The organism is Leptothoe sp. PORK10 BA2 (assembly GCF_034932105.1).
Lineage (GTDB): Bacteria > Cyanobacteriota > Cyanobacteriia > Phormidesmidales > Phormidesmidaceae > Leptothoe.
The window spans coordinates 1-44,743 of the sequence record NZ_JAYGIG010000131.1 but is presented as its reverse complement, the minus strand read 5'-3'; the positions used below and the strand labels follow the sequence as shown (position 1 = coordinate 44,743).

General features: G+C 50.0%; 31 protein-coding genes and 1 riboswitch. Of the genes, 14 read left to right on the top strand and 17 right to left on the bottom strand.

The window, feature by feature from the left end; translation table 11 throughout:
- The first annotated feature begins 251 nt into the window (after nt 1–251).
- From VB741_RS21215 to VB741_RS21205, 3 genes are all read left to right on the top strand, one after another.
- Nucleotides 252–1,901 carry an LA_3751/LA_3752 family putative glycosyltransferase gene (locus tag VB741_RS21215; protein WP_323367205.1) on the top strand — a complete coding sequence of 550 codons (1,650 nt, stop codon included), beginning with the start codon at nt 252–254 and terminating at the stop codon, nt 1,899–1,901.
- Between the two features lie 228 nt (nt 1,902–2,129).
- On the top strand, nt 2,130–3,353 hold the full coding sequence (locus VB741_RS21210; protein WP_442786421.1) for a glycosyltransferase: 1,224 nt from the start codon (nt 2,130–2,132) through the stop codon (nt 3,351–3,353).
- A 526-nt stretch (nt 3,354–3,879) separates the two neighbouring features.
- The gene (locus VB741_RS21205) at nt 3,880–4,923 is read left to right on the top strand and encodes a GGDEF domain-containing response regulator (protein WP_323367203.1); all 1,044 of its coding nucleotides are present in this window, start codon (nt 3,880–3,882) and stop codon (nt 4,921–4,923) included.
- A gap of 101 nt (nt 4,924–5,024) precedes the next feature.
- Here VB741_RS21205 and VB741_RS21200 read toward each other — a convergent pair whose 3' ends face one another.
- Nucleotides 5,025–5,432, bottom strand: a complete 408-nt coding sequence (locus VB741_RS21200) for a hypothetical protein (protein WP_323367202.1) — start codon at nt 5,430–5,432, stop codon at nt 5,025–5,027.
- 399 nt (nt 5,433–5,831) lie between these two features.
- Here VB741_RS21200 and VB741_RS21195 point away from each other — a divergent pair, with 399 nt between their 5' ends.
- The gene (locus tag VB741_RS21195) at nt 5,832–7,124 is read left to right on the top strand and encodes a M23 family metallopeptidase (protein WP_323367201.1); all 1,293 of its coding nucleotides are present in this window, start codon (nt 5,832–5,834) and stop codon (nt 7,122–7,124) included.
- A gap of 35 nt (nt 7,125–7,159) precedes the next feature.
- On the opposite strand, the gene VB741_RS21190 is transcribed toward VB741_RS21195, so the two are convergent.
- The 8 genes from VB741_RS21190 to VB741_RS21155 form a co-directional block, all read right to left on the bottom strand.
- Nucleotides 7,160–7,609 (bottom strand): hypothetical protein, encoded by a 450-nt coding sequence (locus tag VB741_RS21190; protein WP_323367200.1) that lies wholly within the window; start codon nt 7,607–7,609, stop codon nt 7,160–7,162.
- Nucleotides 7,610–7,793: 184 nt separating this feature from the next.
- Entirely contained in the window at nt 7,794–9,179 is a 1,386-nt protein-coding gene (locus tag VB741_RS21185; protein WP_323367199.1) for an MATE family efflux transporter, read from the bottom strand.
- Nucleotides 9,176–9,538: a hypothetical protein gene (locus tag VB741_RS21180; RefSeq protein ID WP_323367198.1), complete on the bottom strand. Its 363-nt coding sequence runs from the start codon at nt 9,536–9,538 to the stop codon at nt 9,176–9,178. Before VB741_RS21180 ends, VB741_RS21185 begins: the two co-directional genes overlap by 4 nt.
- Before the next feature lie 344 nt (nt 9,539–9,882).
- Nucleotides 9,883–10,272: a nuclear transport factor 2 family protein gene (locus VB741_RS21175; RefSeq protein ID WP_323367197.1), complete on the bottom strand. Its 390-nt coding sequence runs from the start codon at nt 10,270–10,272 to the stop codon at nt 9,883–9,885.
- Between the two features lie 219 nt (nt 10,273–10,491).
- Nucleotides 10,492–11,580, bottom strand: a complete 1,089-nt coding sequence (locus VB741_RS21170; RefSeq protein ID WP_323367196.1) for an iron ABC transporter permease — start codon at nt 11,578–11,580, stop codon at nt 10,492–10,494.
- 63 nt (nt 11,581–11,643) lie between these two features.
- Nucleotides 11,644–12,408, bottom strand: a complete 765-nt coding sequence (locus tag VB741_RS21165; RefSeq protein WP_323367195.1) for a phosphodiesterase — start codon at nt 12,406–12,408, stop codon at nt 11,644–11,646.
- Nucleotides 12,405–13,568, bottom strand: a complete 1,164-nt coding sequence (locus VB741_RS21160) for an ABC transporter substrate-binding protein (RefSeq protein ID WP_323367194.1) — start codon at nt 13,566–13,568, stop codon at nt 12,405–12,407. The genes VB741_RS21165 and VB741_RS21160 overlap by 4 nt, the downstream gene beginning before the upstream one ends.
- A 106-nt stretch (nt 13,569–13,674) precedes the next feature.
- The gene (locus tag VB741_RS21155; protein WP_323367193.1) at nt 13,675–15,714 is read right to left on the bottom strand and encodes a TonB-dependent receptor plug domain-containing protein; all 2,040 of its coding nucleotides are present in this window, start codon (nt 15,712–15,714) and stop codon (nt 13,675–13,677) included.
- A 477-nt stretch (nt 15,715–16,191) separates the two neighbouring features.
- Nucleotides 16,192–16,407: riboswitch (cobalamin riboswitch) on the bottom strand.
- Between the two features lie 47 nt (nt 16,408–16,454).
- Here VB741_RS21155 and VB741_RS21150 point away from each other — a divergent pair.
- Complete coding sequence (locus VB741_RS21150; protein ID WP_323367192.1) at nt 16,455–17,501, top strand: phosphotransferase enzyme family protein; 1,047 nt, start codon at nt 16,455–16,457, stop codon at nt 17,499–17,501.
- Here VB741_RS21150 and VB741_RS21145 read toward each other — a convergent pair.
- Nucleotides 17,445–18,317 (bottom strand): DMT family transporter, encoded by an 873-nt coding sequence (locus tag VB741_RS21145; RefSeq protein WP_323367191.1) that lies wholly within the window; start codon nt 18,315–18,317, stop codon nt 17,445–17,447. The genes VB741_RS21150 and VB741_RS21145 overlap by 57 nt on opposite strands.
- Before the next feature lie 665 nt (nt 18,318–18,982).
- Here VB741_RS21145 and VB741_RS21140 point away from each other — a divergent pair.
- A complete protein-coding gene (locus VB741_RS21140; RefSeq protein WP_323367190.1) occupies nt 18,983–21,157 on the top strand; it encodes a glutamine synthetase III family protein in 2,175 nt (724 codons plus the stop codon).
- Nucleotides 21,158–21,386: 229 nt separating this feature from the next.
- Here the strand turns inward: VB741_RS21140 and VB741_RS21135 are convergent, their stop codons facing one another.
- Entirely contained in the window at nt 21,387–22,709 is a 1,323-nt protein-coding gene (locus tag VB741_RS21135; protein ID WP_323367189.1) for an HlyD family secretion protein, read from the bottom strand.
- 145 nt (nt 22,710–22,854) lie between these two features.
- Nucleotides 22,855–24,999: a peptidase domain-containing ABC transporter gene (locus VB741_RS21130; protein ID WP_323367188.1), complete on the bottom strand. Its 2,145-nt coding sequence runs from the start codon at nt 24,997–24,999 to the stop codon at nt 22,855–22,857.
- A 1,418-nt stretch (nt 25,000–26,417) separates the two neighbouring features.
- Between VB741_RS21130 and VB741_RS21125 the strand changes: the two genes are divergently transcribed.
- The 7 genes from VB741_RS21125 (at nt 26,418) to VB741_RS21095 (ending at nt 35,243) form a co-directional block, all read left to right on the top strand.
- Complete coding sequence (locus VB741_RS21125) at nt 26,418–26,603, top strand: hypothetical protein (RefSeq protein WP_323367187.1); 186 nt, start codon at nt 26,418–26,420, stop codon at nt 26,601–26,603.
- Nucleotides 26,604–26,630: 27 nt separating this feature from the next.
- Nucleotides 26,631–26,831, top strand: a complete 201-nt coding sequence (locus tag VB741_RS21120; protein WP_323367186.1) for a hypothetical protein — start codon at nt 26,631–26,633, stop codon at nt 26,829–26,831.
- Nucleotides 26,832–27,233: 402 nt separating this feature from the next.
- A complete protein-coding gene (locus tag VB741_RS21115; protein ID WP_323367185.1) occupies nt 27,234–29,840 on the top strand; it encodes a two-partner secretion domain-containing protein in 2,607 nt (868 codons plus the stop codon).
- A gap of 1,034 nt (nt 29,841–30,874) precedes the next feature.
- On the top strand, nt 30,875–31,876 hold the full coding sequence (gene arsS / locus VB741_RS21110) for an arsenosugar biosynthesis radical SAM (seleno)protein ArsS (RefSeq protein WP_323367184.1): 1,002 nt from the start codon (nt 30,875–30,877) through the stop codon (nt 31,874–31,876).
- A gap of 138 nt (nt 31,877–32,014) precedes the next feature.
- The gene (locus tag VB741_RS21105) at nt 32,015–32,737 is read left to right on the top strand and encodes a TVP38/TMEM64 family protein (protein ID WP_323367183.1); all 723 of its coding nucleotides are present in this window, start codon (nt 32,015–32,017) and stop codon (nt 32,735–32,737) included.
- 52 nt (nt 32,738–32,789) lie between these two features.
- Complete coding sequence (locus tag VB741_RS21100; protein WP_323367182.1) at nt 32,790–33,449, top strand: TVP38/TMEM64 family protein; 660 nt, start codon at nt 32,790–32,792, stop codon at nt 33,447–33,449.
- Nucleotides 33,450–33,518: 69 nt separating this feature from the next.
- Nucleotides 33,519–35,243, top strand: coding sequence for a mechanosensitive ion channel family protein (locus VB741_RS21095; RefSeq protein ID WP_323367181.1), 1,725 nt, complete (start codon nt 33,519–33,521; stop codon nt 35,241–35,243).
- 110 nt (nt 35,244–35,353) lie between these two features.
- On the opposite strand, the gene VB741_RS21090 is transcribed toward VB741_RS21095, so the two are convergent.
- From VB741_RS21090 to VB741_RS21070, 5 genes are all read right to left on the bottom strand, one after another.
- Nucleotides 35,354–38,668, bottom strand: coding sequence for an eIF2A-related protein (locus VB741_RS21090; protein WP_323367180.1), 3,315 nt, complete (start codon nt 38,666–38,668; stop codon nt 35,354–35,356).
- A 245-nt stretch (nt 38,669–38,913) separates the two neighbouring features.
- Entirely contained in the window at nt 38,914–39,354 is a 441-nt protein-coding gene (locus VB741_RS21085) for a hypothetical protein (RefSeq protein ID WP_323367179.1), read from the bottom strand.
- Nucleotides 39,355–39,472: 118 nt separating this feature from the next.
- The gene (locus tag VB741_RS21080; protein WP_323367178.1) at nt 39,473–41,173 is read right to left on the bottom strand and encodes a sensor histidine kinase; all 1,701 of its coding nucleotides are present in this window, start codon (nt 41,171–41,173) and stop codon (nt 39,473–39,475) included.
- Nucleotides 41,174–41,328: 155 nt separating this feature from the next.
- Nucleotides 41,329–42,447, bottom strand: a complete 1,119-nt coding sequence (locus VB741_RS21075; RefSeq protein ID WP_323367177.1) for a LuxR C-terminal-related transcriptional regulator — start codon at nt 42,445–42,447, stop codon at nt 41,329–41,331.
- A gap of 200 nt (nt 42,448–42,647) precedes the next feature.
- Entirely contained in the window at nt 42,648–43,544 is an 897-nt protein-coding gene (locus VB741_RS21070) for a metal-dependent phosphohydrolase (protein ID WP_323367176.1), read from the bottom strand.
- An 859-nt stretch (nt 43,545–44,403) separates the two neighbouring features.
- Here VB741_RS21070 and VB741_RS21065 point away from each other — a divergent pair.
- The gene (locus VB741_RS21065; RefSeq protein ID WP_323367175.1) at nt 44,404–44,634 is read left to right on the top strand and encodes a hypothetical protein; all 231 of its coding nucleotides are present in this window, start codon (nt 44,404–44,406) and stop codon (nt 44,632–44,634) included.
- Nucleotides 44,635–44,743 lie beyond the last annotated feature (109 nt).

The following is a 44,743-nucleotide window of genomic DNA, read 5'->3' as shown; positions in this document are numbered from 1 at the left end:
TGGCGTTGAAACCTATGAGCAAAAGTATCGTGAGCGGATGCTGAACCAATTACAGCGAAAAGCCCAATCATTAGGCTTTGACCTCGTTCCCAAACCTGACGTTGCTGGGTGTGTTTCTTAGGAGTTATTGCAATTATTACCCAGTCTGTTCTGAGACAGGGCCTTTAGCTTTGGATTAAGACTAAAGCTCTACTAAAGCTCTGACGACAAACTGTGATATGTGGAAATCAAAGACGTGGCTGTCCTGGGTTTTGCCTGGGTTCATACTGGCATTAGGAATAGGTCTGAGCCTGGCACTTCAGGTCCACAGCCGCGATGGGGTGTTTTTTAACGGTGAAGCCGGGTTAAAGGCCCTGCTGGCCCAGCAGTTTAGTACCGGACAGCTGCGGGCATCCCTCGACATGTCCCAGCCTCAATGGGTGCTGGCATTGTGGCGACAGGGGTTATATCCCTTTGCCCCTCCCTTTGCCTATGAGCAACAGGGCAATTATTTTATTCGGTTTTTATTTACCTTTCCAGCGATTACTGCCCCGTTCTATGCGCTGGTGGGGTATCGCGGCCTGTATGTGGTGCCCCTGGTGTCCCTATGGATCATCTGGTGGCGGCTGTGCCTGGTATGTCGAGTGTGGCGCGTGCGCTCGATCTTCATATCCCTGAGTCTGGTACTGGTGATTGCAGCCTCACCCCTCACCCTCTACGGGGCGATGTATTGGGAACATACTCTGGCGGTAGCCCTAGCCTTTTGGGGCCTGTCGGGGTTGCTGCTCCATGTTCTGCCAGGGGACTCCCATGATGATGAGCGCATTAGCCTGAATGAAGCTCTGGTGAATGGTGGCTGTGTTGGCCTGTCGGTGTGGGTGCGGCCTGAGCTGCTGTGCCTGGTGCTGATCCTGGGGATGATGGCGGTGGCGAGTCAGGTGCGCCAGCTAGCCAAGCCGTTGCGCCTAGTTATTCCCCGTGGGTTAACCCTGGGATTGGTGGTGGCCTTTAATGGGGCCATGGGTCTGACCGTACTGGGTTTCTTTGGGGCAAATTTGGTGTTCTATGGCCACCCCTTGGGCATTTATGCTGCCCATACTCCCCTCTCCCTAGGGCAGCAGGTGGCCCAAACCTTGGGTAACTATGGCCAGATGGTCCTATCCCTGGGGAGATATTTTCCGGCAGTATTGCTGGGGCTGGGGCTGCCTTGGTGTCTGAAGGGCCCGGCCCGGGCAGCGAGCAGCGGTCTGGCGGTGATGGGGATATTATTTGCGATCGCAGTCCCCCTCATCTCCTCATCCGTAACTGAAGCCCAACAGTGGGGACCCCGGTTTTACCTTATATTAGTCCCCATGGTGGGGCTGATAGTGGCCGCAGGTCTGCAGCATCTTTGGCACCTCAAGCGTCAGCGCCGGGGACTACTGGCCGCCATTGCCATCGTGCTGGCCCTAGGCATTCACACCAATCTGGTCAACGGTACCTTAAACGTTTACCGAGATCCCCAAACCAACTCCGCCTCCCTACCCAGTGTCTACGAGCCTATTGCGCCAGCCATTACCGCCCTAGCCAACTATGACGAACGGTGGGTAGCCATATCTCACCAGGCCGTGGCCCAGCAGCTATGGCCCAGCGTGAAGCTCAAAACCTTTTTCCGCGCCGAAACCGATGCCGCCGTGGCACAGCTAGCGGCGGAACTCGTCAACCAAAAAGAATTCTCATTCCTTTATATCTGCCATCCTGACCACCCTTGTGAAATCCCCAACCAAGGTACCCTCAAATCAAAGCTGTTAGGTGGGGATAATGATGACGCCGCCATGAGCATATTCTTTGAACCTTTGGGTACCTTTGGGCAGTATCCGTTCTATCGCGGATTTATGCAGACTCAGCCAGCTAGTCAACAAGCAAGTAAGTTAAATCCATAAATCAACTGGCAGGCGGGCAAAATTAAAGACCAGCTTCCAGCAGATGTAGGGCATCAGAATATAGTGGATTCCTATCTCCTGTATTCTGACATTTGTCTAATATATACCTGGGCGCCCTGGATATCTGGATATACCTGATATCCAGGGATATCCAGATATCAGGTATATCCGGCTATGCCTGGCACATCTGCCATACTTGCCATATTTCCCGAAGAAGAAGGGGCCTCGATGACTGAACTATCCGCACTAGTTAAGCCCCCCGAAGGGCCGCTAAGAATTGCAGCTGACCCCAGTGATCTGTCCTTTTCCCTGGTGATTCCCACCTACAACGAAAGCAAAAATGTTGGCAAACTGGTGTCCCACCTCTGCACCCTGTTGGACAACCTTTTGCCCCACCAGTACGAGCTGATTTTAGTCGATGACAATAGCCCTGATCGGACCTGGGAGGTAGCCCAGGAGTTAATGGCCCAATACCCTCAGCTGCGGGTGATGCGGCGGCAGACGGAACGGGGGTTATCCTCAGCGGTAATCCGAGGCTGGCAGGTGGCTAGGGGGGAGATTTTAGGGGTGATCGATGCGGATTTACAGCATCCGCCGGACACCCTGGGGCAAATGGTCAAACGGGTGCAGGCTGGGGCGGATCTGGCGGTGGCCAGTCGCCACGTGGAAGGGGGCGGCGTGAGCGACTGGAGCCTACTGCGGCGGATCCTATCGCGGGGGGCGCAGATGCTGGGGCTGTTGATTTTGCCCGGTGTCGTGGGTCGGGTGACGGACCCCATGAGTGGTTATTTCATGGTGCGACGCAGGGCGATTGCGGGCCATACTCTGAACCCGGTCGGCTACAAAATCTTGCTGGAGGTGATTGGTCGAGGCCAGGTGGGTGACATTGCCGAGGTGGGCTATGTGTTCCAAGAGCGGGCCTCGGGGGAAAGTAAGGTAACCTGGAAGCAATATTTAGAATATTTGGGGCATCTGGTCCGTCTGCGTTCCCGGGGGCGCATTGCCCGCATTCGGCAAAAGTTTCCCATTGGTCGCTTTTTGCGGTTTGGCCTAGTGGGTCTGAGCGGTGTATTTGTGGATATGGCGGTGCTCTATTTGCTGAGCGATCCGAACACGTTGGCCTGGGGGCTCACCCGCAGCAAAATTTTGGCGGGAGAGGTGGCGATCTTAAATAACTTCCTGTGGAATGATGCTTGGACTTTTGCGGATGTGGCTCGCTCCCAAAAGGGGATAGCGGCCAGGCTGAAGCGGTTTTTTAAGTTCAATGCGGTCTGTCTGTCGGGGCTGGTGTTGAATGTGCTGTTGCTAAACCTGATCTTTAATGTGGTGTTTGGCCAGCAGTATCGGTATTTAGCAAATTTAGTTGCGATCGCAGTGGTCACCGCCTGGAATTTTTGGATGAATCTAAAGCTCAGCTGGCGGGTGACCGAGGTTAAAAAGACCAGCAAATAACTGAAATGCGGTCGAACTCCAGGGGCATTCAGTGATTTTATGTAGAGAGTTTTTGACTACCTATTTTCACCTACGGTCTACCTACTTTCTTTCTACTTGCAAGGGCAGCAATCATTGCGAAAAGCCGCCGAAATTCTGCTATCTATAGCTTTCAGCGGATCACCGACGGGGTGAATTCTGGATCCATACATGAGCATATATACATAAAGTTTTATAGAAAAGCTCGGCACATGTACATAAAATTTGGCCAAAAAAGATCGGCATATATACCAAAAGCCTGACAGAAAAAGCGAGGTATTTATCTAAGACAAGGGCAACCTTAGGCTTGAATGGTTCCACGCTTTATGTCTTATCCGTGATCTCACGGTTTTTAGATATAACAAGAAAAATTAGGATAGTCGCGCCATCAAAATTTATCTTTTTTTAATGTTTTACTTCTCCTGATTGATCGCCTCCGGGCATAGGCAGCCGTTCGTTGCAGGTGTGAGTTTGATGATTGAGTGCATGTAAATCACTGGGTATTTGAATGAAATCTACAACCAATATTCTCTTAATTGAAGACAATCCAGATGATGTATTTTTGATCAATACCTTGCTAGAGCAGGCAGAAGAAGGACAGTTTAAGGTGACCCCTGTTAACTCCTTTGCCTCAGCTTTAGCCTGCCTTCAGAAAAAATGTTTTGATATAGCATTATTAGATCTATCTTTGCCCGATAGTCAGGGCATAGAAACGTTGCTAAGCCTAAGGGAGCAGGCTCCGTCCCTACCCACCGTGGTCCTAACAGAAGGGAAATATGATCCAGCCCTGGCAGGAGAGATCATGCAGTATGGGGCGCAGGATTATTTAGTAAAAGGGAAAATTAGTCAAAATTGGCTAAATAGGACGATCATACACGCAATTGCTCGGTTTCAGAAAAATGCAGCTCTATTTGAGACGGAAAGACAATATCAACAAAAGTTAATCCGTCGTATCCATGCCTATGAGACTAAAATTGCCTCGATGGATGGAAGGTTGAAGGTGTTAGAAACCCTATCGTTTACCGATGGGCTGACGGAGATTTCGAACCGATATCATTTTGAGGTGGTTTTCCACCAAAACTGGCTACAGGCTTGCCAGCATGGGCAGCCCCTTTCGTTAATTATGGTCGATATTGATTGTTTTAAGCAATTTAACGATAGTCTGGGCCATTTAGAAGGAGATCGCTGCCTTCGCCAGATTGCCCAAGCCTTAGAGAAAACCTTGCTAGGGCAGCCTGGGGGAATGGTGGCTCGATATGGCGGCGAAGAGTTTGTGGTGGTTTTGCCTAATGTGTCTGGGCAAGCTGCGCTTGACGTCGCGACAAAGTTACGGTTAGGAGTCCACGATTTAGGCATTCGTCATCCCAACTCCACCGTGAACAGTTGGGTGACGGCGAGTTTTGGGGTGGCTTCAACGGTGCCCACATCCCATATATCGACTAAGAATCTGATCTATAAGGCCGATCGGGCTTTGTATGTGGCTAAAGCAAACGGACGCGATCGCATCTCCTATTATCAACCTTCTAGCTTGGTCCCTCAGCTCATTGGTTAAACAAAGCTATGGCCATACACCAGAACAATTCAAACAGGCCTGTCTGCCTATCCAATCTATCTTTTGATGGATTTTCGTGGGAGGGTTGTTGAGTCAGCTTGCTAGCTATCGTAATAGGTATGGGTTTCTAGCTCACACATATTAATGCCATATTTTTCCAGTTTGTCGCTATCGGCAAAAACCGCCAAGAAATCATAGAGGCAGCCGCGTCCACCGGTCAGGGTGACAGTTGTTGAACCGCCATTGGCTGGGATTGTGTTATCCCCTAAAATATTGTCTTCCCAATCTGTTGCTGTCTGAGGAGAAGCGTAGAACTCTAGCATATCCACAGAGGTGTAATTCGTTAGGGTAAACGTATATTCACTCTGGGATGCATCAGCCAAACGTTCTAGGACGTTGCCGACCCGAATAACATCTCCGTCTGTCTCCTCAGCCCATGCAACAGGTATTGCCAACAGACTGATGATGGTTGAAATAGCAACAGACTGGGAAAACTGGCTCAGCTTCATCGTAGTTTAATCATGTGGACCACTTCTAAGACTGTCATAGTACCCATTAGATTTGCGTCTATCAGCAGCTAATTGGATGATTTATTTTTTGACAGCTGTCACCCAGGTAGGATACTCCCAGGGGGTGGATAACCTATTCTACTAGTATTTAATATCTCTATGGACATACCCATAGGAGAGGATTTCATATATGGTAATTTCCTTATATCTCTATGGACATGCCCATAGGAGAGGATTTCATATATGATAATTTCCTTGATTTATTGCTACTCTGTACATGTGCGGTCTGTAGGGCTAAGTTAGGCGCTTAATCCATCGGTCCTCAGGACATCGGTTCCAATTGCTGTGTGGATTTTTCTAGAAATTTGGCAAGGCATTTACTCAAACACTGATTTCGCCATGACTGCTTCTGCTCATATGTTTATTCGTATTCCTCAAAAATTATTATTGCCGGGCATGCAGCTCCTAAAAATTGGTGCGTTTGCGGCTATTGGCCTGCTCTGCACCCAGTCAGTAATGGCCCAGACGGCAGTCGATTTAACTATTCCTGTAGCGCTTCCGGCCGATACCCCTGCAGCGGCCCCAGCGCAACCCGTGATCCAACCTCAGCCCGTGGCTCCCGTCGCCTCACCGGCCCCGGCAGTCATTGCGCCAGAGCCGGTAACGCCCAGTCGCGTCGTGCCGCCATCAGTCCCAACCTCATCAATTGAGGCCGCGCCAGAGGTCACTGCCCCCTCTGGCGTCCCCTCTGGGGTATCCCTGTTTGAAGGCACTCAGCCCGCTGATGGTCAAGCACCCTCGGTAGAAGTCATTTCCCCGGCTGACTATGGTGCTGCCCCCATTGATCCGACGGACTACAGCGTTGGGGCTACGATGCCAGACGTGGTGATTTCGGAGCGTTCTAGCGGCTGTGAGTTTTCCGTTAGTGCCAATTCTCGGGTGGCGGGTGCTGCTTGTCGGCAGGTTGAGCGGTTGGCCACGGCAATTAACGGCATTTCCTCCCCCCAATCTGGCCGGACTGTCGGTGCAGCCATCAATTTTCCGGGTGTTCCCATCAGTGGTTTTACCACGACGGCCAGTCGAGAATTCTATAACCAGGCGGCCCAGGCCGTGGTCAAACTACAGCAGGGTGAGACATTTATTTTTCCCCTGTCAATGCCAGCTCCTTTGACGTCCTTGTTTGGCTGGCGGATGCATCCAATTTTTGGTGCCCAACGGTTCCATGCTGGTACAGACGTGGGAGCACCCCTGGGCACCCCGGTGGTGGCAACCCAGGCTGGGCAGGTATCCCTGGCGGATATGGCGGGTGGTTATGGCCTGATGGTAGTGCTGCGCCACCAAGGCAATACATTGGAAAGCCGCTATGCCCACCTATCGCGCCTGCTGGTGCAGGCGGGGGAATGGGTTGAGCAGGGCGAGGTGATTGGTTTGGTGGGTAGTACGGGGTACTCTACGGGACCACACCTGCATTTTGAGCTGCGTCAGCTGACGGCAGATGGCTGGGTATTGCTTAACCCAGACTCCCTTTTAAATCAGACCTTGGGCACCTTGGCTCAGGCCATGGGGAACTCCCTGTCGGCCATAGCACAGAATGATAAGGTTGCAACCGCTCAGGCTGCGGCCAATGAGGCCGCAACGGTAGCCTCTTTACAGGGCTTACCCTTCCGGCCAGCTCAGCCTCAAGCTAATTGATAGGGCTGGTTAGCAGAGCGGATCAGCGGACTGATTTAGAACACAGAAACATTGCCGTTGGATTCAATGGTGATGTTGCTCACATCAGCATCTAGATCGGTGGTAGGGCGGATGACGATGGTTAGGATGCCATTGGTGTTCTCAAGGCTCAACGCTGCTTGTAAAAGGCCTTCGCCTGTTTGCCGATCTTTTGGGATATTTTCGTAAAAGAAGGTGAGGGTGGCGGGGGTATTCAGGTTTTGTAGAGTAATCTCATCCCCTGCCGTCAGGATGCGGGGTTGGGTGTCTCCTAAGGCTTCGTAGGTAATGGAATGGGCCGTTTGATTGACCAGGTTGAGGGTGGCGACCGATTGGGAAACTGGCACTCTTGTTACAGACGGGACTGGCAACGGTGATTGTGCGATCAGGGGGAATTGAAGACTGATGGACACTGCCATGGTGGTGAGCAAGGATAATGGTAGTAACGGCAAAAATTTACTATTCATAGATCTTTCCTAATATGGCAAATAAACAGATTGGCGTTAGCCCTGGGATGGTTGGGGAGTCATGGGCTCAGCTACCCTAAGCTCATGACCGCAGCCTGGGATTGCAAATATACTACCTTTCTTTTCTGGCTTTAGGGTGACTCCACGATGGAATAAAGCCAATACATCACAGATAATTCATGGATCAAGAGAGGGCCTGTTGTTTTTGGCGGCCGATGAGCTGATAGAGTCGCCAGCTAAAGAGAATGGCAACGGTTGCGATCGCAACCGACTGACCAATCCACAGTCCCCGGCTATCCATCCCCAGCTGAAACCCCAATCCATAGCCCACCGATAGCCCTACCCCCCAGAAACCCAACACATTCAGCACCATGGGTATGCGCGTATCCTGTAGCCCCTGGAGTGCACCATAGATCGCCTTTTGCAAACCATCCAAAATCATCGTGATACCAGCAATGTGAAATAAGGGAATAGCCAGGGCCACAATCGCCCTATTCTCAGGTTTATCAACATCCAGATAGATGCCGATAATCTGTTTAGGAAACACCATAAACAACAAGGAACCACCCACCATAAACAGAGTGGTAATAACCATACTCACCCAGGTGGCCCGTTGCATCCCAGCCAAATCACGTTTTCCCAACCACTGACCCACCCGCACCGTCGTGGCAAAGGAAATGCCTAGAGGAATCATAAACACCACCACAATTGTCTGCAGCACTACCTGATGGGCCGCCAATGTATCAGTCCCCAACTGCCCCATCCAGAACATAATGACCAAAAAGAAGCCCGACTCTAGCCCAGCAAAGATACCCATGGGTATCCCCACCCAGGCTAACTGCCCTAGGGTGCGAGGTTTGGGATAGTGCAGGGTTTGAAAAAACCGATAGGGCCGCAGGGTTGGGTGCAACAACACATAGAGGGCCAGGGCTAAAAACATGCCCCACCAGGTAAGGGTGGTGGCCAGGGCCAGCCCGGCCAGTCCCATGGACGGCAGCCCCAACTTTCCGAAGCCGAGGAGGTAATTGCCAACAATATTAAACCCCGTGCCCACCACCATAATCACCATGATCGGGCGCGCCTGAGAGAGGGCCGAAACCGTTGACCGGAGGGCTGTAAACCCCAACATGGGCAACAGCCCCCACACAATAATATCGAGATAGGTATTGACCAACAACACCGTAGTTTCCGATTGGCCCGTGTACACCAGCCACCGATCTAAATGCCCGAGAAACACCATGGCCGGCAGGGCCACCACCACGGCTAGCCATAGCCCCTGGCGGGCTATCTGCTGAATGCGGTGTTTATCCCCAGCGCCGAAGGCTTCTGCCACTAAGGGACTCACCCCCATCACCGCACCACTGGTCGTTGCCATCACGGAAAAGTAGATAATCGCCGCTAAACCGCCAGCGGCCAAGACCTCGGCTCCCATGTGCCCCATCATGATGGTGTCAACAAAACCGGTGGCGGACTGGGCCACCTGGGCACTGGTCAGGGGAATGGCTAATTTAAAAAACTCGCGTACCTCCGTCCGCAGAGGGTGTTCCGTGGGATCAGGAGGGTTGATCATTCCTCCTCGTCCCCTCCCAGTTCCATGGCCAATTCACTCGAAAACTGGGCAAAGGCGATCACGGCTGCCAGCGGATTGTCGTGGGGACCATCCTGGCATTCCCCCCAGGCCCATTCCCAAAACCAACTACCGGGGTTATCACTGTCTTCAAAGATCTCTAGACCAGGGATAGCAGCAGCGGCCTGAGCAGGGATTTGTTCATAGGCGGCCCGTAGCAAAATGTTGTTGACTTGCTCGGTGGTATCGGGGCGGTCTGTGGTGTCAGCGGATGTTTGCTCAGACGCCACGCTAAGCAGGATGTTGTTGATCATGGCGATCATATCTGTCTGGTCTGCATCCGCGATTGGGTTAGGGTTCATGGGTTAGGGGAAAACGATAGGTGAGGTTGTGAGCTGGGGTGGGAGAGATGATTGATCTACCAGTCCCTAAATCGCTTTAGGGTATCAACTTAAGCCGGGAAATCCTGGCTAGGTGGGGAATCCGGAGCCAGAAGCCAGAAGCCAGTGAGGCCCTGATTCCTGGCTCCTGACTTCTGAATACTATCCTTGGGAAAACGTCCCGCTTTGAGTTGGTACCCTCGTTTTATTTGGCCATATTTTTGACTGTATTCTTGATCGTCTTTATGGGTTTTGCAGTATCAATGTACTGTTTTGTTTTGACCACTGGCAAGGGGGGAAAGGGTTCAAACCGGCTGAATATTGAGTTATCCCATAATGGGGCTGCCGTGGTGATGGACCAGATACCACTGGCCACCCATCTGTTCAAACGTATTTGTGGCCATCGATTTTGCCTCTAACCGCCGACTACCGGAAACTTGCATCACTTTCTCGACTAAAACCACGTAGGCCAGATTGCCAGAGACTTCTACGGTAATAATGTCCAGATCAATTTCGAGATAGCGGGTGGCTTTAAAAATTTGCAACCATGATTGGCGAATGGTTTCCCATCCTTTGATCACTTTCCGGCCCGGATGAATGCACAGGCTGCCAATGCCCTTAGAACATACTGCTTCCATGGCCTCAATGTCTTTCTTTTCAAAGGCCCGATAAAATGTTTGGTTGGCTTCTAGGACAGCGGTTTGCTCGTTGGGCATAGGGGCACGTAAATTACAGTAATCGCAGTTCCTGGATTTTAATGCAATTGTGATGGGGATTAAAACTGAACGTAAGCGATCAGCAGGTGCCATGGGCCATCATGCATGATTTAGATGGAAAGATTTCTTTAGGGATGAGGATTACGACGCCACATGTTCTAACCTATCAGTGCCAACGTTCTAATGCGGATGTTGGCTATAACGCTTCTAAAAAAGCTCCTAACCCGGTTGTTTTCCCTGCTTTAGCATCAACCAAATCAACACGGGGGCTCCTAACAGCGCCAGCACAGCATTCAAGGGCAAAACTGTCTGGCTGCCGGGCATCTGGGCAATACTGTTGGCGGCTAGGGCCAAAATGGCCCCCAGCAATACGACAACGGGTACTAATAGGCGATGATCCTGGGTACGGAAAAGACTGCGCCCCAGATGGGGGACGGCCAGCCCCAGAAAGGCAATGGGGCCGCAAAAGGCGGTGATGCTGCCTGCCAGTAGGGAGGCACTAAAAATCAGGTAGCAGCGTACGACCGTGACGGAGAGACCTAAACTCATGGCCTGTTCTTCCCCCAGGAGTAATAGGTTTAGGGGTTTACAAGAGAGTTGGGCAATGACCAAACCAATGCAGACAACCGATAGCAAAATGGGCATTTGTTGCCAGGTGACGCCGTTAAAGCTGCCAAAGGTCCAGCTGAGGTAGGCCAAGGTTTGTTCTAGACGACTAAAGTGGAGCAGGATGATGACGATGGCGTTGGTGATGTAGCCCAGCATTAGGCCAAAGATCAGCAGGGCTAGGGAACTGCGGACTTGGCGAGCCATGAGGAGGACTAGGATCATTGCGATCGCAGCCCCCCCACTGGCGGCTCCCACCACGCTGAGCTGCCCCAGCACCCCGGCACCGCCGCCGGTGAGGACCACTAGGGCCGCTCCCAGGCTGGCTCCGGCATTGATGCCGAGGACGGAGGGACCAGCCAGGGGATTACGAAAGAGGGCCTGGAGTTGGAGACCGCTGATGCCTAGGGCAGAGCCTGCAGCCATGGCGGTGAGGGCACGGGGCAGGCGAAAATTGAGGATAATTTCCTGCCAGGCGGGCTTGGTGGCGGTGCCGCCGAGGAGGACGGTGAGGACTTCGCTGGGGGGGATGGAGACGGAGCCTAGGGCTAGGCTGATGAGAAAGGTGAGGAGGAGAGCCAGGGTGAGGAGGGTGAGGTGCTTGATGGAGGGGAGGATGACTCTTTTGGGGAAGACGCGGTGATGAATGGCTGGAGATAGGATGGGGGATCTGTTTTTTAAAGGATAAATTTTATGGGCCATGGTGGGTTTGTTATAGGGTGTAGGTTAAATTCGAATTTAATTAGCTTGATTTAAAGTTTAGCTTTAGGCACACCCTCCCACCCGTTTCACCTCTGTTCTGTAGCTCCCATTTTGATCTAACCAAATTAGTCGAAACCCCGGTCTTTCATCCGTCACATCTAGCTCCGGCGATGTCACCTGTAAACAGGTGGATGGACACCCATAGAAACTCACACCGTCCACCGTCTGCTGTTGAAACCCATGGTGAATATGGCCAAAAACAACCAGTTTTACCTGGGAAAACTGGGCCAACAGTTCCAGAAAACCAGGGGAATTTTGCACCTGCATTTGATCGACCCAGTCAATGCCCACGGGTACGGGATGGTGGTGCAACGATATTAGGGTCGGTTGATTGGGCGCCTGGCTGAGATTCTGATGGAGCTGTTGCAATTGTTCATCAGACAGATAACCTTCACCAAATTTTGCCTGGGGTAAAACAGAATCTAACAGGATCAGCTGCCAGGGGCCTAAATCAATGGAGGTCAGTCCTTGGCTCTGGGGTAACTGTTGGAACACCTGCTGGAGCGTGGGCCGGTGGTCATGGTTGCCGGGGAGCCAATAGGTGGGCAGCTGAAGGGGTGCAATGGCCCCGACCAACTGTTCATAGGCGGCCCGGTCGCCCTGCTCCGCCAAATCCCCCGTTAATAGCAGTCCATCGGGCTGACACTGCACCACCGCCTGCAGCACCCGATTAAACGAATACCACGGATTACAACCCCTGAGTTCAGCCGTGGTCTGGGCCAGCAGATGACTGTCGGTCACTTGGGCTAATAGGATAGATTCTCTCATGGTTCTAACGGTTGGTAATAGACCAGTTCATGGTCGGGCAGTAGCTCGGGATGGAAAATCTTTACCAGGTCCGCCAGGATGATATGGGGGTTGACAGTGCCGCTTTCCCAGTAGTCGTTACCGCCAAAGTCGTTCATGCGAAGGTTGTTGTTAAAAAGCTTGCCCTGTTTGAGGGCGTCGAATTTACCGTAGCGTGGGTCGGTTGCGATCGCATCTCCCACAGTCAACCAATCCTGACTCCCATTCACCCACAGATCAGCCGTGGCGGCCCGGTCAAACACCGACTCAAAATCCAGCGGAATAGTTATAGTGGAATCGTTATCCGCCCACAGGTAATCCGCCCCCGCATCCCTCAGCAGCTGAGCCGCATAGCTTTCCCCCCCCGACATATACCAGGTTCCCTCATAGCTAAAGCCCGTAAACACCGTTGGCCGTTCCCCTAAGTCCGCCGTTAGCTCCACCAACGATTCATATTCCGTGGCAATGTCTGAAAATACTTGTTGGGCCTTCGCCTCTTGGTTAAAAAACAACGCCGTAAACAGTAACCACTCAGCCCGACCTAGGGGAGACGTTTCTACATATTCGCCAATCAAGGCCACGGGCAGTCCGGCCTGGACGATGGGATGGTAACTATCCTCATTAGGGTCCCCCGTCCCGTAGGTCATGACAAGATCTGGGGCCGTCACCAACAACCGTTCCATATCCAGGGTATTCCCAGAATTAAATTCCGTTAGCTCGCCGCGCTCAATTTTTTCCCGTACTTCAGGGGCATGGATAAATTTAAACTGGTCCACCCCCACCAAGGCATCCACCTGGTCCAACAGCACCAAGTGGGGCAGGTAGGTGGTGGAGAGTGTAGCCACGGCCCTCACGGGCACCTGGATTACCTGAGCCGTGGTGAATTCCGTCGCGTATTCTGCCGGTACCGGTGTGCCGCATTGCACTAACACATATTCAAAAGTCTCCTTAGCCGCCTTCCAGGGCTGGGTCACGGTCACAACTTTATAGTGGTCGTAATAATCTACAGAAAAGCCCGTTGCATAGTCCGGCTGGACCTTTTTAGGAAAGTAGTCTGTACCCGGAACATAATCTGTAACACAGTCCTCATTCTCAGCCGTAGGAGATTCTGGTGGGGGCGATAGGGAATGGCAACTAGTCATGACTAATAGACAGAGAAACCAGGCATGACTAAGCCCCTTAAACCAATCCATCATTGCCCCCACTCCTTACTAACTCCCCCACTCCCCCATTTCTTCCCTTACTCCATCAAAACGTTCCCTTTACCCCCACCTGGATGTTTCGACCCACTCCCGGAAACCCTGGAAACTCCTCAAACTGCTGATCAAAAATATTATTCATACTTCCTGTCAACGCCCATTGATCCGCCAAGGGAAGTCGCAGCTTCAAGTCCACCGTTGTCCGACCATCCAGCTCTTCCAAATTTCCCCGATCCACAAAAACATCACTGATGCCATGCAAAAAGAGAGCTACGTACACCCCGTCCCCTGGCTCATAGGCCAACCCCAAATTAAAACTATCCGCACTGGTAAAGGGCACCGCATTCCCCTCATCAGCTGGGTTTGATCCTGACTTAATCTCTGGACGATTCCAGGTGTAATTGGCAAAGGCAAAGATATCGTCAGATACCTGATAGTTCAGCTCGGTTTCAATGCCAATGGACTCCACCCGACCAATGTTCTGAGGCGTGAAACTGGCCAGATCAAAGTTAATGGCATCGTCTACTTCAGTGCGATAAAAGGTAAACCGCCATAGCCCCCGGTCACCGATTGCCTGATCGACACCCACATCAAAACCAAGACTGGTTTCAGGCTCCAGATCTGGATTATTGAACGGGGCAAAGAACAGATCCGCCAGGGTCGGTACGCGGAAGTTACGGCCAAAGTTGGCACGGAAGGTAGTCGTATCGGTCAGAGCTACTCGGGTACCCAAGTTAAACGACGTGAAGGCACCATCGGCTAGATCATTAAAGTCTTGACGCACACCGGCATTCACCGTAAATCGGGGGGTAACATCCACCTGGTAGCGGGCAAAGATACCCGTTTGGTTGATACTGTCGTCATAGTTGGTCGTGGTTACCCCCGTTAACAGAGCGGTGGTTTCATTCTCTGTTTGCACATTGCGATAATCGATCCCGTAGGTAATATTTTGATTTTCCGCAAACTGCCAGGCATGCTGAAGCTGTCCCCCGAGGGAAGTCTGGTCGACTTTATCTTCTGAAGGACTCTCAAAGAAATTGTCCGCCACCGGATCACTAAAGGTGGTGTCAACAAAATCACCAAATACCCGCGCCGTCAACAATGAGTCTTCCCCCAGCCCCAGATCTGCCTCGTAGGTCAGGTCCAGCAAGAGGTTTTCGGTATATTGATTGTCGTCTGCGGTCAGACCATTGAACCCACCGGCAATGCTGTCCGGTACCGGCACCCCACCGGGCACCCCCAAATCTTTAGTCAAATATAACGCCCCCAACCGGAGCCGATTGCGATCATTGAGATCCGCAGCCAGTTGGAAATTCAGGTTGTTATACAGCACCTCTGCATTGGTGCGAGTATCTTCAAAGTCCGTACTGGTGAGACTAAAGGGAAAATTATTGTCCGCATTGGTGCGGTTATAGCCCAGGGACCAGTCCACATCGCCCTGGTTACCCCGTACCTGCAGGGTCTGACTGTTATAGCCAAAGCTACCCACATCCAACCCGACGGTGGTTTCTATGCCCTCCTCTGCCAGCGGTCGGCGGGTAATGATATTGACCACACCGCCAATGGCAGAGGAGCCGTACAGTACTGATCCCCCACCGGGCAGCACCTCGATTTGCTCCACCGCATCCGTCGTAAAGTTTGACAGGTCAAAGGCCCCAAAGGCCCCCACCTCATTAATGGGACGACCATCCAACAAAATCAGCGTTTGGGAGGACCCATTGCCCCGAATAAACTGACCACTTTGGGAGCCTAACTGTCCCCCCGCCGTCCCTTCACTCACCACACCGGGTAGGTAGCGCAGGGCTTCTTCTACGGTGCGGGCTCCCTGGGCTTCAATTTGGTCGCGGTTGATCACATAAACCGGTTGCGTTGCTTCGCGGACGGTGCCCTCGCGGCGGAAAGGGGAGTAAACCGGCTGGTCCAGGATACTATCGACAACGTTAATGCGAATAATGTCGTCTAGGTCTGGATCTAGGTCAGGGGTCTGAGCTAGGGTTTCGGAAATTTCTACAGAGGGTGTTTCATCAGCGAGGACAGGGGCAGCCACCCAAAAAGGTAGCAGCGCTAAAGAAATGAAAAATTTGGACATGGTAGACGTATTTGAGAATTGAATTGTTTTCCGATAATCTCTCCCTAAGTTTCCATCCTAGGAAGCTTAGGGAGCAGTGAAGGTGTGCTTTTAAGCAGTGAAAGTCTGCTTAGGGAGTAGTGGAAGTCTGGTTGAAAACTGTTCTTAGGCAAGGAAAAAAGTTTCCAGGGAAAACTGTTCCCCTGGAACAAGAGACCCAGGGTACAGGGCAATACTCTACTGATGTAAAGATATAATTTAGCGGCCAGAACTATGCCCTACGCACACTGGGCAAACTGTGCAGATAGCAACTACCCATAGCCCATGGCTTGAAGCACCAAAATAATGCCAAGGCATGACTGACCATCAGGGCCATTTAATCTCCAAAAAACCTGACCGGGTATGCCCTAGGACCAATCACTCCATAGATCAGAGTCTGGCCAATGGGGCCTTGAACGGTCAAACAATACTTGATTCACTATCCGTACCTCGCAGATATTTTAGGACATGGCATCGGCGGGCATTCTGACTGAAAGACATAAACCACATCCAAGTTAGAACCTGGAGCTGTTTCCACCATAGAACTCACGTTCCGGACGTGGAAAAGGTTTAACGTCCTTTTCACAGCTGCGGGACAGTGGCAGATTTTCACTGCGCTTTCCCCTTTAACTCTAGTGGCTGTTCCTCACTAGAACCGATACAGTGACGAAATCATATCACATTGCCCTAGTCTGAAATATTCAGAAATTCATTTGTTTGCCATGGCGCAATCTATCCCCACCATTGAAGCGGCCTATTCAACGTTAAGTCCAGCTGCTCTGCTGACTAAGGTCGTGCCACAGTACGACATACCATCGCCTACTGCCTGTGAGTTTTGGCATAGGGGCCTGAATGATACCTACAAACTATCTTCTGAAAAAGAGAATTTTATCTTGCGGGTCTATTGCCGGAATTGGCGGACAAAATCAGCGATCCAGTTTGAATTAGAGGCGTTACTGTACTTGCATCAAAAAGGGGCAACGGTGGCGATCCCTGTGGAGAGAAAAGTAGGCGGATTTATTACCTCCATTCTGGCTCCGGAAGGGGAGCGGTACGTGATGATCACTCGGTACGCGACGGGAGAGATTCTGAAATTTACAGAGGCTGAAAATGCCATCACATTTGGTCAGGCGGTGGCGGATGTCCATCACTGTTCATCTGGATTTCAGTCGAGTTCTGTGCGCCATACCTTAGATCTGAACCACCTAATGGATCAGCCGTTGATGAGTATTCAGCCCTATTTAGCCCATAGACCATCCGATTGGGAGTTTTTGCAGGGCCTAGTCAGCAGGATTTCTAGTCTCGTTAGGGAAGTGGGCATCAACAACCTTGACTATGGGTTTTGTCATGGCGATTGTCATGGTGAGAATGCCCACGTGCACCATGGCAACGTGACCCATTTTGATTTTGACTGCTGTGGCTATGGTTGGAGAATCTACGATCTGGCTACGTTTAAATGGGTGATCAGGCTGCTAGGCAAAGAGGAGATGCTTTGGTCAGGTTTTTTAGCCGGGTATCGATCGGTTAGGGAGATGTCTGAGGTAGATTTAAGCCTGGTGGAGCCTTTTGTAGCGATGCGAGATATTTGGTATTTCGGCCTGAATACGGCCAACTCCTTAGCCAAGGGTAGACTGAATGATGGATATATCGACGTTCATATGGATTTTCTCAGGGATGTTGCTGGGAAGATCAAAGCAACAAGTCAAACGCCGCTATTTGTTACTGAAGGTCAACAGGTCGTTGGCAATGGCCGTGCCCAACAAAATTAGCCCACATCCGCATACCATAGAGAGGGTGATGGTTTCTTGTAGTATGATTGCTCCCCACACCATGGCAAATATGGGAATTAGGTAGGTCACGGTTAACGCTTTGGTGGAGCCAATGTTTTGAATCAGTCTGAAAAAGAGGATATAGGCTAGGGCGGTGGAAATTCCGGCTAGGGCGAGAACAGAGAGGATTATCCCAGTAGACGGTACTTGCTGGGGAACTGTGAAAGGTAGGGCCGGAATGAGGACTAGGGCCGCTCCCAACTGGCTACCGGTAGTAGCAACCAATGACGGTACATGGCCTAGGTTTTGCTTAATGTAGGGAGCTGCGATCGCATACATCAAGGCCGCCATTAGAGCTGCCCCCATGGCCAGCAAAATCCTCGGTGTGGTTTCAATGGTCGTCCACCCCACCAACATCACAACTCCCATAAATCCCAGCCCAAACCCCACCATGCGGGTGGGTGTTAGTTTCTCATGGAGCCAAAGGGAGGCCACCACCGTGCCAAACAGGGGCGCAGTGCCATTCAAAATAGACGTCAACCCTGCAGGCAGAGAGACGGAGGCGAAGGCTAGCAGTAAAAATGGCAGGGCTGAGTTCAGGCAACCGACCAGCAAGAGGGGCATCAAATTACGCCGCATCAACTGCCATAGACCTAAATGGACCAAAACCGGCAGCAGGAGTAACCCCGCCAACAATACCCGAAACTCAATCAGCCATACAGGCCCCAATACCGGAGCCGCAATCCGCATAAATAAAAATGATCCCCCCCATAGGGCCGCTAGGAATAACAGTGCCAAAATGTCTGATAGTTTCATGAGCGGTCCCACTGGTGCGACTGAACTTATGCGACTGAACCAAAGCCCACTATACGCATCAGCGTTCCCGCAGGATAGGAATTGAAAATCGCAAAAAGCTCTAAATAAAGCTCCAAATATGGAGCCTCATAGCCATGTCCCAGCGCTACTTGAAGTCTGGCGCCAGACTTCAAGTAGCGCTGGGTTTTGAATCTGGCGTGGAGGTCAGCTGCATAACCAGTATTAGTCAAAGCTTGGATGATCCAATCGGTCGTAGTCTTAGCGAGAAAACAGCTAATTAACAACTATTTCTGGCTAACTGTAGTTTTCAGTACAGTTAGCTTTGATATCCTCCCATACACTGCTGTCAGTCAAGCATTAAGCATGGATTTGATTACTCCTATGCAAAAGGCGTTACTGACCTTAGACATCTGAAATTGTTTTGTGATGTTCGAGGTTAGTAACGTTATTTTTTTATATTCTTTGCCTTTGCGTGGTTTGCGCTTTCTATACCATAGAAGAAGTCAAAGCGCCAAAAACAATCCACTTTAATTTAATCATTCTCAAGAAATGGGGCAGGTTCGCTAAATTCTGTCATCAAATAATTTGTGTTTGGTATATCTGCTATCTATTTCAAAGGGGGCGTTTAAGTAGGATCATGCAGTTGGTCCCCCAAGGAAAAAATCATGAGTGGAAATGCAGGTCGGATTCAGGCAATCAGTCAAATTGTCAACCGCCAACCCATGCCGCCGAAAAAGCCGGCCAGTCTCGAATCAATATGGGCAGAGAATGTTTTCAACCTGACTAAGATGAAGGCCACGCTCCCTAAAGCTGTCTTCAAATCGATTAAGAAAACGATTGTCGCTGGGGAAAAACTTGATCCCTCCATTGCGGATGCCGTGGCCAATGCCATGCGGGACTGGGCCATGTCCAAAGGGGCACTTTACTACGCCCACGTGTTTTACCCCATGACCAATATGACAGCCGAGAAGCACGATGGCTTCATTGCTCCCCAGGGTGACGGCACGGTTATTTCTGAATTTTCTGGCAAATTACTGATCCAGGGTGAACCGGATGGATCTTCCTTCCCCAATGGTGGCATTCGCGGCACCTTTGAGGCCCGAGGCTATACCGCCTGGGATGTGACTAGTCCGGCCTACATTATGGATACGGACAATGGTTCCACCCTGTGTATTCCCACCGTCTTTGTTTCCTGGACCGGGGAAGCCCTCGACAAAAAAGTTCCGCTTTTGCGTTCCATCGCTGCCATGGATAAAGCGGCTAGCAAGGTTTTAAAACTGCTGGGTAATACGGACGTTGCCCACGTGAACTCCAGCTGTGGAGCGGAGCAGGAATACTTCTTGGTGGATGCTAACTTTGCCAGTCAGCGCCCCGATCTGTTGTTGGCTGGACGCACATTATTTGGCAAGCCCCCCGCCAAGGGCCAAGAGTTTGACGATCACTACTTTGGTGCGATTCCAGAGCGGGTGCAAGTCTATATGCAGGATGTGGAGGAAACTCTCTACAAGTTAGGTATTCCAGCTAAAACCCGCCACAACGAAGTGGCACCGGGACAGTTTGAAATTGCCCCCTTCTTTGAGGCAGCCAACGTAGCCAGTGACCACCAGCAGATGCTGATGACAGTGCTGCGTCACACGGCTAAAAAGCATGGCTTTGTGTGTCTGCTCCATGAGAAACCCTTTGCTGGCATTAATGGTTCGGGTAAGCACGTTAACTGGTCCGTGGGCAACTCCACCCAGGGTAACTTGCTAGATCCGGGTGACTCTCCCCATGAGAATGCTCAATTTCTAGTATTTTGCGGCGCGGTGATTCGCGGTGTACACAAGTATGGACCGTTGATGCGGGCTGCGATCGCAACCGCCAGTAATGACCATCGCCTAGGGGCCAACGAAGCGCCCCCCGCCATTATGTCGGTGTATCTAGGCTCCCAGCTAGAAGAGGTCTTTGAGCAAATCAAAACTGGCTCCATCAGCGAATCCAAGCAGAAAGGGGTGATGGATTTAGGGGTGGATGTACTGCCCTACTTAACTAAGGATGCGGGAGATCGCAACCGGACCTCTCCCTTTGCCTTCACCGGCAACCGTTTCGAATTTCGCGCCGTCGGTTCCAACCAATCGGTTTCAGGTCCCCTAATTGTCCTGAACACCATGCTGGCCGACTCCCTAGAGTGGGTGGGCAATCGCCTAGAATCCGAACTATCCGGCGGAGCAGAACTCAACACCGCCATCCTCACCGTGCTCAAGGAAGTCATGGAGCAGCATGGGGCCGTGGTCTTTGGCGGTAATGGTTACTCCGCAGAGTGGCACAAAATGGCCGTTGAGGAGCGGGGGTTAGCCAACTTACCCACCACCGCCGACGCCCTGCCCGTTCTCCAAGCAGAGTACGTCGGTGACCTATTCGCCAAAACCGGCGTATTAACCCCGGTTGAGTTAGAAAGCCGCTTTGAGGTCTATGCCGAGCAATATATTCTATCCATTGAGGTGGAATGTAAGCTGATGATCAACATCGCCAAGACCCAGATTTATCCAGCAGCGGTGGACTACCTATCTAAGTTGTCCTCCACCATCTCTAGCCTAGAAAGTTTGGGCGTCAGCCTGGAAAAAGGCAGTGCTCAAACAGTGGCCGATCTCACCAGTTCCATGGTGGGTGCGGTAACTAAGCTGAGTGAAGCCTTAGACAAACATGACTTTGGCACCACCGGTGAGCACATGACCTACTGTGCCTCCACCCTACGTCCATTAATGGAAGAAGTTCGGGGATATGCCGATGGCCTAGAAGGCGAAATCGCTGATGATTGCTGGCCTCTCCCCACTTACCAGGAGATGCTGTTCATTAAGTAAGTCCCAGTTTCAAATCATCCAATGCAGTTTTAAACGGAGGCAAGGTGAATTCCTTGCCTCTTTTTTTATGCCCATAGCGGGTTGCTGCGCCCATAGTTGTTGCAACCAAAAACGTTCAGCGATTACGTAGAGCCTGACCGTGCGCCAAGCTATAGTTTGATCGTGTAGCATCACTGGATCCACATTGTTGCCGGATAACTAAAACCAACGGACGTCCCGTCAACAACCACTAGAGCTGAGTAGTTAATCTCAATTTTCGCCACACTAGTTTCAAAATAGTCTCCTTTCGCGTCAAAATATCGGCCCGCCCCGTCATCCCCGCCTGTAAATGACAGGACAATTGATCCGTACTGAGGCTGGGCTGCGACAGCTGAAGAGTCACCTCATACAGCCCACCGCTCGCCCTATCACGAACATCATCGGGTAACGCATCTGACAATAATGTATCCGGAGAAATAGAGCTAACGGTCGCTCCTAGGGTGCCATAATCCGTATAGGGACAAGCCGAAATACGTAGCTGGGCCGACTGCTGCAGCTCCATGGTATTAATATCCTGGGGATTAACCCAAGCCTTGGCCAACAGTAGTTCACCAGCCGCCGCAATTTGAGCCACCGGATCACCCGCATTAACAACTTGGGCCTGGTTCCGCAACTCTAAGGATTGAATGGTGCCTGTTACAGGGGCCCTCAAGGTGAGTAGGGTCATGTCGGTCTGAGTTTGGGCCAGCTCCTGTTGGATTTGGTTGAGCTCGTCTAACAGGTTGCTCCGCTGCTGAGCCAGATTTTCAGATTCCTGCCGTAGGCGGGCTAGGGTGGCATTACCCTCCGATTGGGTTTGAATAATTTGTTGCTGGGCAATGGCCAATTCGGCCCGACTGGGCTGGGCCGTCGCCTGGGCTCTTGCCAACCGGGCTAGGGCCATTTCTAGGGCCACTTCCTGTTCCCGCAGCTGACTGACGGCGATCGCCCCCTGGTCCACCAGCCGACGATAACGGTTTATATTTTCTTCAGCCAGGCCAATTTCTGCCTGCAGCTCCCGTAGATCGGCCTGATTGACCAGCTCACGTTCTGCCAACTCCTGTTGGGCCAAGGTGAGTTCCGCCGTCGACCCATTCACACTGCCCTGGATTTGGTCGGCGGTGGCTGTTATCCGTTGCTCCAGGGACCGCAGCTGATTGTCAATTTGCGCTAGCTGCTGCTGGTTCTGCGTCGCACTGGTTTCCAACTGTACGAGTTTGGTTTGCAGCTGGGTGTCATCTAAATATGCGATCGCATCCCCCGCCTTCACCTGATCATTTTCCCGCACCACAATTTGACTAATGCGCCCCGCCGCCGTTGCCTCCACCAGTCGCAAATCCCCCTCAGGCCGGATCATTGCAGGAGCCTTTACCGTTTCACTAAACGTCACCGTTTGGATTAAAACAAGGGCCGTCCCAATGGCAATCACTCCAGTCATCCCCCCCAGCCGTTGCCATACCCGCAGCGGTGGTAAAAAATCCTCTGGCCCTATTTCCGGCAAATTCGTCGGAGCCATCAATTGAGAGTCAGACATATCGCTCTGCATGGTCAAAATTCCAATCTTAAAACACAAAATTTGTCATTTTTCACTTAGCAAAGGACGTTACCTGGCAGAAACGCCATATATGGGCTTTTTCCAGATAAAAGCACCCCGGCCACCAGCCACCGCCAAATCTTTCCTAGGGAGTTAAGAAGAAGTAATGATCTCCTGACTGTTGCGACAACTCATCAGGTTTTCCTACCAGGGTCAGTTCGCCATTACTCAGCATGACTAACCAATCAGCTTGAAGAATCACCCGGGGACGATGGCTAATAATAATGGTTGTTTTTCCTTGACGATAAAACAACAACTTGTCCAACACCCGCATCTCTAAATTCGGATCTAAAGCACTTGTAGACTCATCCAAAATCAACACAGCAGGATTTTTCACAATGGCCCGTGCTAAAGCCAAGCGCTGGCGCTGTCCACCCGAAAGGTTGGCCCCAAATTCTCCTAAGATAGTTTGATATTTTTCAGGTAAATTCCCAATAAATTCATCCGCCTGGGCAATCTGGCAGGCCTGCACAATCTCTTCAAAGCTCGCATTAGGATTACCCACATAGAAATTATCTAAAATAGAGCGACTCCAAAAGTGAGCCTCTTGGGGCACCAGGGCCACCTGTTGCCGTAGACAGTCGAGGGAGAGATCGTCTTGGTTGTAACAACCATAGCGAATGTTGCCAGATTGCAAGGGGTACAAACCAGCAATCAGCTTAGCTAGGGTACTTTTGCCACAACCCGAATGACCAATCAGCGCAGTCACTTGACCGCCTGGGATCGTAACCGAAAAATCTTTGAGTAGATCTACCCGACCGGTGTGACAAAACCGCAACTGATCACAAACAATATCGCTTGTACCCGACAGCAAAGCAAAGGGTTTATCCTCATCCTTGGGCCGCTCGGTGGGAGCATTAATCACCTCTGACACCCGTTGAGCAGCGACGCGGGTCCGGGCGACTTCATCACTCAGCCCCACCAGAGATTCCACCAGCATCGTAATGTATTGATTGAGAGCATTAAACGCCAGCAGTTGACCGATGGTTAGTTCCTGTTTTGTCACCAGCCAGCCACCTACCCAGAGAATGGTGATTACCCCCACCGAAGATACAAACTGGGAAAAGATGGCATTGGTGAGCGCCAGCTGATTTCGTTCCAACGTCAGTCGCCCCAACCGACCAAAGCGACGCTGAAACTCATCCCAAAAGTGTGGGGCAGCATGGGTTGTTTTCAGGGTTAATGCCCCCTTAAAAGTCTCCACCAACATCCCCTGATTATCCGCATCGGTAATCAATAGACTTTGCGTACGGACCTTGAGCGCAGGCCACAGGGCCACCGTCGAAAGGGTCATGATCACAGCCAAACCCAGGGCCACACCGGTCAACAACGGACTATAGGTCACCATCAGTATCAACGCCATCAGGGCGACAAATAACTGGGTGGGCACCGTAATAATACTTTGGGCAATCAGCTGGTTTACCGTCTGGATATCCTGCAGACGGCTAACCGTCTCACCACTGCGATGGGACTCAAAATAGCCCAGCGGTAACTGCAAGAGCTGCCGACCAAAGTCCAAAATCAGCTTTAGTTCCAGACGCTGAGCAAAATGGGCAATCAAATTTGCCTGTACCCAGCTCATAAAGCTACGCAAACCATTGAGCGTAACAACCACAATGGCGATGGTACCCAACAAATATAAATCCTGACGAACCAGAATATCGTCCGTCAGCAATTGAATGAGCAATGGTAGAGCCAAAGCCAATAAACCAATGCCCAAGTTGATCAAGAGTGCCTCCGTCAATAACTGACGGTAGGGTTTGATTGCCCGAATAAAACTACCAAACCCTTCTAATGAATCGTTTTCATGCTCATAAAAGCGTTCATCATCCAACTCTAGCAACAGCATCACCCGATCGGCCCAGTTTTGGACCAATTCGGCTCGCGTCAGACGCCTTACGCCCAGCGCCGGATCAACGATCACGTATCGATTACGGTGCTGCCCATACAACACCACCCAGTGGTATCCACGCCAGTGAATAATAGCGGGTAAAGGGGCCTCCGCCAATCGATCAATCAGTAGATCACTAGCCTGTACCGCTTGAGCTTTGAATCCTAAATTCTCGGCACCACGCCGCAGTCCAAGCAGGGTAGTTCCCAGCTGTCCGGTCCCCACCATTTCACGCATACGACTCAGACTAAACGTACGACCATAGTGTTTGGCAATACTGGCTAAACAAGCTGCGCCGCAGTCCTCTTCACTATGTTGCAAAATGGCTGGATAATTCATTAAATAGGGCAGACACAATTTGGCTTATCATGCCCACCTGTGCATCAAACCACTTTGTTCTCATCAAAAACTCAGATTGCCGACTCAGTTATTGAGGAGGCCTGTCCCACCAGAGCTATGCCAACGGACTCCGCCCAGGGGGACGCTTACCGTTAGACCTTGCGGCATCAAAGGTATATATCTAATTAGATGTATCTAATCAGGTGTATCTAATCAGTAATAGGACGCAAATACCATGGAAAATGTGCTTTGGCTGCGGCCATTTAGCGGATAAGCGTATTAGTAATTGACCTAACCTCATAGCTGAGTTCATACTCACATCACAATCGGGTAGCAAATTGCCAAGCAATTTCCCTGATCTTCATCTACAACTTCCGCAATTTCCTAAGTGTTACGCACAGGGTGATGGGTTTTAATAGATACCATCACCCTACGGCAATAGAATAAAGTTTGCTGGGGGCATACGTTCTTGATCGGTCATTGATATGTCTTCTAAGTCTTCTAATTGCTCCAAAAAGAAACCATCCAAGCATCAGCCCAAAGCAACGTCAAAACCGTCCCCATTGTGGAATAATCTTGATGAGAAACAAGAGGAGCAGACCAATGGCGGCTGCTACCCTTGCTACGACTATCGCTATTATTCTTACTACTACTATTATTAGAGCGCCAGCGGGATCGTCCTAGCTTCTGTTTTCTAGATTTTGGCAATAGTGAGATCAATAAATGTTGGTTTTGAGCTACTCAGCCATGCTGCACCCATAGCATGGCTGAGTTTTGCCATGGGGCGTACCTTTAATCTCAGCGGTCCAAAATATAACTTGGCACGCATAGAAACAATATTTTTAGATGGTTTATGGGAAATCACTTAACACCCTAGAACATGACGTTAGTCAAACAGCTGATGTTTGGATCTTTTTTCTAGTTTTTACCGCTTGATTCACCATAAGTTCACAGTGTTCGCCACAATCAACAATAACAAGTCCTTAGCTTTATCTGTAACTTCCGTAATCTCCTAGGTGATAACAGCTAAATCACTAGCTTTAATGGATACATACACCCCAGGGTTGCACCATAAATTTCTCAGGTTACTAACACGTTAAAGGATTCAGGCAAATGTCTTCTACAATTAGTTCATCCCAAAAGTCCGCGAAATCTACTCCTTTGTGGACCTCGCTAACGACTCAACAACAGGAAACTGCAAAAGGTGGGTTTAGTTTTGGAAGTTGGAACCTTAGCGCAAGATCTCCCTGCAAAAGGTGGGTTTAGTTTTGGAAGTTGGAACCTTAGCGCAAGATCTCATGGTTCGCTGAAAAAAACGGGAGAACATCAAATAGCTATAGTGATAATGAAATCAGGTGACTTCGAGGTATAGAGTCAAAAGAAATAGTTAGTCCCATTCACGTTAGGAAGCAGTTGCAATGTTCAGCAAAGTTCATCAATCGTCTAGTCATATTTCAGCTGAATCTTCTCAGCAGGCACAGCTTAAACCCTTGTGGAATAAGTTAACAGAAGCCGAACAGGAAGTCACCAAAGGTGGAAAAGCAAAAATAATGTTGTTCTTTTTTCGGTCCTTTCCTTGGTCATCAAAGCAAAGAAATAGTTAGTCCCACTCACGTTAGGAAGCAGTTGCAATGTTCAGTAAAGTTCATCAATCGTCTAGTCATATTTCAGCTGAATCTTCTCAGCAGGCACAGCCTAAACCCTTGTGGAATAAGCTAACAGAAGCCGAGCAAGAAGTCTCCAAGGGTGGGTTTGGTTTCCCTGGCTTTCCGCCTGTTGGTCCTTGGCGTCCTGGTGAAATTAATAAAACAATTCCAGGAATGGGGAAGTAGGCTTGAGGATCGATCAGTTGCAAGATCGGAAAACATCCATTTAGTATCAGGGATTTTTCCAGTTTATTATCTTCGGTTTAACGCCATAGCTACTATCTCATAGATGGTAGCTATTTTTGTTTTTTGGGTGTTGCAAATGTAAATAAAAAGGGACGTTGCTGATCCTTGGAATGATTTTACCAGTCACAATCCGGCTATTAGCCAGGTTTACAGATCGATTTATCCTTTAAATCAGCAACGGCTAAAAAGGTTATGACTGCCCCCACTAAGGGCACCTTAATACTGAACTGTGTTTAGGGTATATTGCACTACCAATCGCTTATGAATGGCCCCAAAAAATATTGTTGCAGGTGGGTGGGTTATCTCAGTATTATCAGTATTCTGAGCACCCCCTTTCCAAGCTTGGCCCAATCCACCCAGATCGCAGGTGACAGCTCAGTTGGCACCCTGGTCAATGGCAATCTGGCAGCGCCCTGCACGGGGGGTACCTGTGTCATCACCGGCGGAACTCAGGCAGGTACGAGTCTTTTCCACAGTTTTGACCAATTTTCCCTACAGTCCGGCGATGAAGCTCGTTTTAGTCATACGGGCATTGACACAATTTTTACCCGTGTCACGGGCAGCGATTCCTTTATTGATGGCACCCTTAGCACCACAACACCCACTGATCTTTTCCTCCTAAACCCCCAGGGAATTCTTTTTGGACCGAATGCAGTTCTGAATATTGGGGGTTCTTTTCTCGCGACTACAGCTGATGCGATTGTCTTTGATAATAACGTGACATTCAGCGCCAGCACCCCAACCTCATTAGGCGGTCTACTCAGTATTAGTACTCCCATAGGCCTACAGTATGGTTCAAATCCAGGTCCTATTGAGGTGCAAGGTCCAGGACACCAAATTACTCCATTTTTTACCACTGAGTTTATCCGCACTAATCGCCCTAATGGGCTACAGGTGACCAATGGAGAAACCCTGGCATTATTGGGTGGCCCTCTGACCTTTGACGGAGCGAATCTAACGGCCAGCGGTGGCCATGTGGAATTGGCTGGCATTGGTGAAAATGGTGTAGTTGATCTATCAACTACTGGGGCCTGGGCCTTTGACTATGCCCAAGTCCCTAATTTAGAAGATATCTCGTTGATCAATGCAACGTCTGTGGATGTGAGTGCAGCGAATGGTGGCTCTGTTGGGGTACAGGCTCAAAATCTCTCCTTGAGTGATGGCTCCGTCATAGCCGCTAATCTCCAAGGAGCTGGTACCAGTAACGGTTTAAATATTAATGCCGATAGTTTACTGATCCAAGGTTCCTCCGGTGGCATCAACAGTGGTCTTTATAGTGATGCTGAGTTTCCAGGCACCGGCCAGGGCGGTAATATTGATATTCAGACCCAACACCTTGAAATTTTAGATTTTGGCCGCATATCAGCCATTACCTATGGCAGTGCCAATGCCGGTAACATCCAGGTACAAACCGATCAACTCACCATGGCTGGGGAAAGTTTTATTGTTTCATCTGCCTATCCCTTTGTCTCCGGTAGTACTGGCAATGTCCAGGTGGCTGCCAACACCATTAATTTGAGCGGTGGAGCCCAACTAGCCACCAGTAACTTTGGGTTTGGTTCTACGGGGCAGATTCTGGTTGATGCGAATCAAATTGTACTGACGGGTACCAGTACGAATGGCCAACTTCAGAGCGGATTTGAAGCGATTGGCTTCCTAGGAGCTGGGGGGGAAATTGTTGTTAACGCAGACCAAGTTCAGATTTTGGACGGAGGACAAATAACAGCCAATACCTTTGGTCCAGCATCGGGGGGACAGGTCACAATTACCGCTAACCGTCTGGCCGCAGTGGGTACTGCGGCGGTAGGTGACGCCCCTAGCGGAGTATCCACGGGTGTTTTGCCGAGTCCTCCCGGCATTGGAGCCAGTGCTACGGGAGATGGCGGTAACTTAACACTGATTGTTGACCAGCTATATTTAGCGGATGGGGCCAATATTGCGGTAGGAACCTTTGCGGAAGGTGACGCTGGGGATATGACCATCCAAGCCAATACGATTGAACTCACTGGTCTATCCCCAGCGGGTCGCACAGGTTTATTTGCTAGCAATATTTTGGGTACGGGCGATGGCGGCAACATTGATGTGGATGCGGGACAAATTACCATCAGTGACGGTGCCACCATCAGCGCCAGCAGCTTTCAAAGTCTTGGGTTAATTCCCCCTGGTCAGGGAGCACCCGGCAATATTCAGATTAAGGCAGATAATTTAGCATTAAACAATGATGCTAGCATCGCCGCTGATACGATTGCGGTCAATCACACATTGGGCAATATTTTGCTGGACCTGGATACCCTGACCCTGCAGCAAGGTAGCCGCATTAGTACCAATGCCCAAGAAAGTTCTACGGGGGGGAATATCGTCATAGATGCGATCGCACTGATCGCTACGGGCAACAGTGATATTTCCGCCAATGCCCAACAGGGTATCGGCGGTCGCATTATCGTCAATGCCAATCTGATTTTAGGGACAGATTTTCGACCACAATTAACTGCCGAGAGTGACATTACCGCCAGCTCGGAATTAGGCCCCACCTTTAGCGGCAGCGTTGAGCTAAATACTCCTGAGTATGGATCTGATCAGGGCTTAACGGCACTGCCAACAACTCCCGTTGACAATGCTCAACAAATTGCTCGTCAATGCACCTCAGGCGGTAACTCCCTGGTGATTTCTGGCCGAGGTGGTGTGGCCACTAACCCCAACGAAGTACTCAGAAATGATAGCATCTGGACAGATTTTCGCCTGTTATCAGACCCCACATCCGAGCTGGAAAACTCAAAGGCACCAGTGCCAACGGCACCAGTGCCTTTGACCAGTGAGTACACACCAAATCCCAACGGTTCAATCGTCGAAGCCCAGGATGTCTCCATGGAAAATGGGCAGATAAGACTAGTTGCGGCGGCATCTAATTCCCCCTCAGCCATCGGGGCAACAGTGGGATGCCAACAGTAGTAGACCACCGCAGGCTACGAGTATGGGTGCCACAGTGCTGGCACTACTCCTAGGCTAAGTACTCACATAAGACAATTGGCTTATAGAAGCGCTAGTTTGCTCCACAAATTCAGTAAATGTTCTATGTAAGTTTGTTCAATGGACCCATCTTCACCTGGCGTCATCCTTCTGTCTACTTGATTTTCACATGGCTTTAAGTGGGATTGCGCATGGAGAATATACTCACTAACCTCTATTCTAAATTAGGTATAAAAAAATACCTTTTGTCTCCCGTATCAGGTTATTTGAAGAGGTTTCCCTGATGATATTTCCCCTAGGGTTAACGAATATGTAATTGCCTGGGAACTAACGTCATGGCCAATCCATAAAAACCAATAGGGCACCTTGCCATTGCCGATAGTGGTGAGATGTCCGTGATTTTTAACAAGGGTTTTGGTATGTATCCCAAAAATGTAATTCTCTCCCATAGAAACGTTGACTTAGCCATAACCATGTCTTTTGAGTTGTACCCAAGTTCTTTAGTTCGCCAGTTGACAATTGTCTTAATCAGTATTTTCCTACTCTTGACCTATTATCCTCCTGTGTCCAATACACAGGCTTATGCATCAACGGCGGAGCAATCCTCACGTCAAGGTATCCCCCAGAGCAGAATTTCCGGCGCAAGCCGCTAGATGAGATTGCGCTTAATCATGGCTAAGGCCCATGGTTAAGGTTAAATCATCATAAATCATCATTTTGTAGATAAAATCATGGTTTGACTCAGTAACGCCCACTCTTCTTCTTCCTGGGAAGTCATAGCCCCCTCCTGATTAAGCTGTTGTTAGCAACCATTCAACAACAGCTTAATCAGGGGGGTGTTTTTTTGCCTCGACCTTTTTGGCTGCTACATATACGGATTTTGCAGACATCCTCTAAGATAATTACCGCTGGCTTCTAAGCAAAAATTCAGCAAAGTATCGTTCAATGACAGTCGTGGTAGTCATTCTTCCTGGCTGCATTCTGTAAATGCCCCATTCACCCAGATTATCTAGACTATGGTCCAGTCCAAACCTGCTCCACAGACATTGCCCAGTTTTGAAGCTGCTTTGGGTCAACCTTTGACCAAAATGCCCATCAGCGTTCTACAAGTTAACTTAGGTCGCAAGTGCAACCTGAGCTGCAGTCACTGCCATGTGGAGGCTGGTCCCCATCGCACTGAGGAGTTATCCCCTGAGGTGTGTGATCAGTTGGTGGAAATGATTCATCGCTTTCCCCAAATTCAAACGGTAGATTTAACCGGGGGCGCACCGGAGATGAACTACGGGTTTCGACCCATTGTGGAAGCAGCCCGTAGTCAAGGGAAGGAAGTCATTGTTCGTTCTAACCTGACGATTTTTTTTGAACCGGGTTACGAAGACCTGCCGGATTATTTTGCTCAACACCAGGTGCGGGTGGTGGCGTCGCTGCCCTGCTATTTGGCAGATAATGTGGACAAAATGCGGGGACAGGGGGTCTATCAAGATTCGATTCAAGCATTGCAGCTGTTGAATCAAAAAGGCTATGGCCAAGATCCAAATCTGGTGATTGACCTGGTCTATAACCCTCCGGTGCCCATGTCTGAAGACTTTTCCCTCACACCGAAACAGGCTGGTTTGGAACAGGACTATAAGGCTTACCTCAGCGAACAGTTTGGGATTCAGTTCAATAGATTGTTTACGATTACCAATTTGCCCATTGGTCGGACAAAGTTTCACCTGAATCATCGTCAGCTCCATGGGCCCTACCTGAGGTTTTTGGCCCAACATCACAATGGGGGCACGGTGGCTCACCTGATGTGTCGCAATGAGCTATCGGTGGACTACCTGGGCCAGGTGTATGACTGTGACTTTAATCAAATGGAGGGCATTCCTGCATTGGATGGCCAAGGACAGCCCGTCACTGTTGAGGCCTTGCTTGAGCGCGGCACATTAGATGTGGTGGGGCAGGTACAAACTCGGCCCTATTGCTATGGCTGTACCGCTGGCAGTGGTTCTAGCTGTGGTGGGTCCCTGGTTTAAGGTGGCCACGATTTCCTTTCGATCCTGTTTTTTGTCACAATAAAACTATTAGGAGCATTGATCATGCAAGGTTTTAGAAACAGCCTGGGCCCTGGGCCTAGGAATCTGTCCAAACTGACTAAATGGCTGCTTAAATTTATGACATTTACCCTGATGGGGCTGGTAGTGTTAGGGGCAGCTCCGGCTATGGCCCAGGATGTGGGGGAGTCCGTGGGCTTTTTCCAGGGGTTACAAAATCAGTTGGTGAACACCTTGGCGTGGGTGCAGTCCTTGGGCTTGTGGGCTCCCATTGTGTTTATCGTGCTGTATGTCGTGATCACGGTCGCGTTTTTGCCGGCCTCCATTGTCACCCTGGGGGCGGGTTTCATTTTTGGGGTGGTGCAGGGTTCGTTTTTGGTTTTTGTGGCGGCGATGCTGGGGGCGACGGCGGCCTTTTTGATTGGCCGCTATGTGGCGCGTGATTGGATTGCTGCAAAAATTTCGGGTAACAAAAAGTTTGCGGCTATTGATGATGCGATCGCAAAAGAAGGCAGAAAACTAGTCTTTTTAATTCGCCTATCCCCCGCCTTTCCCTTTAACCTGCTGAATTATGCCCTGGGCTTAACCCAGGTTTCATTGCCTGACTATGTGCTGGGCACAACCGGTATTTTGCCAGGGACCATCATGTATGTTTACTTGGGCTCCCTGGTGAAGGATCTAGCCACCCTAGGCACGGGCGAGGTACCGACGAATCCCATCATTGACTGGACGATCAAGATTTTGATCTTTGTCACCGTTGTTGCCATCAGCGTTTACATTACCAGCATTGCCCGCAAAGCCCTCCAGGGAGTTTCGGATGAGACCGTAGGATCAGAATCCTAGTCATGGTTAATCCATGGACCCATTGGCTATTCAGCAATTTTTCCCTGCCCCTATGCGTAGCAAAAAACAATTTTTCGGTTGGTTGATAGCGGCCCTAATGGCGGTTAGTTGTTGGCAACTGGTCAGTTTTTTGCTTGACCACCAGGCATTGACAGAATTAATGCACAACGCTGGCCGATGGAGGGTTGTGGTCTTCATCGGAGCCCACACCATCGCCGCCGCTGTGGGGGTGCCGGGGACCGTGCTTGCTGTCCTCGGGGGAGCCCTGTTTGGTTTGATTTGGGGCACTCTGTGGTCGATTCTGGGGGCGACGGCCGGGGCCGTGGTGGCGTTTTGGCTGGCCCGCTATTTGCTGCACGATTGGTTTAAGCGGCGTTTTAGCCAACATCCTCGCTTTCAAGGATTGTTCCACCGGCTAGACCATACGATGCAGCATCAGTCGTTATCCTGCGTTTTAGCCATCCGATTTGCCCCCGTTTCACCGTTTAACGCAGTGAATTTTTTATTTGGTTTGACCAATATTGCCATCACCCCCTATGCCCTTGGTACCCTAATTGGGATCATTCCGGGTACGATGGCCTACACTTGGTTGGGGGTGACGGGGGTGAACGCCTTGCGGGGCGGCAACTGGTTGCCTGTGATCCTATGCTTGAGTCTGTTGATGGGGTTATCCCTGGTGCCCATTTTTGTTCAAAAATACCGACAGAGTTAAGATAGCTTCAGGCCAAACACTGTAGGATAGGCCCAGATTAATAGGTCCAGATCAACGGGATAGTGGACAGTGTTTAGGCAATTTTGGGCTGACATCGGACATATAAAAAAGTACCAGTACCGCTGGCGAACTGCGGGTAGATTTTTGCTCGGCGTGCTCCTGGGTGGGTTGCTGTGCCTGACTGTGTTGGGTACTTCGCAAACAGTTGCCCAAGGTACCAAGGGCCAGGAAAGCACGGTCAAGGAAGAGACCATTTCCACCGCATGGATTGTGATTGAGGGTCAGCGCCTGTTCCAAGTGGCCGAGACTCAGGATCTAACGGCGAAGCAACGGGCCCAGGGAATTAATGCAGAGCTGGCGGAGCTTATGAAGTCGAACGATTCCCTATCGGTGATCGTCGATGGGTCTGACTTTACTCCGATTATTTATAACGCGTCTGGCCGGTCCAACAGTCGGCAGTTGATGTCTGTTACGGGCAATGATCTGCAGGCGATCGATCCGGACAGCGATGTGCAAAAGGAAACCCTAGAACGTCAGGCCATAGTCTGGGCTGAAGATATTGAGGCTGCACTGGAACAGGCGCGGCTGGAACGCAGCGATGATTATTTACTGCGGGCTGCGCTCATTTCCCTAAGTGTATTGGTGGCGACTTTAGGGGTTCACTATTTGCTGGGGTTGCTATGGTCACGCTACGTGCTGCCCTTATTCCCCCCCACTGTCACATCGCCGTCGCCGGGGACGACGGGCCTGAGTCGACCTCAGTTTTCCCTGGCCCGGTTTGGTGGCCAATTGTTGCTATTGGGGCTGCGGGTGAGCCTGGGGCTATGGGCATTACTTTATGTGGTCAAACAGTTTCGGTTTACTAGGGCCTGGGCCTATCGGTTGCAGGATGGGTTGAGGCACACCTTTGTGGGGCAGTCACTGCCGCTGGGGGAAACGAGTCTGTCGATTGCTGACATTTTGGCCTTGCTTGGCTGGCTGGGGGGATTAATCCTGGTGGCCAAAATTTCGACCAATGTGATGCGATCGCGATTGCTCCAAACCTCGGGCCTGAGTCTGGGGATGCAGGCGGGCATTACAATTTTGGCGCGCTATGCCATTTTGTTTGTGGGGATCATTGCGATTCTTCAGCTGTGGGGTATTGACCTCAGCTCCCTAACATTGCTGGCCAGTGCCCTGGGTGTCGGTCTGGGTTTAGGATTGCAAAATATTGCTAAGGACATTAGTAGCGGCCTGGTATTGGTCTTTGAGCGACCCATTCAGGTGGGGGATTTTATTGAGCTGGGGGGAAAAATGGGCATGGTGGATCGGATTGGTCCCCGCAGTACAGATATTCGCACCCTGGATCAGGTGTCAATTATTGTGCCGAATTCTCGGTTTTTAGAAAATGATGTCATTAACTGGAGCCATCGTAATTCCCTGTCCCGTATTCACATTCCCGTGGGGGTGTCTTATGCCAGCAAGCCAGAAATGGTGAAGACTGTTTTACTGCAGGTTGGTCGCGAGCATCCCGATGTGGTGGCAGCCCCGGCCCCTGAGGTATTTTTGCAAGGCTTTGGTGACAATTCTCTCGATTTTGAGTTGTTGGTATGGATTCGGAAACCCCAGCAATATCCAAGGATTCGGAGTGATTTGAACTTTGCGATCGTCCATGCCTTCAGTCAAGTGGGTATAGAAATTCCCTTTCCCCAACGGGATATTCATTTATCTCATATGCCGCTACCAGTTACCCTATCGGACGATAGTCTGAATCAGTTATCAAAACGTCAGAACTTGGATAATAAAAAGTTTTAGCGTTTGGCAGTCCACGCAACCATATGGTGGTCGTGCCTGTTGTATCCAACGCTTGCCAAACCTCGTTCTGGCGGCGATGTTTCACGACCGTGTTATCGCCAACGTCCGCATTAGGACGTGGGCACTGATAGGTTAGGACATGTGGTGTCGTAATCCTCATCCCTAAAGAAATCTTTCCATTCTGATGGGGTAAGATTACGGGGTAAGCGCCTACAGGCTTCTGCAATTAAATTGTCAATCTTAATTGGTAGGACTTGAGCGGTATTACCGCTTTGGGTTAGCAATGTGCTGCCATCGGGACTCAATTGCACAGTATCCACAAAATTATGATGGGGAATGCGGGCGATCTCTAATATTTTCTGCTGCTCCCACTCTTCTTCTAAGCCCTGATCAGGCTCCCCTGCTTGCATAGCCATTAGATCCCATACCCTGGCCGTCTTATCTAAACTGCCCGTGGCTAAATAGCGACCATTAGGACCAAAGCTCACCGCCGTCACCTCGTCATCATGAATAATGGGGTCCAGTTTTATTTCCTCCCTGGGATCCTTTAGATTCCATATCCGGGCCGTCTTATCTGAGCTACCAGTAGCTAGAAATTGGCCATCATGACTGAAGCTGATATCGGTTATGGGACCTTCATGAACAATGCGGAAAGCTTCCTTGTTTTGCTGTAGATCCCACACCCTCGCGATATTGTCATTGCTCCCAGTGGCTAGATAACGAGCATCATGACTAAACTCCACATCGGTAACTTCTCCCTCATGAACAATCTGGGCGACTTTCTTGTTCTGCTTAATGTCCCATAGGATAGCAATATTGTTTTTGCTACCGGTGGCAACATAACGCCCATCAGAGCTAAAGTTGACATTAACAATCTCTGCTGCATGGGGGATCCGAGAAATCTCCTGTTTTTTCTGCCAATCCCAGATTCTCACGATGTTATCTACACTGCTGGTGGCAAGGTGGCGGACATCTTGACTAAAGGTTACGGTTTTTACTGGTTTTTCATGGGCAATCTGGACAATTTCTTGGTTGTTCTGTAGGCTCCAAATTCTAGCCATGTTATCGAGACTGGCAATGGCTAAATAAAGATTATTAACGCTGAAATCGACATCTTCAACCTGACCTCCATGGGTAATGCGAGTGACCTCCTGGTTCTTGTCCAAGTCCCATACCCTGGTCGTCTGGTCATGGCTTCCGGTGGCGATATAACGGCCATTCGGGCTAAAGCTCACATCCCCTAATGTTTTATTGTGGACAATGTGAGCTACCTGGGGTTGCGATCGCAAATCCCACACCCTAGCTGTCTGATCCCGACTCCCCGTAGCAATATAATGACCATCAGGGCTAAAGCTCACATCAATGATGGCATCTGCATGGGCAATCCGGGCAACCTCCTGATTATTAGCCAAGTCCCAAACTTTCGCCGTATGGTCACTACTCCCGGTGGCCAGATAGTGGCCATCGACACTGAAGCTAAAGTCCTCAACATCCTCTGCATGGGCGATTCGAGCGGCTTCCTTATTTTCTGAGAGATCCCAAACCCTCATGCTTTTAGTCCCCTCACTACGGGTAGCCAGGTACCGGTTGTTAGGGCTAAACTTAATGTCTACGACCTTATTGTCATGGACAATACGAATAATCTCTTTCTGCTGTTGTAAATCCCATACGATTGCGGTGTTGTTTTGACCACTGATGGCTAAAAAGCGGCCATTGGGGCTAAATCCCAGACCTTCCACCGCCCCCTGGTGGGTAATATTGTTAATATTTCGATTTTTCTGTAAATCCCACAGTCTCGCAATATTGTTGGTTTTGCGGTTAGCGACATAGGGACTGTTGGGGCTAAACCGAATATCTTCCACCTTACCCACGTGACTTATTCTGGAATGGCGATTTTCTGTCAGAGATTGAACCCAGACTTCCTGCTCATTGAGACGATAGGCAAAAAAGCGATCATCGGGGCTAAATTGCACATCATGGGCCGTTCCGTAATATGAAATATTTCTACGGCCTACCTGTTTTGTTTGTAAGTTCCACAGGGTGACGTTATTGCCAACACTCAGAATGGCAAGATACTGATTATTGGGACTAAATATAACCTTTTCAACGTTTTTCTGAAGATTAAATTCTTTGACTTGCTGATTATTCTGCAGATCCCACAGTATTGCTATCTGACTCTTACTCAGGGTCGCCAGATAACGGCCATCGGCACTAAAACTCACCTCTATCAGCGGCTCCTGGGAATTAAAGTGTTTAGCTTCTTTATTTTCTTTCAGGTCCCATAATATGGGAGCACTATGACTACTGCGGGCAATAAAATATCGACTATTGGGGCTGAAATTAATCTCCTTAACATCCCCTTCAGGACTCAATTGTTTGATCTCCCGGTTTTCCTTCAAGTCCCATAGTCTAGACGTATTGTCATCACTACGGGTCGCTAGATAGCGGCCATTGGGACTAAAGAGAACCTCTTGAACCCAGCCATTATGCTCAACAACAGACTTCATGGGGGGCAACAATGTCAAACTATCGTACAATACATAGCTGGCCTCTCCAGTGGAAGCTTGTTTATTTTCTAATCCCTTCATGGCTGCCGTTGCCAATAGGATACCTTTGTCTAGTTCCTGTTGTTTAAACTGTCTGGATCGGGTAATTATTTGCTGATACTTGGCAATGGCAGTCAGATCAAAAACTTTGTCTTTAGCCGCTTCTGCCACTTTAAGCGCCCGTTGAGCTTGGCCATATTGAACAAAGGCGAATCCTCCGGTCCCCACAGCCATTGCCAACAGAGTTCCCAGTATGCCGATGATGACTCGTTGCTGATTATTTGTTGCCCTGCGGGCTGCCACCGAAGCAGATACATAATCGATTTGAGTCTGGGTCGGTCTTGGGTCCTTCCCGACATTCGATTGAATCAGCCATTGGGCGGCCTCCTCTAAGACGCGCCCTCGCAATAGTAAACCGCTATCCCGATTACTTTTTTCCCACCCTACCGCCTGGGTGAGGAGCACAGTATGGGCTTTCCAATACTCTAAATCAATGTCGATGCTTTTAACGAGGTCTACAAATTTAGTCTGAAAGTCATCCTTCTCTCGAAAATAAAGCCAGTTTATTTTTCCTAATGCAGGATGGACATCCCCCGCGTCCACATCCTGTCGCACAATGGGGATCAGCCGTTTGTTGTGCTTTACAGCATGATCAACTTCCTTCCGACATACTTGGGAGGCAACTGAGTCGGGACTCAAAATAAATATAAAGGTATGGGCGGCCTCAATTCCAGCTTCTATCTCTTCCCACCAGTCTGCTGTCGGTGGAATATTTTGCCAATCTACCCAGGTGTCATACTTGCTACGGATTAATGCGGCATCAAGGATGCGAACAAACTCTGTGTTTTTTCGAGAGTAAGAAATGAATAAGTCAGCCATTGATTACTCAGTAGATGAATGGAGTCTCAGTTCCGTTAACTGGTCAGGATCTAATAGACCATTACAGTTAACGGAACCTGATTAACTCATTCATTATTTTGGGCTAGGTTTACAGACTTGTATAGACAAAATAGACAAAACTACAAACCCATCCATCACAAAGCAGGCAAAGCTATGCTGTAAACTTGAGTGCTGACTGACAATACTACAAGGTGTCTGGATAAACTTCGAGAAACTTAGGGCGTTTAGCCTTGGGTCGTTTCACTAGGGTCCATGGGTGAGGGGAGTTTTTCATCGGCCCAGCTGAGACCCCGGCTAACCCACTGCCCCACGGCAACAGCGGCCAAAACGAGGGCCGCCATTTTGAGGAATAGGACGATCAACCCGTTAAAAGTGGCGACTAGGGTGACGAGTGCGATCGCAAGTACCGCCAAAGCAGCGGTCAACAACAAGTGTACCGGCTGGGTACTTTGCAGCAGCAGCCAAACTGCCTGGGTTTTGTCCCTGGTCACAGGCCGATACGCAGCCCATAGATCAGCCCATAGATTAAGCGTGCGGTGGGTGGCTTGAGTCGCCAAATTACCCAGTTGGGTCTTTAAGGCCATGGGGGACTGCTCAACCCCATCCGAGGTGGTGGACAGTTCAAACCCGGGGGTATTAGTCGATGTCGGTTTTGCTAAAGTCATAGGTCACTCCTTATGGAAGACGTTTGGATGGAGGCCCAGGCTGAATAGCCATTACAGGCTGGGTCCTATGAAAAATGTGAGACGTCAAAAGCGATTGAGTACTATTGTACTATAATAACTAGGCAATGACTGCCGATGTCAAGGAATAATTATTTGTGACATCTTCCTTAGGTGTTTTGGGCAATTCCACCCTAATGCGTGTTCCCTTTCCCTGCTTGCTTTTGACAACAATATTGCCCCCATGTAGTTCCACAGCGGCTTTGACTATATTGAGGCCTAGGCCAGTGCCTGGTATTTCTCCCACATTGCTGCCTCGGCGAAATACTTCGAATAGGTGGGGCAGATCGGCTTCCAGGATGCCCATGCCTTCATCATTGACGTGGCAAGTAATTTGATTGGCTTCTCCCACAATCACCAATTGAATGTCTCCCCCCCCAGGGGAATATTTAATGGCGTTGGAAAGTAAATTTTCAAATACTTGTTGCAGAAGTCCAAGATCGCCCACAAAATTCTCGATGTTGCCAAGGCTGGTAAGGGATATGTGGTGTTGATTAGTGGCTAATCCCCGATGTTCGTCGATCAATTTAGAGAATAAATTCTCTAAATTGATCTCCATCGGCTGCAGCTGTAGCTGGTCAAGATCGGCCTGGTTGGCTAGGAGCATATCCTTCACCAGCACAGATAGATACTTCGCCTTATATTCAATAATGGCAAGATAGCGATCGCGATGGTGTGAGGAAAGGGAGTTGGCATGGACCCGCAAGGTTTCAGCTGCCGCTTTGATCGCGGTGAGGGGGGTGTTGTACTCATGGGAAATGGTGGTCAAAATTTTTGACTTAAATGCACTCAAGGCCTTCGCTTTTTCCAGGGCGGTCTGGGTTTTTTCTAATAGTTGGGCCTGCTGAATGGCAATGGCGATATGCAGGGATAACGTCTCTAATAGCTTTGTTTCATCAGGTATCCAGACCCTTGCCCTGCTACATTGGTGAGCCACCAGCAAACCCCAGAGGCGCGGAGTATTTGTACTGCCCTCTTGCAGCAAAATCGGTGTGGCTAAAATTGCCCGCACCTCAAACTGTTCGAGTAATTTAATATGACAGCGATCTAAGTTAGCCCTGTAGATGTCGTCCACCCATTGAATGCGACCTTGACAGTATTCCTGAGCCCCTTGATCTTGAAAGTAGGAATCCCGTACGGTTTGTCCTAAGGTTGAGCGGTAGTCTGGTTGCACAGATTCAGCAATGATTGTCCCACTCATGTCAGGCGAAAATCGATAGGCCAGCACCCGATCACAGCCTAATAGCTGCCGAACACCCTTGACGGTGGTGTTCAGGGTTTCATCTAGCAGAAGAGATTGTTGAATATTTAGGGTCAGTTGGGTAATCAGGTCTTGGCGCTTTTGGTTTGTCTGGAGTTGGTTCTGGAGCTGTTGGTGTTTGATGCGACTCCGAACGGTGCGTTGGAACACCTCCTGGGATAACTGATCTTTGATCAAATAGTCGTGGGCACCATGCTCGATGGCTTGGATGGCTAGGTGTTCACGGCTAACATCGGTGAGCACAATGATGGCGGTTTCTGACTGCTGCTCCTTAAGTACATTAAGCTCTTGCAGCCCATCGGCCTGGGACAGCGGCAGATCTAGCAATATAGCGTCAAACGATTCCCATGGACGGCGCTCAATGTTTTGGGTGGCACAATCTGCTGCCGTGATGTGATAGCGACAGTGGGGATCCTGCTGCAGGTAGTGCCGGTAAATCTTCCGCTCCGCTTCGGAGCCATGGATAATCAGAACTGTGTGAGCGATTTTTTCTTCAGCCATAGGTGAATACTCAGCCTTATAGCTGTCAGAGTAAAGCTTTCTCCATTATTGCCCTGTTCCAATGGATGCATTTAAAAAGTTATCTAATCTATGGAAAAAGACGGAAATGTAAAGGATGGGCATAAACGGCTACCTTAATCATTTCTCCCTATGGCCTAGTTCAGCCAGCCCTGTTTCGTCGCTTCAAATACGGCCTGAATGCGGGTTCGCACCCCTAGCTTATCCAGCATGTTCTTCGCGTGAAATTTGACCGTTCTCTCGCTGATGTAAAGTTGTTCTGCAATGTCGCGATCGCGATGTCCCTGGGCCAATAGTTGCATCACCTCTTGCTCCCGTTCGGAGAGGGGAGAGGCTATCTTGGATGACCGACTACTGGGCTGATCCACCTGCTGGGGGAGTTGTAGGCGCACCTGGGCCACATCCACCCATGTCTGGATGTGTAATTCTCCTCCTAACGCCTGGCCTGGGACCAGCACATCCTGAAAAATCTCCGTGAGGGTGTCGGCCTGAAGGGGCTGGGTCGGATCGGTGGCCAGCATGGCTTCTAATACCACGGTGTCAGTGTCATAGACCAGGCGACAGTACTGACAGGATAGTTTGGCTAGGTGATGGGCCATCTGGAGGAGGAGCTGGGTCACCGGCAGTGCCAAGGGTTGTTCCGTCCCCAGCAGACTCAGTTTATGTCCCCCCAGGAATGCCGCCATCTGTTCCGATAGGTGGGCCGTATCGGGGGTTTGGAGTAGGGCCTGGTGGTTGACGGCGCTGGCCAATGCCCCCGCCACCGATAGACTGAGGATTTGCAGCACTTCTAAAAATTCAGGGGCCATGGGGCGATGGCTAAACAGGGCCAGTACGCCAATGGCCTGTCCGTCGGTCATCAGGGGTAATCCGGCAAAGCCTTGGATCTCCTTAGCAATGGCCCATTCCCGGTCTTTGACCCAGTCCTCATCTGGCAGGCAGTTGCTTAAAAATGGAATGCAGTGCTGGGCGATTTTGCCCACCTTGAAGGCCCCCATGGGCACTCGGGCAAAGTCCCCGTCTAGCCGGGTGTAGAGACCGGCTGAAGCCAATAGGCGGAGGGTGCGGCGGTCGGGCTCCACCAGCCAAATGCGGGTAAAAGCACAGCCGAATTGTTCGATGAGACCGTTGGTGACGCAGGTGGCGATCGCATCGGGTTCCAGCCAACCGGTAAATCTGCTCACCAGTTCTCCACACCGCTTAAGGTCAAACAAAAGCCGTGAAACATCCAGATCGTGGGATGTGAGGTTAGGCACAGGGGAGGTTCAGTTTACTGGATAGGTGTGAATGTAGCGTAGGTTTGCGATCGCATTAGTAGCCCTCGCCACACAATGGTTAGCAAACCGTTAGTAAACGCCCTGTATCCGACCCGGTGAGCAGCCGGACCTTGCAATGGTTAAATGTTCCAGATTGAGGTCACTGAGAATCTCTTGGCTAACCTGTTTTACCCGTAGGTCTAGGACTTTGACAAAACTAGCTTGTCACGATGACTAACCCCTCTCACATTAGCCTCTAAATTCTCAACAATCTGTTGCCCTAGAGCCGTTGCTTGTAAATAGGCCAACGCGGGCTGAATGTAGGGATAAACCTGGGTCCGATAAAACTCAGGAAAGCCCAGTTTCAGGTCATCAGGAGAGCCATAACCCAGCTCTTGGTTCATTCCCAATTCCTCAAACTCATAAAAGAGTGCCACCGTCTTTTGCAAATAACAGGGGTCACTGAGCTGACCAATCAAGTCCGCTGCCCGAGCCAAGCCAGGATAGTGATGCGTCACCTGATAGACAGGCTCATCCGGCACCGGAAATAGAGTAAACCCAATATTTTGCTGAATTGCTGCTAAATCTAAGACCTCATACTGGCTGAAATTTTCCTGGACATACAGCTTGCTACGCTCCACATGGTAAGGCGATAAGCTAGCATCCGTTGCCCCGGGAGCCAAAGTCACCCAAGCCTTCTCTTGAAGTTGGCCGGTAGCTGGTTGAAACTGACCTTGCACATAGCGACGTTGGGCCACATCATCCTGACGACAGACGCCTGCCACATAGCCAATGTCGTGACATAGCAACGACACCATAAAATTTAGCCAGTCCTCACAGGTGACATTCCCCTCCTGGTGGTGCTTGCCATGGAGGATTTCCTGTCCGACCAAACAGACAAGAATCGTGTGCTCAACATTGTGATATAAAGCCGTACTCGCGATTAGCTTATCCAACACCTGAGCTGCAAAGGCACTTAACAAAACACCATAATCTGGCTGAAATGACGGGTTAGGATTGGACGTCAGGTAACCCAACGGTTTACCCAACATTTGAATATACTTCTCGTGCAGCTGATGTACACAAGATTGCTTCATGGAGGTTGCTGGAAATATCACGGTTAGGGGGTTTGCGTAAAAATGGACTATCGGTAGAAGCAGGGTGGGGCAAACGGAAGATGCAGACCAGGGACAAAAAATATGGGTTTAATTGTAAGCCCCTTGTCTGTGTTGGAATGTAATCACTATTGGGATAGATGATCACAAAAGGTAATGAGTTATGGCTAACCTAACCTTTTTACCACTGAAGTCTGGCTCCTTTGCCCCATGAGTACATCCCATCCTGAGGGTTAGTCTTTTTTCTGGCGGACAATAATGATTTCGTCATCAATGTCGATGATATCGATCACTTTTACGACAGAAGGTTTAGTCGATTTGGGTTTAGACGATGCAGCACTAGCCCCTCTAGACAGGATCAATAGGAGGATGAAAGGAAATGATATGAAAAAAATGGGAGGCATTGTTTTTTCTCCTTAGGGAGATGAGATAAAACCGATGTTGTCTGACCGAACCGCTGTAGTAGATAGAACACACGTGGAAATGCTTTACTTATTCTGGTGCTGCTGAGCCGAACTATGGGGGCAGCATTCCGACAGATTTGTTCATCATCTAGAACAGCAAAGATATTTGAACTGCGTTGACCTTAGTATCAGTGGCAGGCATCTATCGCGGAACCATAAAAGCTCACAATTTTAGAGGGTTTGAGCCGCCTTTTAGTTAATTATCAGGATCGATGGACCATCAACTTCATGTTAGCCTCACATAACCTCCACAAAAACCAACAAACCTCGATCTTGGCTTTGCCATGCAGTCAAGGGCAAGGTTACCGTAGATTTGTGCATCGATTCTCTGATTTAAATACGCTCTATGTCCTATATTCCCAACGCACAGTTGCACCTTGGCTATGGATGCTGCTACCGCCCTGGAGTTTGTTGACCGATTAGTTTATGCCAAAACAAACAAACGACTTAATGATCTGGAACGTCGAGTTTTTTTAGGTTCCTGGCAGGGTAAGACCTATGAGGACATCTATCCTGTCAAACCTGAGTACATTGAAAAATCTGTTGCCTATCGCCTATGGCAAAAGCTGTCGGAAACTTTGGGTGAAAAGATTAGACCTCTTGCATAATAGTTTCTATGGTAGATTTTTAGGTTTTGGTTCATTGCTTTACACCTAGGCAGATGAACTACGAAGCCACCCAAACCCTTAGCAATTCAAAGTTTAAGCGTCGATTCGG

Bases quoted from the DNA above. Each gene is read 5' to 3' on its own strand.
- VB741_RS21120 (WP_323367186.1), top strand. From the start codon at position 26,631: ATGTTCAGTAAAGTTCATCAATCGTCTAGTCATATTTCAGCTGAATCT.
- VB741_RS21105 (WP_323367183.1), top strand. From the start codon at position 32,015: ATGACATTTACCCTGATGGGGCTGGTAGTGTTAGGGGCAGCTCCGGCT.
- VB741_RS21210 (WP_442786421.1), top strand. From the start codon at position 2,130: ATGACTGAACTATCCGCACTAGTTAAGCCCCCCGAAGGGCCGCTAAGA.
- VB741_RS21080 (WP_323367178.1), bottom strand. From the start codon at position 41,173: ATGGCTGAAGAAAAAATCGCTCACACAGTTCTGATTATCCATGGCTCC.
- VB741_RS21175 (WP_323367197.1), bottom strand. From the start codon at position 10,272: ATGCCCAACGAGCAAACCGCTGTCCTAGAAGCCAACCAAACATTTTAT.
- VB741_RS21135 (WP_323367189.1), bottom strand. From the start codon at position 22,709: ATGTCTGACTCTCAATTGATGGCTCCGACGAATTTGCCGGAAATAGGG.
- VB741_RS21130 (WP_323367188.1), bottom strand. From the start codon at position 24,999: ATGAATTATCCAGCCATTTTGCAACATAGTGAAGAGGACTGCGGCGCA.
- VB741_RS21180 (WP_323367198.1), bottom strand. From the start codon at position 9,538: ATGAACCCTAACCCAATCGCGGATGCAGACCAGACAGATATGATCGCC.
- VB741_RS21190 (WP_323367200.1), bottom strand. From the start codon at position 7,609: ATGAATAGTAAATTTTTGCCGTTACTACCATTATCCTTGCTCACCACC.
- VB741_RS21140 (WP_323367190.1), top strand. From the start codon at position 18,983: ATGAGTGGAAATGCAGGTCGGATTCAGGCAATCAGTCAAATTGTCAAC.
- VB741_RS21100 (WP_323367182.1), top strand. From the start codon at position 32,790: ATGCGTAGCAAAAAACAATTTTTCGGTTGGTTGATAGCGGCCCTAATG.
- VB741_RS21090 (WP_323367180.1), bottom strand. From the start codon at position 38,668: ATGGCTGACTTATTCATTTCTTACTCTCGAAAAAACACAGAGTTTGTT.
- VB741_RS21170 (WP_323367196.1), bottom strand. From the start codon at position 11,580: ATGGCCCATAAAATTTATCCTTTAAAAAACAGATCCCCCATCCTATCT.
- VB741_RS21205 (WP_323367203.1), top strand. From the start codon at position 3,880: ATGAAATCTACAACCAATATTCTCTTAATTGAAGACAATCCAGATGAT.
- VB741_RS21195 (WP_323367201.1), top strand. From the start codon at position 5,832: ATGACTGCTTCTGCTCATATGTTTATTCGTATTCCTCAAAAATTATTA.
- VB741_RS21085 (WP_323367179.1), bottom strand. From the start codon at position 39,354: ATGACTTTAGCAAAACCGACATCGACTAATACCCCCGGGTTTGAACTG.
- VB741_RS21125 (WP_323367187.1), top strand. From the start codon at position 26,418: ATGTTCAGCAAAGTTCATCAATCGTCTAGTCATATTTCAGCTGAATCT.
- VB741_RS21150 (WP_323367192.1), top strand. From the start codon at position 16,455: ATGGCGCAATCTATCCCCACCATTGAAGCGGCCTATTCAACGTTAAGT.
- VB741_RS21165 (WP_323367195.1), bottom strand. From the start codon at position 12,408: ATGAGAGAATCTATCCTATTAGCCCAAGTGACCGACAGTCATCTGCTG.
- VB741_RS21070 (WP_323367176.1), bottom strand. From the start codon at position 43,544: ATGAAGCAATCTTGTGTACATCAGCTGCACGAGAAGTATATTCAAATG.
- VB741_RS21185 (WP_323367199.1), bottom strand. From the start codon at position 9,179: ATGATCAACCCTCCTGATCCCACGGAACACCCTCTGCGGACGGAGGTA.
- VB741_RS21145 (WP_323367191.1), bottom strand. From the start codon at position 18,317: ATGAAACTATCAGACATTTTGGCACTGTTATTCCTAGCGGCCCTATGG.
- arsS (WP_323367184.1), top strand. From the start codon at position 30,875: ATGGTCCAGTCCAAACCTGCTCCACAGACATTGCCCAGTTTTGAAGCT.
- VB741_RS21160 (WP_323367194.1), bottom strand. From the start codon at position 13,568: ATGACTAGTTGCCATTCCCTATCGCCCCCACCAGAATCTCCTACGGCT.
- VB741_RS21200 (WP_323367202.1), bottom strand. From the start codon at position 5,432: ATGAAGCTGAGCCAGTTTTCCCAGTCTGTTGCTATTTCAACCATCATC.
- VB741_RS21155 (WP_323367193.1), bottom strand. From the start codon at position 15,714: ATGTCCAAATTTTTCATTTCTTTAGCGCTGCTACCTTTTTGGGTGGCT.